The organism is Stenotrophomonas sp. STEN083, assembly GCF_056759195.1.
Genome location: NZ_JBRRCU010000014.1, coordinates 1 through 56,205 on the forward strand (window position 1 = coordinate 1; position 56,205 = coordinate 56,205).

The window sequence follows — 56,205 nt, forward strand, 5'->3', positions numbered from 1 at the left end:
ACCCAAACCCACACCCCAACCCAAACCCAAACCCAAACCCAAACCACGGCTCCTCGGCGACTCATCGGCCCGGACATCACGCAACACTGCGTTCCCAATCTGTGCCGTTCCTCGTCAATTATCCGCCACCAGATCCTTGCGAATATTTAACGCGTAGCGGGTAGAATTTTTCATATGAAACTATGGTCGATTCGCGGTAACTCGCAAAAACTCGATGGCGGCGCAATGTTCGGCAACGCACCCAAGGCGTTGTGGGAGCGCTGGGCGCCGGCCGATGAATCCAATCGAATTGAATTGGCGTGCCGCGCCTTGCTGGCCAGCCCGCTGGGCGGCAAGACCGTGCTGTTCGAAACCGGCATCGGTGCGTTCTTCGAGCCGAAATTGCGCGAGCGCTACGGTGTGCAGGAACCGCGCCATGTGCTGATCGATTCACTGCGCGAAGCCGGCTTCGAGCATGAAGACATTGATGTGGTGGTGCTAAGCCATCTGCACTTCGATCATGCCGGCGGTCTGCTGGCACCGTGGTCGGAGGGTCGTGAGCCGGAGCTGTTGTTCCCCAACGCGACCTTCGTGATTGGTGCCGAGCACTGGGAACGGGCCAAGCATCCGCACCCGCGTGATCGGGCCAGTTTCATTCCTGAGCTGACTGGATTGCTGGAAGCCAGTGGGCGCCTGGAAATCGTCAGCGGTGCCTATTCGAAAGCCTTGGGCGAGTCGGTACGTTTCAGCTTCAGCGACGGCCATACCCCAGGCTTGATGTTGGCCGAGATCGTCGGCCCTGAGCGGGTCAACGGCCAGCCACGTGGTGGCGTGGTGTTCTGCGCCGATCTGATCCCCGGCCGCTCCTGGGTGCACGTGCCGATCACCATGGGTTACGACCGCAATGCCGAATTGTTGATCGACGAAAAGCGGGCATTTCTGGAAGACAAACTGGCGCGCAACGTGCACCTGTTTTTCACCCACGATCCGCAATGCGCGATGGCGCAAGTGGTCCGTGACGAAAAGGGACGCTTTGCCACCGCCCATGAAGTGGGTGAGTTGAAGGCACGTTCGCTGGCTGCCTGAGCCGAACTGTCAATCCATGGTGTAATCGAAGAGAGCGGGGCCGCAAGGTTCCGCTCTTTTTTTGTCTGGGTTGCTTGTGGCGCTTACGGCGAGAGGAAGTGCGGGGGAATAGATCTTCGTCAGCCAGCGATGAAACTTGTTTCGTCGTTGCTGCGCACCGAGTTCCTGCCGCCGATGCCTCCGCTGCTGACCTTCGTCCCTGCAGAAACTGACTTCTGGCACTGAATCTGGCTGGTACCAGCGGCGACAGTTGTCCCATCAATTTCTGCAGAGATATCGCCTTGAAATATCCTTCCTTGTTACGCCGTGCGATGCTGGCCTGCGTCATGTTGCTGGCGCCGGCGATGGCGGCAGTTGCTGCTCCGACCGAAGTCGTGCCGCTGCAGGCGCGTTCTGATCGCGCCACCACGATGGCGATATGGGCGCCTGCGCAGGTGCGCGGGGTGGTGCTGTTTTCCTCGGGGCACGGCGCCTGGCCGGAGCGTTACGAGCGGCTGATGCAGTCCTGGTCGGATGCTGGCTTCGTGGTCCTGGCACCTTTGCACGTGGATTCGGTGAAGTATCCGGAACGGGAAAAGTTCTCGCTGCAACAGGGTTTGGGCGAGCGTTTCGCCGACATGCACGCGGCCAGTGCGTATGCGGCCGCACATTGGCCGGGGGTGCCGGTAGCGGCAGCTGGGCACAGCCTGGGGACCTTGATTTCGACCGCGCTCGGAGGCGCGCTGTCGCAGCTTGGGCCGCTGCGCGACCCATCGGTGGTCGCGGTGCTGGGTTACTCGTCACCGGGCAGGATTCCGGGCCTGATCGGGCCGGAGTCGTATGCAACGCTGGCGGTGCCGCTGCTGCTTGTTACTGGCGATGAGGACCGGGTCCCGGGCTTCGTCGTGGATCCTGCCGATCACCTCTATGCGGTCGAGACAGCGCCCACAGGTGGAAAGACAGCGGTGGTGCTTGCCGGTGGTGATCACAACCTGATCGGCGGAGAGCCGGAGCAGCTATTTGAAAGAGCCCGGCAACTCGGGACCGCGTTTCTGCAGGCCGAGTTGCTTGGAAGCGAGCCGACACCTGGTGTATTGACCGCTCCGCCGGCGGCGGGTGAGCACTGGCTGCGGCGATGAAGCTGGCGTGGCTGCCGGCAGATGCCCGCAGCCACGTGTTGCCCGGATTGGCTTCAACCAACCCGGGTGCCGAAGATGCGGTCGCCGGCATCGCCCAGGCCCGGCAGGATGTAGCCCTTCTCGTTGAGGCGCTCGTCGATGGCGGCGGTATACACCTCAACGTCCGGGTGCACGGCTTCCAGTGCCTTCAGGCCTTCCGGTGCGGCGACCAGGAAGATGCCCTTGATACGGCGGGCACCGGCCCGCTTGAGCATGTCGATGGTAGCGATCAAGGTGCCGCCGGTTGCCAGCATCGGGTCCAGGATCAGCGCGTCGCGCTCTTCAAGCCGGCCGGTCAGGCGTTCGAAGTAGGGCACCGGCTGCAGGGTCTCCTCGTCGCGCTGCAGGCCAACCACGCTCACGCGTGCAGCCGGGATCAGCGACAGCACGCCGGTCAGCATGCCCAGGCCCGCACGCAGGATCGGCACCACGGTGATCTTGGCACCGGCGATGCGCTGCACCTGCACCGGCCCAGCCCAGCCGGGCATGGTGTGGCTTTCGGTCTCGAGATTCGCGGTGGCCTCATAGGCCAGCAGGGTACCCAGCTCGTTGACCACTTCGCGGAAATCCTTGGTGCTCATCGATGCATCGCGGAGCAGGCCGATCTTGTGTTGGACCAGGGGGTGGCGGACTTCGACGATTTTCATGGGCGTGATCAAGCAGGAGGAGAAGAACTGTCATTTTAGCGCCTCTGAGCTTGCGGCTCCTGAGCGGCAGGGGCACGGTGCGACAGCCGCCATATCCGGCCAACGCAGCTTGACCGAGCCGGCAAGAGCGGCGCGCGCCTGTCGAACGAGAGGCCCTGCGCTACGTACAAGTGGCTCCCGCCCTCGGCAAGGGTCGGCGCATGGCGTCATGCAGATGGTGATCTGTGCAGTTTGGCGGAGGCTGGTTTCGTTGGCCGCTGGCAGAGGTCGCCACGGCAAGGATCAGCACCGCTGGGGCAGGGCACTTCCGCTCAGGGCATCGGCGGCGCAAGGGCTTGGCAGTCGTGCAGTATCCGTGGCGCAACGTACTGACATATTCCCGCTTTGTCACTGTAACTGTCGCGTAACTGAACGGACATACCGTGCACACCCATCCTTTACACAGATTGGGGGCGGTAGTGCGCAAAAGCGTCTTGGTGATGGCGGTGACGACCGCGGTGGCCTGCATGGCAGCCGCGCCTGCATATGCACAACAGGCCACGGCCGATGGCACAACCACGCTCGCCAGCGGTGCGGCGGCCGCCATCGATCTGGAGCGCATCGAGGTGCGTGCGCAGCGCGAAGCGCAGATCCGCGCCGTTGAACTCAAGCGCGACGCCAATGGCGTGCAGGACGCGGTTGCCTCCGACTCGATGGGCGACTACCCGGACATGAATGTCGCCGAGTCGCTGCAGCGCCTGCCCGGCGTCAGCGTCACCCGCGACCAGGGCGAGGGTCGCTTCGTGGTGATCCGCGGTCTGGATGCGGCCTTGAACAGCGTCAGCATCGACGGCATCGCCATCGGCACACCGGAGGACTCCTCGCGTGCAGCGCCACTGGATGTGATTCCGTCCGAGTCCACCGAGCGCCTGCGGGTGATCAAGTCGGCCACGCCGGACATGCCGGGTGATGCCATTGGTGGCGCAGTGGTGGTGGAATCGGCATCGGCGTTCGACCGTGATGGCCGTTCCTTGAAGGGCAAGCTGGAAGGCAGCCACCAGGAGCTGTCGGGCGAGACCAGCCCGAAGGCCGCATTCAATTACAGCGAAGTGTTTGCGGAAACCTTCGGTGTGGCGCTGGGTGTCAACTACCAGAAGCGCACGTTTGAATCCGACAACACCGAAGTGGAATACGGCGAGTTCGATGGCGGCGCTGAGGACGATCTGGTTGCGGTCGAGGTGCAGCGTCGCAAGTACACGATTGAGCGTGAACGCACGGGTGCAAACTTGAACTTCGATTGGCGTCCGGATGACGACAATCGGTACTACCTGCGCACCTTGTACAGCCAGTTCGACGATGCTGAAACGCGGCAGCGCACGATCTTTGGCTTTGGTGATGCGGACTCGATCACCGCCCTGGGTGGCGGCCGCTATCAGTTGGACGATCTGCCGGCGAAAGCCATCAGCAAGCGCATGCGCTACCGGACCAAGGAAGAGAACACCTTGGCCCTCAGCTTCGGTGGTGAGAACCGCCTGAGCGGCGCCGTACTGGATTACAAGCTGGGCTACACCAAGACCCGCGAGCGCGTGAATGATGAAATGGAAGCGCGCTTCAATTATGCCGGTGGCGATATGTCGGCCACGCTCAACCAGAACAGCGGCATCCCTGGTATCAGCCTGAGTGACAGTGGCTGGATGGACAACGGCAGCTATGCTTTCGATCGCGTGGTGCTCTCGCCCAAGCAGATCGACGACAGCGAACGCAGCGCGCAGCTCAACATCCGCTTCGATGGCGACAAGGCCAGCTACAAGTTCGGTGTGCTGGGCCGTTGGCGCGAGCGCGATGTCAATGTGGATGAGGTGGAGCTTAAGAAAGGTCCGGCGGTTGATCTGTCCAGTTGGAATGGAAAGACACTGGACCATCGCGGTGGCAGCCTCGGCCAAGGTATGAGTTCGGCAGCGATGCGCGCCTGGTGGGCGGCCAACGGCAGCAAGTACAGCGCCAAGTCCGGCGACGTTGCCGGCAACAAGATGACCTCACTGGAAGAGGACTATGTCGCCAATGAAGACATCCTCTCGGCCTATGCGATGGGCACCTGGGACATCGGCGCGCTGCGTGTAATCGGCGGCGTGCGTGTCGAGAACACCCAGTTCAATGCCACCGGCAACGATGTGGATATCGCCAGCGACGGCGAGACCGTCGTGGTGACACCGCGTATTGCCAACAACAGCTACACCAGCGTGCTGCCTGGCCTGCACCTGCGCTACGACACCAACAATGATTGGGTGCTGCGTGGATCGGTCAACAAGACCGTGGCGCGTCCGTCGTTCGGTGATGTCTCGCCGCGTTTGGCTGTGAACCGGGACGACAGGGAAGCGCGTATCGGCAATCCGAATCTGGATCCGTACGAGTCGACCAATCTGGATTTCTCGCTCGAGCACTATCTGGGCGACAGCGGCATCGTCTCGCTGGGCCTGTTCCACAAGTCCATCGATGGCTACATCGTACAGGTCGAGAGCAAGACCGATCCCGAGTATCCTGGCTTCGACGTGACCCGCTCGATCAATGGCGACAAGGCCAAGGTCTTCGGCGCCGAGTTCAACTGGCAGCAGCAGCTGAGCTTCCTGCCGGGTGCATGGTCCGGCTTGTTGGTCGGTGCCAGCGGCACCTGGCTGGATACCGATTTTGATCCGGGCATTGCCGACCGCGAAGGCGATGACTTCAATCTGCCGCGTGCGTCCAAGAACATCTACAGCGCTCACATCGGTTATGAGTGGGGCGGGCTCAGTACCCGCCTGGCTGGCGTCTATCGCAGTGAGTACCTGGACACCATCGGCGACAGCCGTGCATTTGATATCTATGTCGCGCCGCATACCCAGCTCGACTTCAGCTTCGACTACAAATTGAGCAAGAACGTGAGTCTGTACCTGGAAGCCTCCAACCTGCTGGACGAGCCGCTCGAGCTCTATCAGGGCGTGTCTTCGCGCACCCTGCAGAACGAGGAATACGGCCGCACATACGCGATCGGCGTGAAGGTGGCACTGTGAGGGCCGCGCTGTTCGCCAGTGCCGTAGCCTTGGCGCTGAGTGCCTGCCAGCCGGTGCCGAAGTCCAGCACGCCGCCTACTGCAGCCGATCGTGCCGAGGGCGCGACCGCTGCCCTGTCCACCTTGGTAGCCGAGGCGTTCCTGACGCCAATGACGCCGGCTGACAACATCGACTCGCCGGCCAGCTGGCGCGGCGCCGATGGCCAGTTGTGGCTGATTGCCACCGCCAAGGCCACCGACAAACTGGTGGTTTACGACGGCCAGACCGGCAAGCATCTGCGCGACATCGGCAGCACTGGCGCCGGCCTGGGCCAGTTCGATCGTCCCAATGGCATCGCCGTGCAGGACGATCTGGTCTTCATCGTTGAGCGCGACAACCACCGCGTGCAGGTACTGCAGCTGCCGGACTTCAAGCCGCTGGGCTTATTTGCCGGCAATGATCTGCGCAAGCCCTATGGCCTGTGGGTTAATCCGGTGCAAGGTGGCTATGACCTGTACGTCACCGACTCCTACGACGATGGCGAGGATGCGGTGGGTAACGACATCCTGCCGGCGCTGGAGCGTTTGAACGAACGTGTGCGTCGCTATCACGTCACCGTCAATGGCGATGAGGTGCAGGCCAAGCTGGTGCGCAGCATCGGCGACAGCTCGCCCAAGGGCGCGCTGCGTGTGGTCGAGTCGATCTGGGGCGATCCGGCCAACGACCGTCTGCTGATCGCCGAAGAAGACGAGACCTATGCCAGTGAGTTCAAGGTCTACAACCTTGCCGGTGACTTCAGTGGCGAGACCTTTGGTCGCGGTCTGTTCAAGGCGCAGGCCGAAGGTGTGATGCTGCGTACCTGCGGCGATGGCGGCTGGTGGATCACCACCGAGCAGGGCAAGCAGCGCAGCACCTTCCATCTGTTCGACCGCAAGACGCTGGCGCCGGTGGGCTCGTTCCACGGCAATACGGTGGCCAATACCGACGGCATCTGGAACAGCCAGCAGGTGTCGGCGCGTTTCCCGCAGGGCGCGTTGTATGCGGTGCATGACGATCAGGGTGTGGTGGCCTTCGATTGGCGTGATATCGCCAAGGCGCTGTCGCTGCCGCAGGATTGTGACAAGTGAGGGGGCAGGTGCGTTTACGCCAGCGGTTGCCGTTGCTGGCTCTGATCAGTGCAGCGCTGATGGGCGCAGCTGGAGCGGTGGGGGCCGCTCCAGCTGCCGAGCCCAACACGCTGGTACCGGCGGGGAGCCGGCATTACGCGGCCAGTGGCTTTCCTGACCGCATCGTCGCGTCGCCAGCGCAGGATGCCAGTAGCGGTTTCGCGGTGGCGTGGCGTACCGCGCCGCTGGCACAGCCGGCGCTGCTGGAAATCACCGTAGCTGGCGACTCGCCGGACATGGGCCAGGTGCGACAGCTCAGTGCGAGCAGCCAGCTGCTGCAGACCGAGAACGGTAGTAGCCAGCATCATCGTGCCGTGATCGATGGTCTGCAGGCCGACACGCTGTACGCCTATCGCGTGCAGGGGCAGGGCACCTGGAGCGCATGGCAGCATTTCCGCACCGCCGCTGCCGCTGGCCAGCCGCTGACCGTGCTGTACTTCGGTGATACCCAGAACAAGAACCTCAGCCATGTCAGCCGGGTGATACGGCAGGGCTGGCAGACCGCGCCGGATGCACGGCTGACGCTGTTTGCCGGTGATCTGGTCAGTGGCGGTGATGGCGAGGACGACAACGAATGGGGCGAGTGGTTCGCCGCCGGTGGCTGGCTGCTGCCGGGCACGGCGGTCGCCCCGGCTGCTGGCAACCACGAGTACTTCGAAGAGTTCGAGGACACGCCGCAGGAACGGCGCGTGCTGGGCAAGCATTGGCCGCTGACCTTCGCGCTGCCGGGCAATGGTGCGGCAGCTACCGCCAGCACAACCTATTGGTTCGACTATCAAGGCCTGCGCGTGGTGGTGCTGGATGGCACGTCGGCGCTGGATCTGGGTACCGCCAAGGCACAGGCAGGCTGGTTGGAGGGCGTGCTGAAAAGCAGTCGTCAGCCTTGGAACATCGTGGTGGTGCATCAGCCTTTGTATCCCTTGCGCGCGGAGCGTGACAGCTCAGTGCTTGCCAGCGAGATCCGCCCGGTACTGCAGCGGCACAAGGTTGATCTGGTGCTGCAGGGCCATGATCACACCTATGGCCGCCGCGCCGACGCCGGCGCGACATTGCCGCAGTACATTTCATCGGTGGCCGGGCCCAAGCAGTACCGCTTGTCACCGGAGGCACGCGCGACGATGAAGCCGACTGCCGAGGACACGCAGTTGTTCCAGGTGCTGCGGCTGGACGATAAGGGTCTGCGTTACGAAGCGCGTACGGCAACCGGTCGCCTGTATGACGCCTTCCAGATCAGCCGCAGCGTCGATGGTGGTAAGCAGTTCAGCGAGATCACCGAAGGGCGCATCCAGCAGCGTGATTGCCCGCGTGCGGTCTCCCCCAAAGGTCGCGACGACCGTTGCTGGGAGTGAGCAGATGAAGGCGATGCAGGCAGTTCTATGCGGCATGGTGCTGGCGATCACTTCGCCGCTGGTGGCAGCGGCCGAGCTGTTGCATCCCTTCGCGTTGCCGCAGCCAGGTAATGCACCGGAGGAAGCGCTGCTGGTGGTGGAAATCCCCGCTGGCGGCGCGATCAAGTACGAGCTCGGCGAGCACGGCGAGTTGCGGGTGGATCGCTTTCTGTCGATGCCGGTCGCCTATCCGGCCAACTATGGTTCGATGCCGCAGACCCTGGCTGGCGATGGTGACCCGTTGGATGCGCTGGTGCTGAGCCGCTTTCCGATCCAGCCCGGTGCCGTCGTGCGCTTCCGTCCGCTGGGCGTGTTGCGGATGGTCGACAAAGGCGAGGCCGACGAGAAGATCGTTGGAGTGCCGGTGGAAGCGGTCGATCCGACCTATGCGAAGGTGCACGCCCTGGAGGACGTTCCAGCGGTGGAGATCCAGCGCATCGAGGCGTTTTTCCGCGTCTACAAGCAGCTGCCCGGTGGCGCGGACATCCAGCTCAACGGCTGGGGTGATGCTGCCGAAGCCAGGCAGGTGATACGCCGGGCACTGGCTGGCTTCCAGCAGGGCAAGCCTGTGGGCTGAGTATCGAACCGGCTTCACGGCTCTGTTGGTGGCTTGCTCCTATAATGAATGCGGATTCGTCCCGATGGGTCATCACGAGTGCCGGCAGAACTGGCGCCGTGTTGACAGCACGTAGCAATGACGGCTCAGCCAGGAGTATTGGCTGGGCGATCAAGGCGGGCTGCCGTTATCGGCAGGTGCCCAATCAAGGAGGGTGGTCATGCGCATTATGGGTAAGACGTGGAAGAAGTTGGCTGTAGCGGCCATGATGTTTGCAGTAGCAGCGAGCGCGGCAGCTGCGCCGCCGTTGGAGGAGGAGGTCGTCAACCCCAGCGAAGTGCTGTTTGAAGGCGGCAAGGCCTACGCCGATACCGGTGGCGGGCAGATGGAGCAGCTGCACAGCCGCAAGCAGGGCGGCGAGACGATCTATTACCGGCTGGTGCGCTACGACAACGAAAACGGTTATGTCGAAAACGACGGCGCGCAGGTGTTGGCGCAGACCTTCCGTACCGAATCCAGCATCGGCCAGACACCGTACCGCTACTATGGTTCCGGCCATTTCTCGCGCCCGGACTTCTACAACAGTCCTTATAACCGCGATGCCCGCCAGCGCTATTCCGGGCCGGGTTACTTTGGCAGCTGCAGCCGCTATGACGGCTGCAAAGAAGTGCAGATCGTGCCGCTGTGGCCGTATTACCGCGGTTACTGATACTTCAAATACTTGATGCATACGGAAACGGCGGCCTGCATGGCCGCCGTTTCCGTATGATGCGTTGCACTGCGCTCAGGCGCTCAGGCGCTCAGGCGCTGAGCGCTTCAACCACGCGCAGCTTCGGGTGCCCCTTCGAGCGCTGCTGATACTCCTGCTCGATATCGGCCAGGCGCTTGGCGTTGGGGCACTGCAACATCATGTAGTTGGCGTCGAAGTTGAGCTTGGCGACCAGGAAGTCAATGAACGCGCGCACCTTGGGTGAGACCAGTCGACCGCCGGCAAACACCGCATTGAAGTCGTAATCCGGGCCGGTCCAGCCGGGCAGAATCTGCCGCACCATGCCGGATTCGACAAAGGGCTTGGCCATCACATCACTGCTGAGCATCAAGCCTTCACCGGCCACGAGCGCGGCGTTCAGTGCTGACGGGTCGTTTGCCACAAGTAGCGGGTTGACTGGAAACTCGCGCATCTCGCCGCCATTTTCGGCCAACGTCCAAGTAAAGCGCTGGGTCTGTCCATGATGGGTCTTGCGGATCGCCAAGGTGCGGTGGAATTGCAGCTCATCGGGGTGCTTGGGCTCACCGTGCACGGCGATATAGGCCGGGCTGGCGAATACCTGGGTACGCAGACTGCCGAGCTTGCGGGCGATCAGGTTGGAGTCGGGCAGCGCGCCGACGCGCAGCGCAAGGTCCACTTCGCCGGAGATCAGGTCCAGGGTTTCATTGCCCAGATGCATGTCGACCCGGATCTCCGGGTATTCACTCTGGAACTGGCCCAGTAGCGGTGCAATCCAGCAGGTGCCGATGGAGTAAGGCACGGTGAAACGCAGCCAGCCACGCGGACCGGACTGCAACTGGCTGACTGCGCTCTCGGCCTGGTCCAGTTCGCGGGCGATACGCTGGCAGTGCTCGTAGTAGACCGTGCCGGCCTCGGTCAGGCCGAGGCGGCGCGTGGTCCGATGCAGCAAGCGCGCGCCCAAGCGGGTCTCCAGCTCCTGCACCTTGCGGCTGACCGTGGTCTTGGGTTGGCCGAGCAATCGCGCAGCGGCAGTGAAACTTCCCTGTTCGACCACTTTGACGAAGATCAGGGTGTCGTTGAGATCGTTGGCCATGGGTAGGACTCTTGCGGCAGCGGAATTGTGCCGGCGACGGGATGATTATTCCCTTCAATCCGTACTAATCAAGTCTGGATTACAGGCCTATCTTGTACGCCTGTACCTAATCCGGACATGCCGTCATGCGCATGCGCTCCCCAATGGCCCTGTCAGCGCCACGCCGCGAACCCAGTTACCGCAATGCTTTGCCTTCAAGGCTTGCCTGCAATCGATTGAATCCATTGCAGTTTGAGGCCTTGCTTGGCGACTTGCAGGTAAATGCACCGAGAGCGCCCTGGCGCGAGCGCGCTGCTTTGTTGCGACAAGTCCTGGGTGGCTTTGTCCCACTGGTGGTCCAAAAATTTCCGCGGACGGGACAGTGATCCTGCCGCAACCGGCGCGGTTCTGGCCGACCAAGGTCCAGTTGCGCAGATTGTCGCCTGACGGACTGCTGCCGCGGCGATGTCGAGCTCCGCTTTGTTTTCCCGTAATCCCCTGATCACCTCCCCCTTGGAGCACGAAATGAAAGGTATCTCCCCATCACCCACGCTGCGCCGCGTTGCTTTGGCAGGCATGTCGGCGCTGAGTCTGGCCGTCCTGGTCGCCTGCAGCGGCGGCCACGCGGAAAACGCCGCTCCGCCGGCACCCGAAGTCAGTGTTGCGCCGGTGCTGATCAAGCAGGTTACACAGTGGGACGAGTTCAGTGGCCGTATCGAGGCGGTGCAGAGCGTTGAGCTGCGTCCGCGCGTGTCCGGCTACATCGACAAGGTCAATTACGTCGAAGGCGAAGAGGTGAAGAAGGGTGACGTGCTGTTCACCATCGATGCGCGCAGCTACCAGGCCGAATTCAACCGTGCGCAGGCCGAATTGAACCGTGCACGCACCCAGGCTGGGTTGGCGCGCAGCGAATCCGAGCGTGCGCGTCGCTTGGCCGAGCAACAGGCCATCGCTGCGGAAACCGCCGAGCAACGCCGTGCTAGCGCTGATCAGGCCGGTGCACAGGTGCAGGCCGCGCAGGCGGCACTTGAAGCAGCACGGCTCAACCTGGAGTTCACCAAAGTGCGTGCGCCGATTGATGGCCGCGCCGGACGCGCGATGGTCACCGCCGGCAATCTGGTCACCGCCGGTGATGCAGCCAGTGTGCTGACCACTCTGGTGTCGCTGGATACGGTGCACGTCTACTTCGACGCCGACGAATCCACCTACCTGCGCTATGCGCAGATGGCCCGCAATGGTGAGCGTCCGAGTGAGCGCGATCAGGCCTTGCCGGTGAAGGTTGGCTTGAGCGGTGAGCAGGGCTATCCGCATGAAGGCAAGGTCGATTTCCTCGATAACCAGATTACCCGCAGCACCGGCACCATCCGCGTGCGTGCGCTGCTCGACAACGCCAGCCGTCAGTTCACCCCGGGCCTGTTCGCTCGCGTGCAGCTGTTGGGCAGTGGCCAGTTCCAGGCAGTACTTGTCGACGACAAGGCGGTGCTGACCGACCAGGACCGCAAGTACGTGTTCGTGCTGGACAAGGACAACAAGGCGCAGCGTCGTGATGTGCAGCTTGGTCGCAATGCCGAGGGCCTGCGCATCGTCGAACAGGGTCTGGCTGCTGGCGACAAGGTGATCGTCGACGGCGTGCAGAAAGTGTTCATGCCAGGCATGCCGGTGCAGGCCAAGGCGGTTGCGATGCAGCGCGTTGCTGCACCGGCCACCCAGGCCGTAAGCAGCATCAACTAAGCCGCCAACTACCTTTGCCGGCGTGGCTGCCGGCCGTGCGTGTCTGCTCCCGATGGGGCGGGCAGGGCGGCTGCAGCCTGACGCCAGCTTTTCCAAGGATTTCCCATGGATTTTTCCAGGTTTTTCATCGACAGGCCGATCTTCGCGGCGGTGTTGTCGATCGTGATCTTCGCCGCTGGCCTGGTCAGCATTCCGTTCCTGCCCATCGGTGAGTACCCCGAAGTGGTGCCGCCGTCGGTGGTGGTTCGTACCGTGTACCCGGGTGCCAATCCCAAGGTGATCGCCGAGACGGTGGCTACACCGCTGGAAGAGGCCATCAACGGCGTTGAGGGCATGATGTACCTCAAGTCGGTGGCCGGTTCCGATGGCGTGCTGCAGATGACCGTCACCTTCCGTCCGGGCACCGACCCGGACGAAGCAGCGGTGAAGGTGCAGAACCGCGTCGCGCAGGCGCAGGCGCGTTTGCCTGAGGACGTGCGCCGGCAGGGTGTGACCACCCAGAAGCAGTCGCCGACCTTCCTGATGGTCGTGCATCTCACTTCGCCCAAGGGCAGCTACGACACCTTGTACCTGCGCAACTATGCGCGACTGCACGTCAAGGACGGGCTCGCACGTATTCCAGGTGTGGGTGATGCGCAGATCTTCGGTGGTGGCGACTACGCCATGCGTGCCTGGCTGGACCCGGACAAGGTTGCCTCGCGCGGCTTGACCGCCAGCGATGTGGTGCGTGCCATGCGTGAGCAGAATGTGCAGGTGTCGGCTGGTCAGCTCGGTGCCGAGCCGATGCCGAACAGCCAGTTCCTGACCTTGATCAACGCGCAGGGCCGCCTGCGCAGCGAGCAGGAGTTCGGTGACATCGTGCTCAAGAGCGGTGCTGACGGCGAAGTGGTGCGGCTGTCGGATGTGGCGCGTATCGAACTGGGTGCGGGCGACTACACCTTGCGCTCGCAGCTGGATGGCAAGAATGCGGTTGGTATCGGCATCTTCCAGGCACCTGGTGCCAATGCATTGGAGATTCGTGATGCGGTGATTGGCCGCATGGACGAGCTGCAGAAGACCTTCCCGGCCGACGTGAAGTACGAAGCCGTATACGACACCACCATTTTCGTGCGTGACTCGATCAAGGCCGTGGTGACCACACTGTTGGAAGCCATCGCCCTGGTGGTGTTGGTGGTGATCCTGTTCCTGCAGACCTGGCGTGCGTCGATCATTCCGCTGATCGCGGTGCCGGTGTCGATCGTGGGTACCTTCGCTGCGCTGTACCTGCTGGGCTTCTCGATCAATACGCTGAGTCTGTTTGGCTTGGTGCTGGCAATCGGCATCGTGGTCGATGACGCAATCGTGGTGGTGGAAAACGTCGAGCGCAACATCGAGGAGGGCTTGTCGCCAACCGCGGCTGCGCATCAGGCGATGAAGGAAGTATCTGGCCCCATCGTCGCAATTGCGTTGGTGCTGTGTGCGGTGTTCGTGCCGATGGCGTTCCTGTCTGGTGTTACCGGTCAGTTCTACAAGCAGTTCGCAGTGACGATTGCCATCTCCACGGTGATCTCGGCGATCAACTCGCTGACCCTGTCGCCGGCACTGGCAGCGCGTCTGCTCAAGCCGCATGGCGCGGCCAAGGATGCGCCGAGCCGTTTGATCGACAAGTTGTTCGGCTGGGTATTCCGTCCGTTCAACCGCTTCTTCAAGACCAGCTCGGAGAAATACGAGCGCGGTGTATCGCGCATCCTCGGCCGTCGCGGCGCGGTGTTCGTTGTGTATGCGGTGCTGCTGCTGGGCACCGGCGTGATCTTCAAGCTGGTGCCGCCGGGCTTCATTCCGACCCAGGACAAACTGTACCTGATTGCCGGTGTGAAGCTGCCGGAAGGCTCGTCGATTGCACGTACCGATGAAATGCTGCGCAAGGTGGCCCAGATTGCGCAGGAAACCGATGGCGTTGCCCACACCATCTCGTTCCCCGGTTTGAATGCGCTGCAGTTCACCAATACGCCCAACACCGGCGTGGCCTTCATCCCGCTCAAGCCGTTCAACGAGCGCAAGGGCCGTACCGCCGCGCAGATCAATGCCGAGATCAACCAGAAGATCGCCGGGCTGCAGGAAGGTTTCGCCTTCGCGATGATGCCGCCGCCGATCCTTGGTCTGGGCAACGGCAACGGCTACCAGATGTTCATCGAGGACCGCGGCAATCTCGGTTATGGCGCCTTGCAGAACGCGGTGCAGAGCATGCAGGGCGCAATCGCACAGACGCCGGGCATGGCCTATCCGATCACCAGCTACCAGGCCAACGTGCCGCAGCTGGATGCGGAGGTCGACCGCGTGAAAGCCAAGGCTCAGGGCGTGCAGCTGACCGAGTTGTTCGACACGCTGCAGACCTATCTGGGTTCGGCCTATGTCAACGACTTCAACCAGTTCGGCCGTACCTGGCAGGTGATCGCGCAGGCAGATGGTCAGTTCCGTGACAGCGTGGAAGACATCGGCAAGCTGCGTACCCGCAATGATCGCGGCGAGATGGTGCCGATCGGCTCGATGGTGACCGTCAAGGAAACCTATGGTCCGGACCCGGTGCTGCGCTTCAACGGCTACCCGGCGGCTGACCTGGCCGGTGAGGCCGACCCGCGCATGCTGTCCTCGGCCGAGGCGATGAACAAGCTCACCGAGATTGCAGGGCAGGTGTTGCCGGCCGGCATGGTCACCGAATGGACCGACCTGAGCTACCAGCAGGCGACCCAGGGCAAGGCTGCCTTCATCGTGTTCCCGGTGGCGATCCTGCTGGCCTTCCTGGTGCTGGCCGCGCTGTACGAGAGCTGGTCGCTGCCGCTGGCGGTGATCCTGATCGTACCGATGACCTTGCTGTCGGCATTGTTCGGGGTATGGCTCACCGGCGGTGATAACAACGTCTTCGTGCAGGTAGGCTTGGTGGTGCTGATGGGCCTGGCCTGTAAGAACGCGATTCTGATCGTCGAGTTCGCCCGCGAGTTGGAGATGGGCGGCAAGGGCATCGTCGAGGCGGCATTGGAAGCCTGCCGTCTGCGTCTGCGCCCGATCGTGATGACCTCCATCGCCTTCATCGCCGGCACGGTGCCGTTGGTGCTCTCGCATGGCGCAGGTGCCGAGGTCCGCTCGGTGACCGGTATCACCGTATTCGCTGGCATGTTGGGTGTGACCTTGTTCGGCCTGTTCCTGACCCCGGTGTTCTATGTGGCGCTGCGCAAGTTCGTGTCACGCAACGGCGGTGGCAAGCTGGTACAGCATGGTGAGCCGACCATCCACCATTGATGGCAGGTGTAACTCCGTTGCGGGAGGCCGCAGATGTGCTGCCTCCCGCAGGTTCTTGCCACTCTCGCCGGCAAGGACGGTTTGAAATGTTATCGGGCTTGTATCAATTCATTCCCCCAAGGAAAAGCAAATGAATACCCAGAACACCAGAGTTGCACTGGTTACCGGCGCCACCCGCGGCATCGGCCTTGAGACCGTGCGTCAATTGGCCGCCGCTGGCGTGCACACGCTGCTGGCCGGGCGCAATTACGAAACTGCCGCCGCAAAGGCGCAGGAGCTGCAGGCAGAGGGCCTGCCGGTGGAAGCCATCCAGCTCGACGTCAACGATACCGACAGCATCGCGGTAGCGGTTGAGCGTGTGACCCAGCAGCACGGCAAGCTCGACATCCTGGTCAATAACGCAGGCGTGCTGGTCGATGATCTGCAGGCAGGCGCCAGTGGTCAGTCGCTGGAAACCTGGCGCAGCACCTTCAATACCAATCTGTTTGCGGTGGTTGAAGTGACTGTTGCGTTCCTGCCCTTGCTGCGCGCTGCGCCGGCCGGACGCATCGTCAATGTGTCCAGCATCCTCGGCTCGTTGACCCTGCATGCGCAGCCAGGTTCTTCGATCTACGGTTTCCTGGTGCCCGCCTACAACGCTTCCAAGAGCGCGCTGAACGCCTGGACGGTGCAGCTTGCGCATGAGCTGCGCGAAGGTCCGATCAAGGTCAACGCGGTGCACCCGGGTTACGTCAGGACCGACATGAACGGTGGCGAAGGCGAGATCGATGTCGCCGAAGGCGCACGCTCCAGCGTGGGCATGGCCTTGATTGCTGCCGACGGCCCGACCGGCAGCTTCAGCTACCTCGGCGAGGTGCTGCCGTGGTGATGCGCGTACTGGTAACCGCAATGGCCAGCGCCTTGCTGGCCGGCTGCGTGAGCGTTGGCCCGGATTACAAGGCGGCACCAGTTGAGCCGGTGAGCCTGCAGGGTGCGGCAGATGCCGCGTTCTCCAATGTGCCGCCGGTGGCCAGTTGGTGGGCGCAGTTCGATGATCCGGTCCTGGGGCGGCTGGTGCACGATGCATTGGGAGACAACCTGGATCTGCAGATCGCCATGGCCCGCGTACGCGCTGCACGTGCGGTGTTCACCGAGCAGCGTCTGGATCAATTGCCGCACATCACTGCCGGCGGCAGCCAGGACCGGCGCAAGCAGCCGGACGCATTGCTGGGTGGCGAACGCGTTTCCAGTGAAACCTATCAGCTTGGCTTCGATGCTGGTTGGGAACTGGATCTGTTCGGCAGGCAACGCCGTGCGGCTGAAGCTGCACGCGCTGACCTCGGCGCCGAGCGCGACAATCTGGCCGATGCGCAGGTGATGGTGGCAGCCGAAGTGGCGCGCAACTATTTCGAACTGCGTGGCTCGCAGAAGCGGATTGCGGTTGCGCGCGACACGCTGATCAATCTGCGTGAAACCCAGCGGCTGACCGAAACCCGATTGGAGCTGGGTGCGGGCAGTGAGCTGGACGTGCAGAGCAGTCGTGCCCGTCTGAAGGCGATCGAGGCGGACATTCCATTGCTGGAAGTGGCTGAGGTGCAGTCGCGGCATCGTCTTGCTGTGCTGCTTGGGCAGCGTCCGGGTTCGCTGGATGCAATGCTGCAGCCACGCGAAGTTCCCGCCTTCGCCAAGGCCTTGCCGTTGGGCGACACCAGCGACCTGCTGCGGCAACGTGCCGATGTGCGCATGGCCGAGCGCCGCCTGGCTGCAGCTACCGCGCGTGTTGGTGTTGCAACGGCCGATATGTTCCCGCGCATCAGCCTGAGTGGCTTCGTTGGCTTTCTCGGCGGTGAAGCGTCAGGGCTGGTGAATGGCAACAACAAGGCCTGGTCGCTGACGCCATCAATCAGCTGGGCGGCGTTCGACTTCGGCACCGTGCGAGCGCGACTGCGTGCCAGCAAGGCGCAGGCCGATGGCGCGGCCGCCGAGTACGAGAAGGCGGTGCTGCTGGCCTTGGAAGATACCGAGAACGCACTGACCCGTTATGCCAAGCAACAGGCGCGCTTGGGCATCGTGGCTGAGCAGGCACAGGCTGCCCGCAAGGCGGAATCGCTTGCACAGCTGCGCTATCGTGAAGGCTCCGAAGACTTCCTGGCCTTGCTGGATGCGCAGCGCAATCAGTTGGCTGCCGATGATGCATTGGCGGCAGCAGAAGCGTCGGTCAATGTCAGTGTGGTGGCGGTGTACAAGGCACTGGGTGGCTGGGGTGGGCAACCCGGTCCCGCGTTGGCGGTCACCAGCGTGCGTTGAGAGAGCGGGAGCTTCTGGATCTGCAAACAGAAACAGGCGGCCATTGGCCGCCTGTTTCGTTACGCGGTACAGAAAATCAGGCAGCGTCAGCTTGCGCGCGACGCGGGCCTTCAACCAGCGCGCGACCAACCATGTCCACCAGCACGTCGAGCTCTGCTTCATCCATGCCGAAGTGCGGGGTGAAACGCAGCGAGTTTTCGCCACCGTGGATCACGTTGACGCCATGCATGCGCAGCCACTCTTCGGTAGAGCCGGCGCCATAGCATTTGAACTGCGGGGCCAGCTCGCAGGAGAACAGCAGACCGGTGCCCTGCACCTTGGTGATCAGGCCGCCGAGCTTGGTCTTGAGTGCTTCCAGCTTCTGCACGGCCTGCTCGCCGCGCAGGCGGATGTTCTGGCGCACTTCCGGCGACAGGCGGGCGAGGGTGGCAACGGCCACGTCCAGCGCGCGCGGGTTGGTGGTCATGGTGTTGCCGTACACACCCTTGCGGTAGAGCTTGGCGGCATGTTCGGTGACGGCCAGTACCGACAGCGGGAACTGCGCGCCGTTCAATGCCTTGGAATAGGTTTCCATGTCCGGCGGGTCCAGCGTCTCGTAGCCCGGGTAGTCGACGAAGGACAGGGTGCCGTGCGCGCGCAGTGCGGCCTGGATGGAGTCGATCAGCAACAGGCTGCCGTGCTCGCGGGTCAGTTCGCGGACCAGCTTGTAGAAGCTGGCCGGTACCGCGCGGCCAGGGTCGCCTTCGCCCATCACCGGTTCCAGGAATACCGCCTCGATGAACCAGTTGTTGGCCTTGGCATCGGCGAATACCTTGCGCATCGCCGCTTCGTCATAGGGCGCAACGGTGATGACGCTGTTCTCGCCGCGGTAGCTGGCCAGATGCTGGTCATAGGCCTTGCGGCTGGAGTCCGAGTACAGCGCGGGACGGTCGGTGCGGCCGTGGAAGCTGCCCTTGATCACAACACGCTTGATGGTGGCGCCGGCATGCGGTGCGCCCGGGTCGGTCTGCAGCTTGGCGTTGATGTCGGCGATGCGTGCAGCCAGGCCGACGGCTTCTGAGCCGGAGTTCAAACACATGAAGTGGGTGAACGGACAGCCACCGCGGCTGTGGCCGATTTCCTTGCGCATGGCCTGCACAAAGCGGCGCTGTGCCAGGCTCGGGGTCATGATATTGGCCATGACCTGCGGCTTGGCGGCAGCGGCCATCACATCGGCCGGGGTGTGGCCGAAACCGAGCATGCCGTAGCCGCCGGCGTCATACAGCACCGCGCCCTTGAGCGAGATTACCCACGGGCCGCAGGCGGCCAGGGCGATATAGGGAACGATGGCATCGTCGGCATAGAAATTGACGAAGCCGGCCTGCATGGCGTCGATCTGGTCCTGTTCGTCCAGATCCAGCAGGTCGGCAGCTTCGTCCTTGATACGGGCGTATTCGCTGGCGGCGGCGGCGATGGCGCCGGCCAGATCCGGGTGAGCGACGGCCAGGCGTTCAACGCTGGCGTCGTCCAGGCCTGTGGTCAGGCGGCTGCCGGCGTGCGCGCGAAGCGGGGCGAGGGGGCCGAGTACGGTCATGCTCATCTCCAGAAGTTTCTTGTATATACCCATTATGTGGAGATTCTGGACATATGGCAGCTATGATCTCGACGGATTTTCGGGTAATTTCGTCGAATCGACGAAGCTGGTTAGCAATGTGAATATTTCCCCTGCCGACGAACGCCTGTTGTCCGTGTTGCGCGAGGATGCGCGCGCCTCCACCGCGCAGATCGCGCGCCGCTTGGGGTTGTCGCGGACCACGGTGCAGAGCCGCATCGACCGACTTGAGCAACTGGGGGTGATTGCCGGCTATACGGTGCGCACCCACGAGGACTACGAGCAGGGCCAGGTGCGTGCGCACGTGCTGATCACCGTGCTGCCAAAGAAGATGCCAGCGGTGGTCAAGGCGCTGCGCGATATCACCGAGGTGCGCTCGCTGCATTCGGTGAGTGGCAATCACGATCTGATTGCGATGGTGGTTGTCGGAGGGGTCAGCGAGATGGACGTGGTGACCGATGCCATCGGTGCTGTTGATGGGGTGGAGCGGACCAATAGCGCGATCATTCTTTCAACCAAGTTTGAGCGGTGAGGTAGCGGGGAGCGGAGCCAGCGGCAAAGCCAAAAGCCAGCTCTTCCGCCCCTGAGAGCTACAATAGCCGGCTCCCCGTACGAAGTTCCGGCCTTGAAGAAGTCCGATTTCACCTATGACCTGCCTGAGGAGTTGATCGCCCAGGCCCCCTTGGCCGAGCGTTCGGCCAGCCGTTTGCTGCTGGTTCCGCCGGCACCGGCGCCGTTCGACGACCGTCAGGTACGTGATCTGGCCGAGCTGTTGCAGCCCGGCGACCTGTTGGTGTTCAACGACACCCGCGTCATCCCGGCACGCCTGTTCGGGCAGAAAGCCAGTGGCGGCCGCGTCGAGATCCTGATCGAGCGTCTGCTTGGTGGCCAGCAGGCGCGTGCGCAGATCGGTGCCAGCAAGTCCCCCAAGCCGGGGAGCCGCATTCAGCTTGATGCCGGTGGCGAAGCCGAGGTGCTCGGCCGCGATGGCGAGTTCTATTTGCTGCGCTTTGATATCCCGGAATCGCTGGAATCCTGGCTGGTGCACGAAGGTCGCCTGCCGCTGCCGCCTTACATCCATCGCGAGCCGGGTGTGGACGACCGTGAGCGCTACCAGACGGTGTTCGCCAAGCAGGTCGGTGCCGTGGCTGCGCCCACCGCCGGCCTGCACTTCGATGAAGCATTGCTGGCGCAGCTGCACGAGCGCGGCGTGCAGTTCGGCCACATCACCTTGCATGTCGGCGCCGGCACCTTCCAGCCGGTGCGCGTGGATGATCTTTCGCAGCACGTGATGCACCGCGAATGGCTCAATGTCGGCGCCGAGCTCGTCGAGCAGGTGCGGCGTACCCGTGCTGCCGGTGGCCGTGTGATCGGTGTGGGCACCACCGTGGTGCGGGCGTTGGAGAGCGCGATGCGCGAAGGTGAGCTGCATCCGTATGCCGGCGAAACCCAGATCTTCATTACCCCGGGTTACCGCATCCGCAGCGTCGATGTGATGGTTACCAACTTCCATCTGCCGGAGAGCACCTTGCTGATGATGATCAGCGCGTTCGCTGGCAAGGAGCGTGTTTTCCAGGCCTATGCGCACGCCATTGAACAGAAGTACCGCTTCTTCAGCTACGGCGACGCGATGCTGTTGTTCCCGGCAGTTGAGGGTGCGGCTGTTTGACGCAGTGCACGGACGGATCAAATGAGATAAGTTCTCATTTGATCCGTGTCCGGCCATCGTGGCCGGGACCGACGACCACTTCCGGAGTAATCCATGCGTCATCCGAAGCGTGCCGCCGGCCATCTGGCTGCCCTGTGTTCCCTCATCCTGCTTGGTGCCTGCGCCAAGACCGGTGACAGCCCCGCCTCTGCTGCCGCGCCGAAGGCGGCTACTGCCGCTGGCGAGGTCAACCTCTACACCACGCGTGAGCCTGCCCTGGTGCAGCCGCTGCTGGATGCCTTCACCGCGGATACTGGTATCAAGGTGAACACCGTGCTGCTCAAGGACGGCTTGACCGAGCGGCTCGCTGCCGAAGGCGAGCGTTCGCCGGCCGACGTGCTGATGACGGTGGATACCGGCCGCCTGCTCGACGTAGTTGAAGCCGGCCACACCCAGGCAGTGAAGTCGCCGGTACTGGAAGCTGCCATCCCCGCGCACCTGCGCTCGCCCGAAGGCCAGTGGTTTGCGCTGTCGCTGCGCGACCGCGTGGTCTACGCCGACAAGGACCTGGACCTGACCGGCTTCACTTATGAAGATCTGGCCGACCCGAAGTGGAAGGGACGGGTATGCATCCGTTCCGGCCAGCACCCCTATAACACCAGCTTGTTCGCGGCGATGATCGCGCATGATGGCGCTGAGAAGACCGAAGCCTGGTTGCGCGGCGTCAAGGCCAACCTGGCACGCAAGGCTGCTGGCGGTGACCGCGACGTGGCGCGCGACATCCTTGCTGGTATCTGCGATATCGGCGTGGCCAATGCGTATTACGTCGGTCGCATGAAGAATGCCGAGGAAGGCTCCGAGCAGCGCAGTTGGGGCGATGCCATCCAGGTGGTGCGACCGGTGTTCGCCAGCGCCGCCGATACCGGCACCCACGTCAATATCTCCGGTGCCGCTGTCGCCCGCCACGCACCCAATCACGGCAATGCGGTCAAGCTGCTGGAATATCTGGTCAGCGACAGCTCGCAAAGCCTGTACGCGCGTGCCAACTACGAATACCCGGTGAAGCCGGGCGTGGCGTTGGACCCGGTGGTCGCCAGCTTCGGGCCGATGAAGGTGGACCCGCTGCCGTTGGCCGAGGTGGTTGCCAACCGCAAGCTGGCCAGTGAGCTGGTAGACAAGGTCGGCTTCGATAACTGAACCTTGCGGCTCCCGACAGGCCGGCGCCGTACTTGCGGTGCCGGCCTGCTGCTTTGTAATGGATAGTGCTTGATGACGTGGCGATGGAATCCGTGGCTGCTGGGCGCGGCATTGGTGGCGGTGCTGATGTTGGCGCCGGTACTGGGTTTGGCGTGGGCAGCGAGCGATGGCAGCGCCGGGCTGTGGACGCATCTGTGGGCCAATGTATTGCCGACAGCGCTGCTCAATACCGGCCTGTTGTTGCTGGGCGTTGGTGCATTGGTCGGCGTGCTTGGCACCGGCAGCGCGTGGCTGGTAACGGCGTTCGCGTTCCCGGGGCGCAAGCTGTTGAGCTGGGCATTGCTGCTGCCTTTGGCCGTGCCCACCTATATCGCCGCCTTCGCCTATCTGGATGTGCTGCATCCGCTTGGTCCGGTGCAGGGCTTGATCCGCGACCTGCTGGGCTATGACAGCCCGCGCCAGTTCCGGCTGCCGGATATCCGCCATCTTGGCGGCTGCATCGTGCTGCTAGGCTTCGTGCTTTATCCCTACGTTTACCTGACTACCCGTGCCTTGTTCATGACCCAGGCCGCAGGCTTGCTGGAAGCAGCACGCAGCCTGGGCGCGACACCACTGCAGGTCTTCTGGTGGGTGGCATTGCCATTGGCGCGACCTGCAATTGCAGTGGGCGTAGCGCTGGCCTTGCTGGAAACCCTCAACGACATCGGTGCTTCCGAGTTCCTTGGGGTGCAGACGCTTACCGTGTCGATCTATACCACCTGGGTAAGTCGCGGCGATCTGGCGGGTGCCGCCCAGATCGCGCTGGCGATGCTCGGTGTGGTGGCATTGTTGCTGACACTGGAGCGCTATGGTCGGCGTCGGCAGCGTTACGCCAGCGTGCTGCGGCCGCGTCCCTTGCAGCCGCAGCAGCTGCGTGGCGTCCGAGCCTTGCTCGCGTTGTTGCTGGGACTGCTGCCGGTGTTGCTGGGCTTTGTGGTGCCGGCGGCCTATCTGCTCTGGGAAGCGGTTGAGCGCCTGCAGGTCGCCGGTTTCTCGCCGCAGTTGCTGGTCGCGCTGTGGAACACGGTCCGGGTTGCGTTGCTGGCAACCGTTGCGGCAATGGCGCTCGGCCTGTTGGTTGCCTGGGCATTGCGGCTGGCGCAGGCGCGGCGACGTCATGGCCTGGCCATGGCCAGTAGTCGCACTGCCACGCTGGGCTATGCGATCCCGGGCACGGTGCTGGCGATCGGCTTGTTGCTGCCGTTGGGTGGACTCGATGCCATGGCCAGCCGATTGCTGGTGCTGCTCGGCGGTCAGCCACAGATGCTGCTGATGGGTTCGGTGATCGTGTTGGTGCTGGCGTATACGCTGCGCTTTCTTGCGGTGTCGGTGGGCGGGATTGAATCGGGGCTTGCGCGGATTCCGCTGTCGCTGGATCAGGCCGCTGCAAATCTGGGCGAGGGTGCGGCGGGTATGTTGCGACGCGTGCATTTGCCGCTGTTGCGCCCAGCCATGGCTGCGGCCGCGCTGCTGGTGTTCGTCGATACGATGAAGGAGTTGTCGGCCACCCTGGTGCTGCGGCCTATGAATTTCGAGACGCTTGCTACCTGGTTGTATGCCGAGGCCGCACGCGGGACGTATGAAGAAGGCGCGGTAGCGGCTTTGTTGATTGTCGCCAGTGGCTTGCTGCCGGTGATTCTGCTGGCGCGCGCGGGCGCGGCGTATGGAGTGGAAGATGCACGTTGACGCACAGCTGGTACTGGAAGGTCTGCATATTGGTTATCCCGTCTCGGGCGGTTTCAAGCCGGTAGTGGAGGGCTTGTCGCTGCAGCTCGGGCGTGGCGAAATCGGCTGCCTGCTTGGCGCCTCGGGCTGTGGCAAGACCACGGTACTGCGCAGCATTGCCGGCTTTGAGCCGTTGCAGCAGGGCCGCATCGTGCTGGCCGGGCGGCAGCTGGCTTCGGCGCGGCAGGCACTACCGGCCGAGCAGCGCCGGGTTGGCATGATGTTTCAGGATTACGCGCTGTTTCCGCATCTGGATGTGGCGGCGAACATCGGCTTTGGTCTGCGCGGCTTGCAGCGTGCTCATCGTAAAGCCCGGGTGCAGGCCTTGCTGCAATACGTGGGCTTGCCAGGTCTGGAGCAGCGCTACCCGCATGAACTATCAGGCGGGCAGCAGCAGCGTGTGGCCTTGGCGCGAGCCTTGGCGCCGGTGCCTGACCTGTTGCTGCTGGACGAGCCGTTTTCGAATCTGGATGTGGACACCCGCCAGCGTCTTGCCGGCGAGTTGCGTGACCTGCTCAAGGCGGCCGGCACCACCGCGCTGATGGTGACCCATGACCAGAGCGAGGCCTTCGCCATGGCCGACCGCATCGGCGTCATGCATGAGGGCCGCTTGCTGCAATGGAGTAGCGCCCAGGCGCTGTATCAGACGCCGTCGGATCCGTTCGTGGGCGGTTTCATCGGCCGTGGCGCGGTGATCCAGGCGGCGCAGCTCGGTCTTGGCGGGGGCGGGCGGGTGTTGGTGCGACCACAGAGCCTGCTGCTTGACCCCGGCGCACCATTGCGCGCGCGGGTCGAGAGCTTGGTGTTCCGGGGGCCGGGTAGCAGTGGCTGGGTGCGCTTGGCCAATGGCGAACGGCTGGAGCTGGATTTCGGCCCCGGCCAACTGCCCGAAATCGGCGCCGAGATCGGCCTCGCCTGGCACGATCCTGCGCCGGTCCGCTTCGCCGACTGACTATTCCGGGGGCGAAAATTCGCCCTGCTGGCCCATATCCGCGACAATTGGCGCAACTGACGCCTCAATGCTTCCATGTCCAGATTGCAGTTCAAGCTCCAGAACACCGATGGCCGCGCCCGCCGTGGCCAGCTGTCCTTCCCGCGCGGCACCGTGCAGACCCCGGCCTTCATGCCGGTCGGCACCTATGGCTCGGTCAAGGGTGTGCTGCCAGAGCAGGTGCGCGCGCTCGGCGCCGAAATCATCCTCGGCAACACCTTCCATCTGTACCTGCGCCCGGGCCTGGATGTCATCGCCGACCACGGCGGGCTGCATGGCTTCTGCCAGTGGAATGGTCCAATCCTGACCGATTCGGGTGGTTTCCAGGTGTTTTCGCTGGCGCATCGCCGCAAGATCACCGAAGAAGGCGTCACCTTTGCCTCGCCGACCGACGGCGCCCGGGTCTTTCTGGGCCCGGAAGAGAGCATGAAGATCCAGAAGGTGCTGGATTCGGACATCGTCATGATCTTCGACGAATGCACCCCGTACCCGGCCACAGAGCCGGTGGCGCGCAAGTCGATGGAGCTCAGCCTGCGCTGGGCCCAGCGCAGCCGCAACGCACATGACACCATGGGCAACGACGCTGCGCTATTCGGCATCGTCCAGGGCGGGGTACATACCGAACTGCGCAGCCGCTCGGCCGAAGGCCTGCAGCAGATCGGCTTCGATGGCTATGCCATCGGTGGCCTGGCGGTGGGCGAGCCCGAGCACGAGCGCAACGCCATGCTCGACCACATGCATCCGATCCTGCCTGCCGACCGCCCGCGCTACCTGATGGGCGTTGGCCGGCCGGAGGATCTGGTGGAAGGCGTGGCCCGCGGCGTGGACATGTTCGACTGCGTCATGCCGACCCGTAATGCCCGTAATGGCCACTATTTCACTTCGTTCGGCACCGTTCGCATCCGCAATGCCAAGTACGAGCGGGACATGAACCCGATCGAGCCCGGTTGCGGCTGCCACGCCTGTACCGGCGGCTACACCCGTTCCTACCTGCGTCACCTGGACCGCTGCAACGAGATGCTGGCGCCGATGCTGGGCACGCTGCACAACCTGTTCTATTACGAAAAGCTGATGGCCGACATGCGTGCGGCCATCGAGGCGGGAACCTTCCTGGCCTTCCGCGAGTCCTTCTATGCAGCCCGGGGCCTGAGTGTCCCGGCGTTGTCGGGGGAGTAGCGGTCTTCACACGGTCCGGGACGTGCTCCCGGACGCGTGGCATACTTCACGGCTGACCCCGTTTCGCGGTAACTGCTGCAGGCCATCCGGCCTGCATGGGTGCCGCCCAACATCAAGGATTACAAAATGACTCTCATGGCTATCCTGCTCCCCGTCGCCCAGGCCGCTCCGGCCGCACCGGGCATGGGCACCTTCCTGCTGCCCATCGCGCTGATCGCAGTGATGTACTTCCTGATGATCCGCCCGCAGATGAAGCGCCAGAAGGAACACAAGGCAATGCTGGAGAAGATCGCCAAGGGTGACGAAGTGCTGACCTCCGGCGGCATCGCTGGCGTGGTCACCGACATCGGCGACAACTTCATCACCGTGGAAGTGGCCGACAACGTCCGCATCCGCGTGCAGAAGGGCTCGGTCGGCAACGTCCTGCCCAAGGGCACGCTGAAGAACGCCGCCTGAGGCTGATCCCTTTCCGTCACGTCGTGGCGCCGTACCGGCGTCACGCAGGATCCTGCAATGCTTGAATTTCCGCGCTGGAAGTACTTCCTGATTCTGATCGTTCTGGCGGTCAGCGCGCTTTACGCGCTGCCCAATATCTACCAGAAGGATCCGTCCGTTCAGATCACCGCCAACCGTGGTGGGCAGATTGATGATGCGCTGCAAGAGCGCGTCAGCAAGGCACTGAGCGAGGCCGGTGTCACCGCCAAGTCGGTGGAGAAGGAGGGCGACAACAATCTGATCGTCCGTCTGACTTCGCTGGACGCCCAGTCGCGCGCCAATGAGGTGCTGCGCGAGACGGCTGGCGAGAACTACACCGTCGCCCTGAACCTGGCCTCGACCGTTCCGGATTGGCTGGCCAATCTCGGTGGCAAGCCAATGGTGCTGGGTCTGGATCTGGTCGGCGGCGTGCACTTCGCATTGCAGGTAGACCAGAAGGCCGCGGTGGACAAGCGCTTCGAAGCATTCACCGAAGACGTGCGTACCACCCTGCGTGACAACCGTGTCTCCTATCGCTCCGTCGAGCGTCGCGGCGAAAGCGATATCGCCATCGCCCTGACCAACGCCGCCGATGCTGACAAGGCACGCGCGGCACTGGCCAAGGCGCAGCCGACCTTCAGCTACTCGGTAAGTGGTGATCGCATCACCGCAACTGTGCCGCAGGCGGAAATGCTGCAGATCGCCTCCGGCGCCATCGAGCAGAACTTGACCACCCTGCGTAACCGCGTCAACGAACTGGGCGTGGCCGAGCCGATCATCCAGCGTCAGGGCGAAGACCGCATCGTGGTCGAGCTGCCGGGCGTGCAGGACACCGCCGAAGCCAAGCGCATGATCGGTGCCACCGCGACGCTGGAATACCGCGCCGTGGTTGATGGCAACGCCGAAGATGCCGCCAGCACCGGCCGCATCCCGCCGGAAGCCAAGCTCTACCGTGACCGCGCCGGTCGCCCGGTGTTGCTGAACAAGCGCACCATCGTCACCGGTGACCAGATGGTCAAGGCGGCAACCTCCACTGACCAGAACGGCCTGCCGTCGGTCAGCGTGACGCTGAACAGCGTCGGTGGTCAGCGCATGTTTGATTTCACCAGCGCCAACGTCGGCAAGCCGATGGCCGTGGTCTACACCGAGCGGATTCCGCAGGTGACCATGGTCAACGGTGTGGAGCAGCGCAGCTTCCGGGTCAAGGAAGAAGTGATCTCCATCGCCAACATCAATGGCGTGTTCGGCAAGGAGTTCCAGACCACCGGCCTGGAGAAGACCGAAGCCGACGGCCTGGCCAAGCTGCTGCGTGCAGGCTCGCTGGCTGCGCCGATGGACTTCGTCGAGGAGTACGTGATCGGCCCGAGCCTGGGTAAGGAGAACGTGGACCGCGGCGTCAAGGCAGTGGTGTTCTCGTTCATTTTCACCCTGGTGTTCTTCGCCATCTACTACCGCATGTTCGGCGTGATCACCTCGGTGGCACTGCTGTTCAACCTGCTGATCGTGGTGGCGGTGATGTCGATGTTCGGCGCGACCATGACCTTGCCGGGCTTCGCCGGCCTGGCCTTGTCGGTCGGTTTGTCGGTCGACGCCAACGTGCTGATCAACGAACGTATCCGTGAAGAGTTGCGACTGGGCATGCCGGCGAAGAAGGCCATCGCGGAGGGTTACGAGCGCGCCTCGGGCACCATCCTCGACGCCAACCTCACTGGCCTGATCGTCGGTGTGGCGCTGTACGCGTTCGGTACCGGCCCGCTGAAGGGCTTCGCGCTGACCATGATCATCGGTATTTTCGCCTCCATGTTCACGGCTATCACCGTGTCGCGTGCTCTGGCGACGCTGATCTACGCCAAGCGCAAGAAGCTGAACTCCGTGGCCATCTGACGCGAACCTCTTCGCAGAAACCCGCACCTGACCGGTGCGGGTTTTCCAAGGAACTCCTTGCATGAAACTGTTTCCACTTCACATCGTTCCGAACGACACCAACATCGACTTCATGAGTCACCGCAAGCCGGTGCTCGCGATCATGGTGGTGTTGCTGTTGGCCTCGTTCGCCATCATCGGCTTCAAGGGCTTCAACTACGCGCTGGAGTTCACCGGCGGTACGGTTGTGCGTACCCACTTCGAAAAGAGCATCGACGCCGACACGGTGCGCGAGCGTCTGGAGAAGGCTGGCTTCGACAATGCCCAGGTGCAGAGCGTTGGCGGCGGCAATGACCTGATGATCCGCCTGCCGCCAGATGGCGAGCACAACAATGCTGCCGATGCCGCACAGCAGGTTGCCGAGAAGGTTCGCGTTGCGGTGACTGCGGCGGACAACGTCGCTACCGTGCAGCCGGGTGAATTCGTTGGCCCGCAGGTCGGCAAGGACCTGGCGATGAACGGCATCTACGCCACGTTGTTCATGGTCATCGGCTTCCTGATCTACATCGCCGCCCGCTTCGAATGGAAATTCGCCATTGTCGCCAGCGTCACCGCGTTCTTCGACCTGATCCTGACCATCGCTTACATGTCGCTGGTTGGCCGTGAGTTCGACCTGACCGTGTTGGCTGGTATGTTGTCGGTGATGGGTTTTGCCATCAACGACATCATCGTGGTGTTCGACCGCGTGCGCGAAAACTTCCGCAGCCTGCGCGTGGAGCCGCTGGAAGTGCTGAACCGCTCGATCAACCAGACGCTGTCGCGTACGGTGATCACCGCAGTGTTGTTCTTCCTGTCCGCACTTGCGCTGTACATGTTCGGTGGCGAGTCGATGGAAGGCCTGGCCGAAACCCACATGGTCGGTGCCGTGATCGTGGTCATCTCCTCGATCATCGTGGCCGTGCCGCTGCTGAGCATCGGTCCGTTCAAGGTCAGCAAGCAGGATCTGCTTCCCAAGGCCAAGGACGAGGAAGAGCTGGCCCGTCGTCCCTGACGGAATCGCACAGCCTCGCTGAAAAGCCGCGCCCTGCGCGGCTTTTCTTTTGCCTGCAATCCGAGTGAGGGCAGGGCAGTCCATGCGGTGGCGTCGGTTGTTTTCGATGCGGCAGCGCACTACGATCCTCCCGGTTCAGCGCGCAAACTGCTTGTGCTGCTGTCTTCTGTTTAGCCAACCGAGGTTTTCATGGTCATCAAACCGCGTGTGCGCGGCTTCATCTGCGTCACCACCCATCCGACTGGTTGCGATGCGGCGGTCAAGGAACAGATCGATTACATCAAGGCCCAGCCCAAGCTGGCCAACGGCCCGAAGAAGGTGCTGGTGCTCGGTGCCTCCACCGGTTACGGTCTGGCCGCCCGCATCAAGGCGGCGTTTGGCAGCGATGCCGCCACCCTGGGCGTGTTCTTTGAACGTCCGGGCAGCGAGACCAAGCCGGGTACGGCGGGCTGGTACAACACCGCCGCGTTCGAGAAGTACGCACACCAGGCTGGTCTGTATGCGCGCAGCGTCAATGGCGATGCGTTCTCCGACGAGGTGAAGCAGAAGGTCATCGAGATCATCAAGGCCGATCTGGGCCAGATCGATCAGGTGGTCTATAGCCTCGCCGCGCCGCGTCGCAAGCACCCCAAGACCGGCGAGATCATCAGCTCCACGCTCAAGCCTATCGGCGCGCCGATTACTTTGCGTGGTCTGGATACCGACAAGGAAGTGCTGACCGAAACCACGCTGCAGCCGGCAACCGCCGAGGAAATCGCCGGCACCGTGCAGGTCATGGGTGGCGAAGACTGGCAGATGTGGATCGACGCGCTGCTGGAAGCTGGTGTGCTGGCGCCGGGCGCGACCACCACCGCGTTCACCTATGTCGGTGAAGAGATCACCCAGGCGATCTACTGGAACGGTTCGATCGGTGCTGCCAAGAAGGATCTGGATGCCAAGGTGCTGGCGATCCGTGACAAGCTGCAGGGTCTCGGCGGTGATGCACGCGTGTCGGTGCTGAAGGCGGTTGTGACCCAGGCCAGCTCGGCGATCCCGACCATGCCGCTGTATCTGTCGCTGCTGTTCAAGGTGATGAAGGAGCAGGGCACGCACGAGGGCTGCATCGAGCAGCTCGATACCCTGTACGACATTCTGTACAACGGCCCGCAGGGCGGCAGCAATGCAGCTGACCATATCCGCCAGCAGTTGCAGGACGCGCAGGGCCGTGAGATCGCGCTGGTGGACGGTGAAGGCCGTCTGCGTGCGGACTACAAGGAAATGGCGCCGGAAGTGCAGAGCAAGGTGCTGGAGCTGTGGCCGCAGGTGACCAATGAGAACCTGTACGAGATCAGCGATTTGGCTGGTTACAAGGCCGACTTCCTGCGTCTGTTCGGGTTTGGTATCGACGGCGTTGATTACGAGGCCGATGTGAATCCGGATGTGGCTATTCCGGGGATTGTTGAGGTCTGAGTTTGCGGGCTTCGTAGTTGTGAGAAGGCCGCGCTTTGGGCGGCCTTCTTTTTTTGCATTTCCAGCTAGGAGCTTCCCCTCACCCCAACCCCTCTCCCGCTTGCGGGAGAGGGGCTCGGATCGCCTCGGCTGCTAGTGCACTGCGAGCCCAAGCATTGCTAGCCCCTCTCCCGCGCGCGGGAGAGGGGTTGGGGTGAGGGCAGCTTCTAGCGCGAAACGTCAGAACGCAGCCCAATCACCCATCAACCAAACTCAAAATCCATCTGAGCCGTCGGCGGTCCCACAAAATCGCCTTCCACGTAATCCACGCCGGCACTGAACAACAAGCTCATCGTCGACGCGTCCGCCACGAACTCGGCGATGGTCAAGATGCCAGCAGACTGCGCCTTGGTGGTGATTTCCTGGGTCTTTTCCAGCTGTTCCTTGGCCAGCGCCGGATCAGCGGTGAAGGCACTGTCCAGCTTGAGGAAGCCCGGCTGGAAATGCGCCAACAGCTGGAACGAATCCAGCCCAGAACCAAACTGCTCCAGGCCAACCTTGCAGCCCAGTGCAGTGACATCTGCCAGGAACTGTTGCGCGTTGCGCAGGTGAGTGAAGACCTTGGCTTCGGGGATCTGCAGCCACAGCTGCGCGCCTTCCACGCCTTCGGCCAGCAAGCCGGTGCGGATCACCGATAGCAGTTCGGGATCGGAGAACGACTCCGGGGTGATGCGCACCATCAGATGGGTGCGGTGACCGCCACGGCGGCGCTCGCCCAGCGCGCGGATGGCGTTGGCCACCACCCAGCGGTTGATCGGCGCCAACAACTCATGTTCCTGCGCGATCGGCAGGAAGCTGGGCGGCCCCACCATCTCGCCATTGTTTTCCATCTGCAGCGAGGTGTCGTACAGCTGGATCGGCTCGCCCATCAGGTTCAGCACGGGGCGGAAGCGCAGATGGAAGCCATCACCAGCCACGGCCTGGCGGATGCGCTGTACCCAGCTCTGGATACGCTCTTCCTCCACACGGTCGGCCGCGCCCGGGTCGAATACCTTGACGGTATTGCCGCCCAGTTCGGTGGCAGCGCGTGCGCAGTCATTGGCCCGGTTCAGGACCTGGCCGACGCTGGCAATTTTCTCGCCTACCTGTACGCCGCCGATGCTGACGGTGACAGTTGCCGAGCGTTCGCCGATGCTGAATACCGACGAGGCAAAGGCGCTGCGCACCCGTTCGGCCATCTGCGAAGTGTGTGCGTAGTCGCCGTCGGTGAGCAGGGCGAAGTTGTGTTCGCCAAAGCGCGCCAGCTGCGCGTCTTCGCCAATGGCCTGGGCCAGCTTCTGGCCGAGGGCCGCAATCAATGCATCTGCCGAATCCAGTCCGATATCGGGTAGCAGGCGTGCATAGTGATCCGGCTCGACCAGCAGGAAGCCGTACTGGCCATCGCTGCGGCCAACCTGGGCGACGGCTTTCTCCAGCTGCACCATGAAGGTCGGGCGGTTGAGCAGGCCGGTGACCTGGTCGCGCTGACGCAGGGCCTCCACTTCGCGTGCCAGCTCCGGGTCGAACTCTTCGCGGCGGCGGAATACGATCTGGAAGCAGCTCTCATCTTCATATGTGGCTGCAGTGAACTCCATCGTCGCCGGGAAGGTATCGCCGTCCTGGTTGCGTGCGTGCACTTCGTACTGCGGTGGCGGCGCTTCGCCCTTGCTCAGGGACTTGAGCAACTGTTTGAAGTTCTCCACGTGCTGCGGCGCCACCATGTCCAGCAGCGAGATGCCTTCCACGTCCTCGAAGGACTCGAATCCGAACATGTCCAGATAGGCTTCGTTGGCGCGGATGTGCATGCCTTCATGGATGTAGGCGATGGGATCGCGCGAGGACGAGATCAGTGCATCGCAGCGACGCTCGGTCTCGCGCATCTGCGCTTCGATCCGGCGCAGGCCGCGACGGGCCTGCAGGTCGGTCCATTCGGTCTGCACCACCGACAACAGGTGATCCGGTTGCTGACGCAGCGCGATGGCGCGGATGCCATTGGCAGCCGAGTCGAGCAGCATCTGTGCGTCAATGCTGTCGGTCAGCAGGATCATCGGGATGTCCTTGCCGCTGGCCGCGACCTGCTGGGTCAGCAGCAACTGCGGGATGACGTAAGAGTTGGCCGCCAGCACCAGATCGATGGGCTGGCTCAGCGCCTGGCTCAGCTCGTCAGGGCTTTGCGGCCGCGACGGACGCACTGCGATGCCGCTGTTGCGCAAGGTGCTGACGATGGCCTCGGCGTTCTCGGCGCTGTCGTCAACGATCAGCAAGCGCAAGGTGATGTCTTTGGCGTTCTGCATTCAGGACTCCCGGGGGACGGGGTTTAATACACGATGCACAGCGCTGGCGTCTATGCGCAGATCGCTTGCCTGTGACGTACACACGTGAGTGTAGTCTCAAGGTCGGCTTCAGGCCGTCGTCGTCACCGGCCGCAGCGCATATCAGCAGGTGCTGCGCCCGGCCGTGTGACGGTCTTCATGCTTCGCTGGACCCGTTTGATGAATCCGCTTACACGGCCATGCCGGCAGCGCGGCCGGAGGCCCAGGCCCATTGGAAGTTGTAGCCACCCAGCCAGCCGGTCACGTCCAGCACCTCGCCGACAAAGTGCAGGCCGGGCACTAGTTGCGACTCCATCGTCGCTGAAGACACCTTGCGCGTATCCACGCCGCCCAGCGTGACCTCGGCGGTGCGGTAGCCCTCGGTGCCGCTGGCCACCAGCGGGAAGTCGGACAACAGGCTGGCGGCGGCTTTGATTTCGGGCTCGTCCATCTGCCGCATCGGCTTGTCCTTCAGCCATTGCTCGCACAGGCGCAGGGCCAACCGCCGCGGCATGACCTCGGACAGCACGGTGCGCAGCTCGGAGGCACCGCGCTCGCGCTTCATCTGCCGCAGCCATTCAGCTGCATCGTGATCGGGCAGCAAGTCCAGCCGCAGGTCATTGCTTGGCTGCCAGTACGAGGAGATCTGCAGGATCGCTGGGCCACTGACGCCGCGGTGGGTGATCAGCATGGAGTTGCGGAAGCTCTGGCCGTTGCAGCGTGCCTCCACCGGCAGGGCAACGCCGCTGAGCTCGGCAAAGCGCTCCTGGTGGGTGCCGCTGAGGGTCAGCGGCACCAGGCCGGCGCGTGTCGGCAGCAGCTCATGGCCGAAGTTGCGCGCCACCTCGTAGCCGAAGCCGCTGGCGCCCATGCTGGGGATCGACAGCCCGCCGGTGGCGATAACCACCGAAGTACTATGGAAGTGCCCCTGCGCGGTGCGTACGTGGAAGCCATCGGCACCGCGCTCGATCTGCTGCACGCCGCAGTCGGTGCGGATCTGCACGCCTGCATCGGAACACTCGTCCAGCAGCATCTTTACGATCTGCTTGGACGAGATATCGCAGAACAGCTGGCCCAGCTCTTTCTCGTGATAGGCGATGCCGTGGCGCTCGACCATCTCGATGAAATCGGCCGGCGTATAGCGCGCCAGCGCCGATTTGCAGAAATGTGGGTTGTTCGAAATGAAGTTCGCTGCGCTGGTGCCGGTATTGGTGAAGTTGCAGCGGCCACCGCCGGACATCAGGATCTTCTTGCCAACCTTGTTGGCATGATCGATCACCTGCACGATACGGCCGCGCTGGCCGGCGGTGAGCGCACACATGAGCCCGGCCGCGCCTGCGCCGATCACCAGTACGTCGCAGCGGATTAGCTTGTCTGCCACCACTGCTTACTCCGCTGGGCGCTTGCGCCAGACCGGGATCACGTCCAGCTGGATCTGGTCATTGAGGATCTGCACCTCGCCATCCTGGATCAGCACGCTGAAGCGCATTGCCCGCTGTACCAGCTCACCCCAGCGTTCGACAAACGCGGACGGCAGGTCGACCACCGACAGGTTGTTGAAGCGGGTCAGGTGCTTGCCCTGTTTCTGCCACCAGATATCGGAGGCATTGCCGCCGTAGTTGACGATCTGCACGCGGCGGCTGCGGTTGCAGGCCTTGCGCACGCGCGATTCGTCCGGGTGGCCCAGGTCGATCCACTGTTCGATATCGCCGGTGTAGTCCAGCTGCCACAGGTCCGGCTCGTCCTCGCTGCTCAGACCCTTGCCGAATTCCAGCCGGTCCTCGGCATTGAGGGCGAAGGCGAGCAGGCGCACCATCAAGCGCTCGTCGGTTTCGGAGGGGTGCTGGGCCAGGGTCAGGTTATGGGTCGCATAGTAGCCGCGGTCCATGTCGCTGATCTGCAGCTCGGCCTTGCGGATGGTGGCGGTGAGGGCCATGGGAATACCGGGTACAAAGACCGCCCATCATAATGCCTTGCCCCGCAACGGACCCGCCCCGACGTGCTTGATCATGATCTGCCCAGTCGCCTGCAGCTAGCGCCAGGCCCGTGGACCAGCCTGCTGGAGGGTTTGTGCGCGCGCTTTCCGGCGATAAGCCAGGCGCAATGGCTGGACCGGTTTGCGCGCGGGCGGGTGCTGGGCAGCGATGGCCAGCCGCTGTTGCCGACGCAGCCGTGGAGGGCAGGGCAGGAGATCCAATACTTCCGCGAGGTCGCTGATGAGCCGGAAGTTCCGTTCACCGAGCAGATCCTGTATCACGACGAGCATCTGCTGGTGGCGGACAAGCCGCATTTCCTGCCGGTTACCCCGGCCGGCCGCTTTGTGCGCCAGACCCTGCTTGCACGTCTGATCGCCAGCACCGGCAATCGCGAACTGGTGCCGCTGCACCGGATTGATCGCGGCACCGCCGGGCTGGTGTTGTTCTCCTGCAACCCGGAGACGCGTGCTTCGTATCAACGGTTATTCGCCGAGCGCCGCATCGACAAGGGCTATGAGGCCTTGGCCTCGGCCTTGCCAGCGCTGGAGTTTCCGCTGCTGCGAAGCAGCCGCATTGGCCGTGGCGAGCCATTTTTCCGCATGGCTGAGCTGGCGGGCGAGGCCAATGCGCTCAGCCGGGTGGATGTCATCGAGCGGTGTGGTGATGTCTGGCGCTATGCGCTGGAGCCGGTGAGTGGGCGCAAGCACCAGTTGCGGGTGCATATGGCCGCGCTGGGCGCGCCGATCATCGGTGACGACTTCTACCCGCAGCTGCTTGAGCGCGAGCCGGATGACTATCGTCAGCCATTGCAGCTGTTGGCGCGGCGCCTGGCCCTCGTGGATCCGCTCAATGGCATGCAGCGGGAATTTTGCAGTGCACGTGAGCTTCTGTGAGGTTCAGCGCCGCTGCGCCAGCCAGCGGTCCAATTGTGCCGCAAAGGCCTGGCGGTCACGTGCATGCAAGGTGGCCGGGCCACCGGTCTGAACGCCGGCACCACGCAGTTCTTCCATGAAATTGCGCACCGACAGCCGCTCGGCAATGGTGTTTGCGGTATAGAGTTCGCCGCGCGGGTTCAGTGCGACGGCCTTTTTCTCCAGCACGCGTGCAGCCAGAGGAATGTCCTGGGTAACAACCAGATCACCTGCGTTCACCCGCTCAGCGATAGCGTCGTCGGCAACATCGGGCCCGCCCGGCACCTGCATGGCACGGATAAAGCGCGAGGGCGGGGTGCGCAACCATTGGTTGGCGACCAGCACGGTTTCAACCTTGGCCCGTTCGGCGGCACGGAACAGGATTTCCTTGATCACCACGGGGCAGGCGTCGGCATCCACCCAGATCTGGGTGGCCGAACGGGTGGCGGAAACGGCGTCTTCGGGGCTCATGCCGCGCAGTCTATTGGATTTTCGGACTTTGCTGGTTCTGGGCTATCGCCAGAAAATTGACTGATTTCAGCAACTTAATGGCCGGACTGAATCATATTGGGTTTCTGAATGCGGTAAATATCGCTTTTTGGAACAAAGCGGCGTATCGTCCATCCCACTGTGCTTGCAAGGGTCACCGTGAATCGTGGCCTGATGCAGTTGATCTTCTTGATCGGCTCATCGATCCGCTTTACCAACGCCTGCAACTCAGTCTCGGCCCCGATACCCGGTGGCCGCGATTATTTCAACTTATGTTTCAGGAGTTAGTACATGTCTGATCGTCAGACCGGCACTGTCAAGTGGTTCAACGACGCTAAGGGCTTCGGCTTCATCACCCCGGAAAGCGGCCCGGACCTGTTCGTGCATTTCCGCGCCATCCAGGGCAACGGCTTCAAGTCGCTGCAGGAAGGCCAGAAGGTGACTTTCGTCGCCGTGCAGGGCCAGAAGGGTATGCAGGCTGACCAGGTGCAGGCGGTCTAATCGACCCCTTGCTACCGTAAGGTTGCTTGGAACGCCGGAAGCGAAAGCTTCCGGCGTTTTTGTTTGTGTTTTCGCATCGAGCTTCGCCTTGCACTGACGCTGCGTTCTGCGTGCGTTGGCTAGGATGCGAACTCGATATCGATTGAATGAAGCTGGAGCCAGCGATGATCACCGTGCACCATCTGGAACAATCGCGTTCGCAGCGCGTGCTGTGGATGCTGGAAGAGCTGGGCCTGGACTACGACGTGGTCAGCTACAAGCGCGACCCCAAGACCTGGCTGGCACCGCCGGAGCTGGGCAAGGTGCATCCGCTGGGCAAGTCGCCGGTGCTGCAGGATGACACGCTGATCCTGGCCGAATCCGGGGCCATCCTCGAATACCTGGCAGATCGCTATGACCTGCAGCGCAGCCTGTCGCCGCAGCCCCTGCCAGTGGATGCGCCAGAGCGTCTGCACTATCACTATTGGATGCACTACGCCGAAGGCTCGGCGATGCCGCCGCTGGTGATGAGCCTGGTGTTTGCCAAGGTGCGCAAGGCGCCATTGCCTTTCTTCGCCAAGCCGATTGCCCACAGCATCGTCGACAAGGTGATGAAGAGCTTCATCAGCCCGCAATTGCGCCTGCACCTGAACTGGATGGAACAGGCCCTGACCAAATCCACCTGGTTCGCCGGAGAGCACTTCAGCGCCGCCGATATCCAGATGAGTTTTCCTGTCCAGGCGGCGGCAGTCCGCGCCGGTCCCATGACCGACTACCCGAAGCTGCAGGCCTTCCTGGCACGTATCGTCGAGCGACCGGCCTATCAGCGGGCTGAGCAGCGTGGCGGCGCGCTGGATCTGATCGGCGGCGCTCGTTGAGTACAGCGGGCCGCGCTTGCAGCATGGCCCGGCAGTCCCCACTTTCAGATGATGAACGACACGCTCCCGCAATTTGACAACCGCTTCCAGCGCGAGCTGCCCGGTGACCCCGAAACCGGCGCGCGCCGCCGCGAGGTAGTGGGCGCCGCATGGTCAGCTGTAATGCCGACGCCGGTCACCGAGCCGCGCTTGTTGGCGTACTCGGCCGAGGTCGCAGATCTGCTTGGCTTCGATCCGGCAATGATCGCCAGCCCTGAATTCGCCGAAGTATTCGGTGGCAACGCCTTGTTTGGGGGCATGCAGCCATGGGCCGCCAATTACGGCGGCCATCAATTCGGCCATTGGGCCGGGCAGCTTGGCGATGGCCGTGCCATCTCCTTGGGCGAGTTGCTGGCTGACGGCAAGCGTTGGGAGCTGCAGCTAAAAGGAGCTGGCCCAACCCCGTACTCGCGCGGCGCCGATGGCCGCGCGGTGCTGCGCTCGTCACTGCGTGAGTTCCTGTGCTCCGAGGCCATGCACCATCTCGGCGTGCCCACCACCCGTGCATTGAGCCTGGTCGGCACCGGCGATGCGGTGATGCGCGACATGTTTTACGACGGCCATCCGCAGGCCGAGCCCGGTGCGGTGGTGTGCCGGGTCGCGCCGTCGTTCATCCGCTTTGGCACATTCGAGTTGCCGTCGGCACGTGGTGATCCTGCGCTGCTGCGGCAGTTGGTCGACTTCTGCATCGCCCGCGATTTCCCCGAGTTGCAGGGCAGTGGCGAGACGCTGTACGCCGACTGGTTCGCGCAGGTCTGCACGCGCACCGCGGTGATGGTGGCGCAGTGGATGCGGGTCGGCTTCGTGCATGGCGTGATGAATACCGACAATATGTCCATTCTTGGTTTGACCTTGGACTACGGCCCTTACGGCTGGGTCGAGAACTACGATCCGGACTGGACGCCGAACACCACCGACGCGCAGGGGCGCCGCTACCGCTTTGGTACGCAGATGCAGGTGGCATATTGGAACCTGGTGCGGCTGGCGCAGGCGCTGTCGCCGTTGTTTGCCGAGGTGGCGCCGCTGCAGGCCGGATTGGATGGCTTCCGCCAGCGATATGAAGCAGAGGAGCGTGCGCATCTGGTCGCCAAGCTTGGCTTGGGCGAATTCCGCGACGGCGATGCTGAGTTGATGACGCAGTTCCAGCAGCTGCTGCAGGAAGGCGAGATGGACATGACGCTAGCCTTCCGTGCTCTGGCGAGCATTGATGTCGGCGCGCCGGAGATTGCCCCGCTGGAGCAGGTCTTCTACTCGCCGACCGCCCGCGAGCAGGTGCTGCCGGCGTTGACCGACTGGCTGCAGCGCTACGCGGCACGCGTGCGGGCCGCAGGGCAGCCGGCGCAGCAGCGCCGTGATGCCATGCAGGCCGCCAATCCCAAGTACGTGTTGCGCAACTGGTTGGCGCAGCAGGCCATCGACCGTGCCGAACAAGGCGATCTGGCCGGAATCACGGACTTGCTGGACGTGATGCGGCATCCTTACGACGAACAACCTGGGCGTGAGGCGTTTGCCGGCAAGCGCCCGGAATGGGCGCGTGACCGCGCCGGCTGCTCGATGCTGTCGTGCAGCTCCTGAGCACTTTCTTCTTGAATGACTGATATGACCACCTCTGCCTACCCCGAATGGTCGCGCCCGATCCGCGACATCGCCGACTTCCCCAAGCCCGGCATCCTGTTCAAGGACATCATCCCGCTGCTGGGTGATGGCGCCTGCTTCCGTGCCGCCGTGCAGGCCATGGCCGAGCCCTGGCGCGATGCCGGCCTGCATGCGGTACTCGGCGTGGAGGCACGCGGCTTCATTCTCGGCACTGCGTTGGCGCTGGAGCTGGGCGTGGGCTTCGTACCGGTGCGCAAGCCGGGCAAGCTGCCGGGCGCAACGCTGAAGCAGGAATACGCGCTGGAGTACGGCACCGATCGCATCGAAGTCAGCGTCGGCGCAACCCCGCCGGGCGCGCGCGTGCTGCTGGTCGATGACGTGCTGGCCACCGGCGGCACCTTGCTTGCCGCCTTGCAGTTGGCTGCGCAGCTTGAGGCCCAGGTTGTTGGCGGCGCGGTGTTGGTGGAGCTGGACGGCCTGGGTGGCCGTGAGCGCTGGCCTGATGGTTTGCCGCTGACCGCAACACTGGTTTACTGAGTACCTGATTCCCCCCCAAGCCGCGGAGTGCTGAATGCCGACGTTGAGTGAGCTGCTGTCTTCCTTCGATGGTGAACAAGGGCTGCTGCTCCCTGACAATTGGCGACAGGGGCGCACCGCCTACGGCGGCGTGCTCAGTGCGCTGGGTGTGGCCGCTGCGATGCAGAGCCAAGCAGGGCAGCTGCCGCCACTGCGCTCGATGCAGGTGACCTTCATTGGCCCTGCGGCCGGCCTGTTGCGCTTCGTGCCTGCGCTGCTGCGTGAGGGCAAGTCGGTGGTGAATGTCGGGGTGGATGTGTACTCCGACGACGCCTTGGCGGCACGCTTGTCGCTGGTGTTCGGCCGCGCCCGCGAAAGCGCGATTGCGCATGATTTCGCGGATGAGCTGCCGGCCAGGGGGCCCGCCGCGTACCGTGATTTCGATATGGCGGCGATGCCTTTCGCACCGGCCTTTACCCAGAACTTCCAGATGCGTCCTGCCGGTGGCGCGATGCCGGTGTCAGCTGCGGAAGTCCCGGAGTTGCTGACCTGGATACGCCATCGGGACGCCGCGCAGGTTGACCCGGCGGTGGCCTTGATCGCGATGGGCGATGCGATGCCGCCGGCAGCATTCACCAGCTTCAGCACTCCTGCACCGATCAGCTCCATCACCTGGAACGTAGAGCTGCTTGAACCTGTGCCGCAGGGCGAATGGTTCCTGTTGCGCTCTTTCAGCCAGCATGCGCGTGATGGCTATTCGTCACAGGACATGCAGGTCTGGGATGAGCAGGGCCGGGTGGTGATGCGCGGCCGCCAGAGCGTGGCGGTGTTTGCCTGATGTGCGCCGCGCGGTGGCTGGGTGGATTGTCGTTGCTGCTGGCGATGCTCGGCTGGAGCGCGTGGTTCGTCATCTGCAATGTGTATGAATTTTCGCCGGCCTTGGACCCGGTGGCGTTTGCCTGTGGCTGGTTGTTGAGCGCGTTGTTGGCTTGGCGCGTTTTTCGCAGCGGTTTTCGCCGTGTTGCCTGGCCGTTGTATGCGCTGGCGACCTGCATCGGCGTGTACCTGCTGCTGATCCATCGTGGCATGGGCGAGACTGCCGCGCTGGCGCTGTTTGTTGCGGCCAGCGTGGCGATTGTTGCAGCGGCATTCCGTGTGGCGCTGCGCGCTCGCGCGGCTTGAAGCAGGTTCAGCGCGTCAGCCGGATGTCCCCTTCGGCGAGCGCCTGCTGCAGGAAGGCCAACACTGCCGGGCCGCTTTCCCGGTCGGCGCGGGCATAGCCTTCGGCAGTGCCGCCAACCGGGATGTAAGGGCCGGTGTCGCTGCGGAAGGTGGTGGGCTGCAGGAAGGGTGTGATCAGGTGGCCGGCGTCCGAGTAATACAACAAGGCGTCTGGTTGCGGCGCACTGCGACGCTTCAGGCGTTGCATCGCCAACGCCGCCATCTCTCCGGAAACACCGAGCTGGTCGTCACCGCCAGCGACCAGCAGTAGCGGGCCGTTGATGCGCTCGATGGGGAGCATTGCCCGCTCCAGCGCCGCAGCATGAGGACCGGGCTGGTTCCAGTTGTGTTGTTCCACATAGGGCAGGAACGGCAGATCGCGGCCACCGACGCTCAAGGCGGGCTCATCGACGGCGCGGAAGTCAGCCGGCGGCACATCACGGCGGATGCCGCGGAACGGCGCGGGACTGCCTACCCACGACACTGCCGCCTGCAGGCGCGGATCATGTGCGGCGGCTGCCATCGCTACGATGCCACCCCAGGAACCGCCCATCACGCCGACCTTGCCGGCAAAGGGCTGGGTACGCAGCCAGTCGACCGTGTTGCTGACCGGGTCGATCGGTACGCGGATCAGATCCTTGGGCAGCCCCGGCATCCGGTAATAGGCAACGGCGACTGCAACAAAGCCGTTGGATGCCAACCAGGCTGCATACAGATTCGCGGTGTCGATGCCGCCTTCAGCGCCGCCGAGGGTGATCACGACAGGGTGTCGGCGGCCATCCTCCAGCGCACCAGCGGGGTGATAAAGGTTGCCGACCACGCCATGCAGCTGCAAAGGCGTGGCAACAACGTTGGCTGCATTGATCCGCCGCAGCAAGGTCTGTTGCCCGATCCGTTTGCCATCGACGAAAGCCTCCAATTGCATCGTTGCTGGCGCATGGCGCAGGCCGTCGGCTTCATTGCGCATGGGCAGTGGCGTGGGTCGACCCTTTCCCGACTCCGGCCGCATCGACCAGAACAGTCCCATCGCATCGACACCTGCGTAGCTGCCGGCCTCGGCGCCAGCCATGGCGGTATCGGCAATGCCGTTGTGATCGGCACGGTAGTTGGCGTGCGCCAGCCAGCGGTTGCCGCTGCTGTCCTGCATGGAAAGCTGCAGCTTCACGGCTTGGCTTGGCAGTAGCCCGGCAACGCTGATCTGCACCGGTTGATCGGCTGGACCGTCCACGGGATGTACGCGTAGTTCGGCGGCAAGGGCGAGGGAGCTGCAGCTGAGCAGCAGCGGAAGCACTAGATGCTTGAGCATGGGTGTTGTGAGCGATGAGCGGCCTGCGATGTTGCCGCTGCAGGAAGTACAACGGAACAGGTGGGCGTCAGCAATGGTGCGGGTAGTGCCAGGCTTGGCGTGAGCCGTGCGCGTATCAGCCGGGTTTGCCCATCTTTGCTTCAAACGCTTCGCGATGAATCCGGCTCAATGGCAGCTGGGTGCCATCGAGTAGTTCCAGCGTCGCGTCACCGTTGCGGCGTGGCAGCAGGCTGCGCACCCGTGTGCAATTGACGATTACCGCGCGCTGCACCTGCACGAAGCCGGCCGGCGCCAGTTGTTCGGCAAGCCGCCCGATGCTCTCGCGCAACAGGTGCACCTGCTTGCCGACATGCAGGCAGGCATAGTGGCCAGCGCTGTCGATGTAGTCGATGTCGGTCGGTGACACGTAGTCACTGCGGCTGCCATTGCGGATGCACAACAGTGCCAAAGGGTTGACGACGTCGCGCGCGAGGTGTCGCCGCAGGCGATCCAGCGCCATTGCGAGTCGGTTGCCATCCAGTGGCTTCGGCAGATAGTCGATGGCACCAAGCTCGTAGGAAGCCAGCGCGTGCTCGGCGTGGGCGGTGGTGAAGATGATGGCTGGCGCGGGCGTCGGTAGGCTGCGCGCCAGTTGCAGGCCATCTTCATCGGGCAGCTGGATGTCCAGCAACAATAGTTCGACCGGTTCCGTAGCCAGTAGCAAACGGGCTTGGGCGATGCTGGAGGCTTCACCGACTATCTGGATATCCGCATGCGCGCCCAGCAGGTGGCGCAGCTTCTCGCGGGCCAGCGCCACGTCGTCGACCAACAGGGTACGGATCATGCTGCCTGCTCGCTGGCGACAAGCGGTAGTTGGATGCGCACCTGATAGTGCGCACCATCGCGCTGAGTATGAATTTTGGCGCGCTCGCCGTAGATGGCCTGCAGGCGTTCGCGGGTGGCTTGCAGACCAATGCCCATGCCGGCTGCGGCGTCGCCAAACGGATTGCGGATCTGCAGGTGAAGCTGATCGTCCTGCGAATCGAAGTGCAGGCTGATCGTGGTGTCGTCCGTACCCGCGACGCTGGCGAAGCGCATGGCGTTTTCCATCAATGGCTGCAGCAGCAGACTGGGTACGCGCGCGCCCCATGCCTCGGTGTTGACCTGCAGTTGCACCTGCACGGGCTGTTGCTGCAGCAGTCGCTGCAGTTCGATGAAGGCCATCGCCTGCGCTACTTCGTCACGCAGCGCGACGAAAGGTTCGCTCTGCAGCAGATTGCGCAACAACTCACCCAGCTGCGCCAAGGCCGCGTCAGCACGCTCGGCATCGCGGTAACCCAGTGCGCCGATCGCATTGAGTGCGTTGAACAGGAAATGGTGATTCAAGCGTGCCCGCAATGCTTGCTCGCGCGCTTGCGCCAGCAGCTGGCCACGGCGGCGATAGCGGTGGATATAGGCCAGTGTCTGGCCGATGCCGATTACGCCAATGTAGGTGGGCAGCGCAAACAAGCTGGTGGCGATAACCGCGTGCAGCCAGTTGTCCGGCAGCGCGCGGGGCAGCGTCAGTTGTGAGAGGTGGTAGCCGAACAGCCAGCCAACCAGTGACAGCGCCGGAATGATGCAGATCCCGGCGGCTAGTAGCTTGGCCACCGCCTTGGCATCACTGCCCATGCCCAGCGGCCAGCGCGCGCACAGTTGCCAAAGAACAGGTGTTGCCAGAAGCCAGGAACTATAGATGCCGAGCAGGAACAGCAGCGAGCGAGCCAGTGAGACCAGTGTCGTGCTGCCTGCCGCAGGCCCAGTCAGCTGCACCGCAGGCAAGGTGACCAGGGTCAGCAACAGCCAGCCGGCACATACCGCACGCCACGGGAATACCGTGGCATGCGTATCACCCGCAATGCTGGAAGAACTGGTGTCGGGCAGGGAGGTCATCTGTGCGTTCAAGCGCCGGGCTGGGCCGGCGCCGGTTTACATCTTGCGGACGCGGAAACGCTTGCCCTTGATCTTGCCGGCTTCCAATCGTGCCAAAGCCTTGCCAACCTGCTCACGGGCAATGGCCACGTAGGAGCGGGTGGGGAAGATGTCGATCTTGCCGATCGCCTTGGCCGACAGCCCGGCATCGCCGGTCAGTGCACCGAGGATGTCGCCAGCACGCAGCTTGTCGGTCTTGCCGCCATCGATGCGCAGGGTGGTCATCGCCGCCTGCGGCAGCTCTGCCGGACGCGCGGTTGCCAGCGGGGTCTTCTGCCAGTTCAGCGGCTTGCCCTGCTGCGCTTCCAGTGCATCGGCACGGTTGCGCTCACGACCGGCAACCAGGCTCAATGACAGACCATTGCGACCGGCGCGGCCAGTACGGCCAACGCGGTGCTGGTAGGTGTCGATGTCGGTCGGCAGCTCGTAGTTGACCACGGCAGCCAGGTCTTCCACGTCCAGACCGCGCGCGGCAACGTCACTGGCGACCAGCACGTTGCAGCTGCGGTTGGAGAACTGCATCAGCACTTCGTCGCGGTCGCGCTGCTCCATGTCGCCATGCAGCGCCAACGCCGAGAAGCCGAACTGACGCAGCGAGTTGGCCACTTCGTCGACGTCCTTGCGGGTGTTGCAGAACACCACCGCCGATTCCGGCGTGTACTTCAGCAGCAAGCCACCCAGTGCCTTCTGGCGATTGGCCGGCTCGGTTTCGAAGAACAGCTGCTGGATGGCCGGTGCTTCGGCCTGGCCATCAATGGTCACTTCGACCGGCTCGTTGAGCAGGGCGCGGGCCAGTTCGCGGATCGCTTCCGGGAAGGTGGCCGAGAACAGCAGGCTCTGGCGGTCCTTGTGGGTGCGCCCGGCGATCTCGCGGATCGGCTCTTCAAAGCCCATGTCGAGCATGCGGTCGGCTTCGTCCAGTACAAAGGTGCGGACCTGACCCAGGTTCAGCGCGCGCTTGCGTGCCAGTTCCTGTACGCGGCCGGGGGTGCCGACCACGACCTGCGGGTCATGTGCTTCCAGCGAGGCCAGCTGCGGGCCCAGCGGCATGCCGCCGGTGAGGATCAGCAGCTTCAGATTGGGGATGCCGGTGGCCAGCTTGCGCAGCTGCTTGCCGACCTGATCGGCAAGTTCACGGGTAGGGCACAGCACCAGTGCCTGGGTGCGGCCGATCGACAGATCGAGCCGGTTGAGCAGGCCCAGACCGAAGGCGGCGGTCTTGCCGCTGCCGGTCGGTGCCTGCGCGATTACGTCGCGGCCTTCCAGGATCGGCGGCAGGGCCAGCGCCTGTACTGGCGTCATCGAGGTATAGCCCAGCGCGTCGATGCCAGGAGCGAGTGCCGGCGACAGCGGCAGGGAAGAGAAGTCAGTCATGCCATATTTTCGCAGAAGCCGGGCGGCGGCGCTTGCCTTCCTGAATAGGTAGCGCCGCCCGCTTCATCTAGCGCCCGTGGGACGAACTCAATCCTTACGATTGTTGGTGACGAGCTTGCTCTTGGGGGTGACGGTCTTGGCCCCGGCTGGGCGCTGGTAAACGAAGGGATAGGGCACCGCAGGCGCGTCCGGCAGGCCCGCGCGCCATTGTTCGAGCATGGTTGCCACCGCCCTGCCGTTCTTGAACTGGGGTTCGGAGGGAAGCTCGCCTTGCTCCTTCTCGCGGCGCCGCACGTTGCCTGCGGCCAGCGTGTAGGCGTGGGCAAAGTCATTGGTGGTATTCAAGGCCTCGACCAGGAAGGCGCGGCCAAACCAGGTGGCGCTGTCGGTATTACCGCAACCAAAGGAAGGGCGATCCTTGCGCGCTGCGGTGATCACCATACGTTGCGGAGACATCAGCGCTGGGACGAAGGCGCCTGAGAAACAGGCCGAAACCACGACCACCGCATTGCCGATCTGTGCTTCGTCCAACATCCGCGCGAGCTGTGCCGGCGCGAGATAGTCTTCCTGGTCGCGGCCGGTGTGCAGATAGAAGCTGTTGTCATGCAGACCGTGGCTGGTCAGGTAGAGGAACAGCACATCTTCATTCGGGTCCAGCTTCTGCCCGAGCCCGTCCAGTGCGTGACTGATGCTGTCGGCGGTAGCAAGCACCTGCTGTACGCCGCCATTGCCTAGCGCCGGACGATTGACCAGGCTGATCATGCGGCCTTCGGCCCCCCAGCGCTTGGCTGATAGCTCCCGCAAGTAGGCGACTTCATTGGAGAACACATCTTCATCGACATCGCCAGCCACGCCGAGCACGTAGATATCGGTCACGCCCGGGCGTTGGGCGGGCAGGCCTGCCAGCGCAGCATCGAGCAGGGTGAGCTGGCTACCTTCCAGTTTGGGCGTGGTGGCCTGCCGTTCTGCTGTTTCCGCCGCACCAGCGAATGCAGGCCATGCCGCACAGGCCGCCAGCAATATGCTTGCGATGGCTTTGATCAGCAGGGGAGGGGAATGCTGCGAGCTGCGTTGGGCTGCCATTGCCGTTATCCATGACGGTGGTTATGGCGGCAAGGTCATAACCACCGAGCTGCATCCAGTGGCTGCCTGCAGGCCGCCTTGATGGCTATGGTGCCGGAGTTGAAGCCTGGATGCGTAGTAGTCGGGTTGCGGATGTCTGCAGCGCGCGCTGCGACCGGGTAAATGCCGTCAGGGCAATTCCCTGTCGATCGGATTGATGCTCAGTCCTCCTGCAATGACCAGCCATAGGCCAGTGCGGACTTCTTCCTGAGGTTCTCAAGCTGCTCGGCAGCATTGATGGCGCTGTTGGCACGGTAGACCAGATCTTCCAGCCTGCACAGGATGCTGGCCTGCTCATCATCGTCGGGCACCACTTCGACGATCCTGTCGACAAGCTGATGCATCTCCAGCAGCTTCTGTTTGCGCTCGTATTCGCCAAGCGAGGTGGCGTCCTGCACGACCTGCTGCGCCAGAACGTCGAAGTGATCCCGCAACTTCTCGTAGTCCATACAGCACCTGCTGCGATGGCGGACAGCCAAGAGTCTGTAATGGTGCTGTCGGGGGTGTCCCTACATCAATGAGGGATACACCTTACTGAGGCTAGGATTTATCTGACAAGGCCGTATGCCGAAGAGGGCTGGAAGGTTGCTCTGGGGCGCTTGAATCGCCAACCAGGTGTGCGCCGATATCGACGTGAGGGTCGCGTGGATGGGCTGATCTTGGGCGGCTTCTCTGGTCGACCAAGATCGGTGCTGTCTTACGGTGTGATCGCGTAGATGTAGAAGTCGTTGTCCCGCGCCCACCCGAGACCCTCATAGAGTCTTTGTGCTGGAATATTGTCCTTCGCGGTCTGCAGCTCAATGCGCTCGGCGCCAAGCCCCTTCGCAACCGAAACGGCAGCAACCATCAGCTCTCTGGCCACGCCCAGGCGGCGAGCGTCTGCAGACACAAACAGGTCGTAGAGAACGTAGCTTTTCGTAGCACCAACGGAGTCGAACAGTGGATAGAGTTGGGTGAAGCCGAGAAGATTGCGTGCGGAATCAGCCGCAACCAGGATCAAGGAAGATCCCTCCAGCAGACGGGCGCCAATGAACTCCTGCGCCAAGCCGGGATTGGAAACTTGACCATAGAACTGCCGGTATTGATCAAAGAGCGAGGCGACGGGTTCCATGTCAGCAGCAGTGGCAGGACGAACGGAAATTTCCATTTTCTATCTCCTTGCGATTGGTTTTGATGACTTGGACGGCGACTAATCTGATTGTTCGAAGAGCAGGCAATGCAACTGATAATCTGCACGTAGCAAGATCACGTCATGGTGCGACCCGATCCAGATCCAAGCAAGTTGCAGGTGCTGTGTGCACCATCTCCGATGACGGGCGGCACGGGAGCAGCTATCTGGTAGCTTGCTGGCATGAGACCACCATACGAAGACATTCAGGATCGCGCTCCGGTGTGGGATCACATGCAGAATTTCTGGATGGATACCGACCCGTCAATTGTTCTCGCAGACATCGCTCGCGCATGCACAGAGTCCAAGTACTCGCTTGAAGAGCTGGAGGTCATCTTCTGGAATGAAGTGCGTCCTGCCGTTTCATTCAACATGGCATTGCTTCCTGCGCCCGAGTGGGCCGGATTCGAGATCGACTGGCTCAAAGCGCGCGTGCTTCGCAAATCCCGGTTCGGCAAGCCCCTGCCTCGCAAATGGCTGCATCCGTATTCGGCAAACTGGTGGCGCGAGCTCAGTGCCGGCATTGTCCGGCACAGAAGTGACGAGCCGACGTCGCCCCGATTTTGAGTAGCGCGGCGATTTGGAGTTCAATCCCCAACGAGACGGAGATTGGACATGAAGAAACGCTTTTCCGAAGAACAGATCATTGGCTTCCTGCGTGAGGCAGAGGCCGGCATGGCGGTGAGAGAGCTGTGCCGCCGACACGGGTTTAGTGAGACGTCCTACTACCTGTGGCGCAGCAAGTTCGGGGGCATGAGTGTGCCGGAGGCCAAGCGACTCAAGGAGCTGGAGGCGGAGAATGCCCGGCTGAAGAAGCTGCTGTCCGAACGCTGGTGCGGCATTTGATGGAGCGCGGTCTCACAGAGAGGCGGGCACTGGCCGTGGTACGGATGAGCGCCAGCGCACTGCGCTATGTCCCGCGCCCCGATCGCAATGTCGAACTTCGCGAGCGGATCCTGGCGCTGGCACAGCGACACAAACGCTACGGCGTGGGGATGATCTACCTGAAGTTGCGGCAGGGGCAGTGGACGGTGAATTACAAGCGGGTGGAACGCTTGTATCAGGAGGCCAAGTTGCAGGTGCGTCGGCGCAAGCGTAAGAAAGTGCTGCTGGGCGAGCGTCAACCGTTGCTGCGGCCGGAGGCAGCCAATCAGGTCTGGTCAATGGACTTCGTGTTCGATCGCACAGCCGAGGGTCGTGTAATCAAGGCGCTGACGATCGTCGACGATGCCACGCACGAGGCGGTAGCGATTGAGGTGGAGCGGGCGATCTCCGACTACGGCGTGGCACGGGTGCTGGCCCGGCTGGCACTGACCCGAGGTCTGCCGCAGGTGATCCGGACCGACAACGGCAAGGAGTTCTGCGGCAAGGCGATGGTGGCATGGGCCTACGAGCAAGGCGTGCAGTTGCGCTTGATCCAGCCAGGAAAGCCAAATCAGAACGCCTACATCGAGAGTTTCAATGGCCGCCTACGCGACGAATGCCTCAACGAGCACTGGTTTCCCACACTGCTGCACGCACGTACCGAGATCGAAACCTTGCGGCGGGAATACAACGAGGAACGACCGAAGAAGATCTTAGGCGGCCTGACACCGACCGCCTATGCCCAACAGTTGGCGGCCAAAGCCGCTACGATTAAATCTGGACTCTAAAGGGCCCCGCTACTGAAAGCGGGGGACGTCGCCCACGTCCTTAGCTCCCTGCCACCCATGAAAAAGCCCTGTCCCCTACGGAGTTGGCAGGATAACAGGGCTTTTTGGGTGTTGCCTGTGTGGCCAGGGGGCGGGCTATGTCCCCTTAACCTCAACGGCTGCAGGTTCCGGTGTAAGCAATTTTTCCGACTGAGTCGCTGAACCCGGTTCTGGCCAGGCTCTTCACAGCCTTCGTGAACTGACGGGTTTCAACGATGGGATTGCTGCAGCCATTGGCAGTGGAGTGCTGCTCTATCCACTTCATTCTTATTGCTTCGGCAGCCTCGCTGTCGGGAGGGTAGTTGGCGGCAGTTAGCGCCGTCATTGCCCAGGTGGCTGTTCCCGTCATCTGAAAGTCGGTGATTGAGTTGCGGTCCATGTTGTGGACGGTCGCGCAACCAGCCAATGCAAAAATCAATGAAGCAACAACAATTGAGCGCATAGGTCCTCCAATAACCGGCTCTTCGAAGGTTCAGGGTAGTTAGACCGCGATCGGCCTCACACCCTTGCGCGGAGGATAGCAGGGCTTCGGAGGGGGTGCCTGTGGTGACGCAACGGGTCTGCAGGGCTGCTTCTTCAGTTTCCACCTGCTCAATGTGTTGCTGCGTTGCAGAAGGAATCGGATACGGGACTGCACTAATCTCATCCTCGCTCGAAATACTCGAGCTCACCTTGGGGATCTACATGCAGAAGTGGCTAAGGAAGGTCGTGGCAGTCTCGGCTGTAGCTTTGGCAGTTGCTGGTGGAGTCGCTACGGCAGCTCCTCCGTGTAGTGCAGGGTGTATGACGCTCAAAAGAGAGTGCTTATCGGAAGGTAAGGGAGCAGCAGCATGCGAGCTGGTCTATCAAGATTGCCTCCAGTTCTGTAACTCGAACGGTTGAAGTAAAAAACCCCGCCAATCGGCGGGGTTTTTGTTTGGGTCGTGTTGGCTACTTGGCCTTCTTTACCGGCATCTTCGTCTCGGGCCGCTTCGGCAACTCTCGGTAGACGTTGGAGCCGTGGGCTTCCTTCCGGGCCTTGGCGACCTGGAGTTCTAGCAGCTCGTCGTGGAGGGGTTGGATCTTTGACCAGCGGAGAAAGCCCCATCCGGACAGTGCCATGCCTGCAAAACAGGCAAACAAGAGCACTCCTCCATTGGTATCGCGGTCCTTAATCTGGATTTTGATCATCTTCTCGAGCACGGGCAGATGCTCTTTCTGGACAGGGCTCTCGCTGGCCTTCAGGTCGGCGATCTGCTTTGCGAACGAAACAATGCGGTCATTGGCGGACTGGTGAAGGACTGTAAGGCCGATCATCGTGGCAATGATGAGCGCGAGCCCGAATAGGGCTGCGAATTTGTAGAGGTTGTCGGTTGGTACGGGGACATTCGGCTGCATCCGTGCTGCTCCTGGTTACTCATTCTTGGTGGCGGGCTTGGGCTATAGCTATTTATTGTCTTCCGTGAAAGCCCGGCAGCCCTCAATGAAGGACTGTGAATTGCCGTGGCACTCATCAGGACTGGTGACACCATGCGCCTGGGCCCAATCGTAACCTGCCTTGTGCCCACTACAGTCTTGTGTGCATCTGTAACCGCCGAAGCTGCCATTCGTAGCCAAGGCCGATGGTCTTGGCTGGGGAGCTGGTCGGATCGCGGAAATGACGACACAGCCAGGTGAGGCGCGCAACATGTACTCGGGAATCCCGTCCGCGCCGATACACCGATAGAGGGGGCGAGTGTTTGGTGCCTGAGTTCGATCCACATATCGGTAGTTGATCACCCTGCAACCATTTTCTCCGGGAAGCGGCTTGGTTGTGTAGTGCCTAACCCCATCTCGCATGCAGGCGTAGACGGAACCCGCTACAACCTCGTTGGCTGCTCGTGACGCCATAGGCAAAAGGCAGAAAAAGCAAAGCACCAAAGCTGTTGATCGCATGAAACACCCCCCCAGGCCCCAGACGGGCGGAGAGTAGCACCAGCTAGGGCGGGGTGCCTGAGGGCGTCTCGCATTCACGGAATGCAAGCTTCAAAGAAACCCTTGATGTAGCTCGAAACGCTTGCGGCACTAGGGTTACAAAAGTTTCAAGTCCCGAAAATCGGATTTTAGAGTTGACCGTCACAAATTGGGCAGTAACCTTGGTGGTGAGTTCCGGGCAGTTTTCCCCGCCCCGAGCTCTGGAGGTTCTACCTCCACAAAGAGAAACCCCACCTAGCGCTAACTAGATGGGGCGGATGTTTTCCCATTTTGTACTGCAACCACTGCGTCGAACCTGGTTCGTACGCCGTCCGGAACTTCCCCCTCCGGACGGCCGCCAGTCTAAGGATTTGAGACAAAAAGTGTCAAATCCAGGCTATTCAGCCAGGCCCGATGCCCTTCAGATCAATGAGGTATCGAGCAATGCCAAACTGTAAGAAGAGCTGTTGTGCCGTTACATCGAGCCGTTTTGCGGCACTGGAGGGTCTATGAGCCAGATCATCCAATTGGGGTTTCAGGGCCGCGAGGTGGAGTTCACCAGCGATGGTTGGTTCTCAGTAACCACGGCAGCCGCCTGCTTCGGAAAGAACCCAACCGAATGGCTGCGCCTGCCAGAAACAACCAAGTACATCGAGGGGCTGGAGCGTAAATACGGGAAAATCCCGTATTTGAAAACCTCGCGTGGTCGGGGTGGCGGCACCTGGCTCCACCCCAAGCTGGCGGTGCGGTTCGCCAGGTGGCTCGATGTGGACTTCGAGATTTGGTGTGACGAGCAGATCGATACCATCGTGGGAGGCGCGAGTTCTCGTGTATCTGCACGAAGTGCGGCCGCCAGTAGCCATAAGGTCATGTGCAAGATGTTGGAGACAACCCGCCGCGCCGAAGGCAAGGAGACGAAGCACTTTCACTATGCCAACGAATGTAGGCTTGTGAACTGGGTTGTCGGTGCAGGCTTTGAAGCCCTCAATCGCGACCAGATGACCGCAGAGCAACTCGATGCAGTTTCTAGCGCCGAAATTCAGAACGCTGTAATGATCGGGTCACGCGTCCCGTACAGTGAGCGCAGAGAGGCTTTCGAACAGCAGAGATTACCGCCTTCGACTGATCAGTCGCTGCCGCGGAAGTTGTCGAGGAAAAGAGTTTCGAAAGCTGCTTAAAAGGAAACCCCGCTTAGGCGGGGTTTTTCTTCGTTGGTGATGTGGCTCATCCGATAGCGATGTATCCCAAAGAGAAGAAGCCCGCAGATGCGGGCTTCTGGGTGTACCGCTAGGTCGCCTTCGGGACATCCCGTCGATCGCCAATGGCGCAGAAGGACGAAGCCTGCTCGAAACCAGGGTCTGAAACGCCAAGGGCCTTCAGTCGGGCATGGAATGGAGTCCAGGATTCACCTGCGGCCAGATCTCTATGATGTTCGGGAACCACTCGAAAATCGCCGGACCCGCGAGCGCGTCGATTCGAGTTGAAGGCGTGTGAGCCGGCTACCGACAATGCGGTCGATATCTTCAGTCTGTCTGCTGGGCCAACTTTGCTTTCCAGCATGGCTATGTACATCAAGTTGTCCGCCTGAGTCTTTGTGCAGGGCTGCGCCCAGTACAAATAGTCGTGAACGATGGCGGCCAGTGCGAACTCGCCTGTGTTCGACATGAGGCTCCGAAGCCATTGCGGGACACTGGCCCTGTCGTGAACAAAACCAGCCGGGATAATGATCTGCTGATCACTGTTTCCGATCTTGTATTTCAATGGAGCAAGTAGCATTAGATGCTCGCCATCCGCGAACTCCAATTGGCCCACAGGCTTCATTCTCGCGTCAAACTGGCCCCGCGCCTCAATCAGTGCCGCGAGATTTTGAGCCTCTTGGAGGGCGACTTTCGTCTCGAGGTCCGAGACCTTCTGGCGCAAAGCCGCGTTCTCGTGGCTGAGCTCTATCGTATTCTTGGTGAGCAAGCCCGCGGCTACGGCGACGACCAGCGAAACAGCAACTATGACAACCGTTTTGGTGCCCATTTCTGATCCCCCTGTCCATGGATGGCCAAAGCCAGTATTTGCCGCGGCAGGTGCTGTAGTTCTCCGTTGACCCCACGCCGCGCCAGCTCAGCATATCCCCAATCCAACAGGGGTGTGCAGACAGATGGCCGATATCTCAGAGACCACAGCAGGGGGGCGCAATGTCGGGGCATTCCTGGACATGCTCGCTTGGTCGGAGGGCACCGATAACGGCAGGAAGCCGACGCGGGATCGCGGTTACGACCTGATCGTCGGCGGCCAGCTGTTCCGGGGCTACGCCGACCACCCGCGCGTGCTGGTAGACCTACCCAAGCTGCGGATCCAGTCCACTGCCGCCGGTCGCTACCAGCTGCTGCGCCGCTACTACGACGCCTACCGCAAGACGCTCAACCTGCGCGACTTCTCGCAGCTGAGCCAAGACCTAATCGCGCTGCAGCAGATCCGGGAACGCCAGGCGCTGCCGCTGATCCAGGCCGGGAAGATCGTTGAGGTCATCTCCAAGGTGCGGAATATCTGGGCCAGCTTGCCGGGCGCAGGCTATGGCCAGCACGAGCAGAAGCTGGATCGGCTGCTGGACGTGTACCGACAGGCAGGCGGGGAGGTGGGCAAGTGATGGATATGACGGGTGCCGAAGTGGCGACTGGCGGCGCCGTCGCTTTACTTGGGAAGTTCCTCTGGGACCGTTTCGTTTCGACAGAAGGCCGCAGCTACAACGCCTTGGTAACGCAGCAAGCAGATCGAATGAATGCACAAGAAGCTCGATTGGTAACGCTCGAGCAGGGGCTCGATGAAGAGCGCAAGGAGCGCCGGGCTGCAGAGTCCAAGGTCTATGAGCTGACCATGCGGATCATGCACCTCGAGTTCAAACTCAAGGAAGCCGGCATCGGGGTGCCGAAATGAACCGGACGCTGATCGTCGTCGTTGCCTTCGCAACTTGGTCCGTCGGCATGTTCGCCATTGGCTGGGCTTGGCGTGGTGACCGTGCAGCTGGTGCCGAAGCCAAGCTGCAGGCCAGCACCAGTGCCGCCGCTGTCGAGCAGATCGCCCAGGTGCGCGCCATCGAACACCAGCAGGCCGACACCTTGGCCACCATCGGAGAGAAGCATGAAGAAGATCGGGCTGCGGCTGAGGTCGTCACTGCTGCTGTTGTTGCTGACCTGCGTGCTGGCAACCTCCAGCTGCGCCGGCAGTGGGCAGCGTGTGAAACCAACCGCGTGTCCGAGTCCGGAGCCGGCGCCGCCGAACGTAATGCGCTCGCCGACCTACGAGCAAAGGATCAGGGCGATCTTGTTCGAATCGGAAGAGACGCCCACGACCAAGTCGAGGCATGCCAGGCCGTGATCTCGGCCAATCAAAAACACTAAGACTGGCCCCCCGACAAGCGGGCCAGTCCTCACGCATTACGGCGCCGGGCAGGCCTCTGCCTTGCAGTTCGCGTAATTCTGATAGCACTGAGCCTCGGACATCGCGCCCTTCGTCAGGCATCGGTTGAGGCTGACTTCGCACATAGAACATGGTGTGACCTGCGCAGAAGCGAGGCCAGATGCAGCAACCAGCAGGAACAGCACGGTCTTCAAGGTCTTCTTGATCATCACGTCAGTCCTTTGTTTGCCCTGGATAGGGCCGCGTAACCATATCAACCGAAGCGCACGCAGGTTTGTGCGCCGCGGCACACAGCACTGAGGTGAGCAATGGCTGGCAAGAAGATCAAGCTGAAAGACCAGCTGGGGCGCGTCATCAACGTGCCCGTGGCGACGGCGACGGCTGCGCCAGTAACCCCGCCGGCAACGCAGCCCGAGACCGCCCGGCCTGTGGCGACCGTCTGGAAGCTGATCCGCGAGATCCCGCAGAACATCCAGAAGCTGGCTAAGCTGCTCGGCACCGGCTTCACCACGCGCGGCTCTGATGGCGAGTGACA

Annotated in this window: 52 protein-coding genes and 1 pseudogene; 35 read left to right on the forward strand and 18 right to left on the reverse strand. The window is 62.6% G+C overall.

Annotated elements, in window-relative coordinates; all coding sequences use genetic code 11:
- Positions 1-174: 174 nt before the first annotated feature.
- Positions 175-1,065, forward strand: coding sequence for an MBL fold metallo-hydrolase (locus tag ACVOK8_RS06520; RefSeq protein ID WP_481516222.1), 891 nt, complete (start codon positions 175-177; stop codon positions 1,063-1,065).
- A gap of 281 nt (positions 1,066-1,346) precedes the next feature.
- The gene (locus ACVOK8_RS06525) at positions 1,347-2,183 is read left to right on the forward strand and encodes an alpha/beta hydrolase family protein (protein WP_481566119.1); all 837 of its coding nucleotides are present in this window, start codon (positions 1,347-1,349) and stop codon (positions 2,181-2,183) included.
- Positions 2,184-2,236: 53 nt separating this feature from the next.
- On the opposite strand, the gene upp is transcribed toward ACVOK8_RS06525, so the two are convergent.
- Positions 2,237-2,869, reverse strand: coding sequence for a uracil phosphoribosyltransferase (gene upp, locus ACVOK8_RS06530; RefSeq protein ID WP_481510578.1), 633 nt, complete (start codon positions 2,867-2,869; stop codon positions 2,237-2,239).
- Between the two features lie 479 nt (positions 2,870-3,348).
- Between upp and ACVOK8_RS06535 the strand changes: the two genes are divergently transcribed.
- From ACVOK8_RS06535 to ACVOK8_RS06555, 5 genes are all read left to right on the forward strand, one after another.
- On the forward strand, positions 3,349-5,895 hold the full coding sequence (locus ACVOK8_RS06535) for a TonB-dependent receptor (RefSeq protein ID WP_481566172.1): 2,547 nt from the start codon (positions 3,349-3,351) through the stop codon (positions 5,893-5,895).
- Complete coding sequence (locus ACVOK8_RS06540; protein WP_481566120.1) at positions 5,892-7,001, forward strand: phytase; 1,110 nt, start codon at positions 5,892-5,894, stop codon at positions 6,999-7,001. The genes ACVOK8_RS06535 and ACVOK8_RS06540 overlap by 4 nt, the downstream gene beginning before the upstream one ends.
- 59 nt (positions 7,002-7,060) lie before the next feature.
- Entirely contained in the window at positions 7,061-8,389 is a 1,329-nt protein-coding gene (locus ACVOK8_RS06545; RefSeq protein WP_481566121.1) for a purple acid phosphatase family protein, read from the forward strand.
- 13 nt (positions 8,390-8,402) lie between these two features.
- A complete protein-coding gene (locus ACVOK8_RS06550) occupies positions 8,403-9,005 on the forward strand; it encodes an inorganic diphosphatase (protein ID WP_481566173.1) in 603 nt (200 codons plus the stop codon).
- Positions 9,006-9,204: 199 nt separating this feature from the next.
- Positions 9,205-9,693, forward strand: coding sequence for a hypothetical protein (locus ACVOK8_RS06555; protein ID WP_481566122.1), 489 nt, complete (start codon positions 9,205-9,207; stop codon positions 9,691-9,693).
- Between the two features lie 91 nt (positions 9,694-9,784).
- Here the strand turns inward: ACVOK8_RS06555 and ACVOK8_RS06560 are convergent, their stop codons facing one another.
- Positions 9,785-10,807, reverse strand: a complete 1,023-nt coding sequence (locus ACVOK8_RS06560) for a LysR family transcriptional regulator (protein ID WP_481535374.1) — start codon at positions 10,805-10,807, stop codon at positions 9,785-9,787.
- Positions 10,808-11,320: 513 nt separating this feature from the next.
- Between ACVOK8_RS06560 and ACVOK8_RS06565 the strand changes: the two genes are divergently transcribed.
- From ACVOK8_RS06565 to ACVOK8_RS06580, 4 genes are all read left to right on the forward strand, one after another.
- Positions 11,321-12,517, forward strand: a complete 1,197-nt coding sequence (locus tag ACVOK8_RS06565) for an efflux RND transporter periplasmic adaptor subunit (RefSeq protein ID WP_481566174.1) — start codon at positions 11,321-11,323, stop codon at positions 12,515-12,517.
- 105 nt (positions 12,518-12,622) lie between these two features.
- Complete coding sequence (locus ACVOK8_RS06570) at positions 12,623-15,793, forward strand: efflux RND transporter permease subunit (RefSeq protein ID WP_481566123.1); 3,171 nt, start codon at positions 12,623-12,625, stop codon at positions 15,791-15,793.
- Positions 15,794-15,923: 130 nt separating this feature from the next.
- Positions 15,924-16,661, forward strand: a complete 738-nt coding sequence (locus tag ACVOK8_RS06575) for an SDR family oxidoreductase (protein WP_481566124.1) — start codon at positions 15,924-15,926, stop codon at positions 16,659-16,661.
- Positions 16,661-18,079, forward strand: coding sequence for an efflux transporter outer membrane subunit (locus ACVOK8_RS06580; RefSeq protein WP_481566125.1), 1,419 nt, complete (start codon positions 16,661-16,663; stop codon positions 18,077-18,079). Before ACVOK8_RS06575 ends, ACVOK8_RS06580 begins: the two co-directional genes overlap by 1 nt.
- Positions 18,080-18,155: 76 nt before the next feature.
- Here ACVOK8_RS06580 and ACVOK8_RS06585 read toward each other — a convergent pair whose 3' ends face one another.
- Positions 18,156-19,652, reverse strand: coding sequence for an aminotransferase class III-fold pyridoxal phosphate-dependent enzyme (locus ACVOK8_RS06585; RefSeq protein WP_481566126.1), 1,497 nt, complete (start codon positions 19,650-19,652; stop codon positions 18,156-18,158).
- Positions 19,653-19,770: 118 nt separating this feature from the next.
- Between ACVOK8_RS06585 and ACVOK8_RS06590 the strand changes: the two genes are divergently transcribed.
- The 10 genes from ACVOK8_RS06590 to fabV all read left to right on the forward strand — a co-directional run bounded on the left by ACVOK8_RS06590 (position 19,771) and on the right by fabV (position 31,283).
- Positions 19,771-20,202 (forward strand): Lrp/AsnC family transcriptional regulator, encoded by a 432-nt coding sequence (locus tag ACVOK8_RS06590; protein WP_282271858.1) that lies wholly within the window; start codon positions 19,771-19,773, stop codon positions 20,200-20,202.
- Positions 20,203-20,295: 93 nt separating this feature from the next.
- Entirely contained in the window at positions 20,296-21,339 is a 1,044-nt protein-coding gene (queA, locus tag ACVOK8_RS06595; protein WP_481566127.1) for a tRNA preQ1(34) S-adenosylmethionine ribosyltransferase-isomerase QueA, read from the forward strand.
- Positions 21,340-21,432: 93 nt separating this feature from the next.
- On the forward strand, positions 21,433-22,515 hold the full coding sequence (locus ACVOK8_RS06600; protein WP_481566128.1) for a Fe(3+) ABC transporter substrate-binding protein: 1,083 nt from the start codon (positions 21,433-21,435) through the stop codon (positions 22,513-22,515).
- Positions 22,516-22,587: 72 nt separating this feature from the next.
- Positions 22,588-24,240: an ABC transporter permease gene (locus tag ACVOK8_RS06605; RefSeq protein ID WP_481566129.1), complete on the forward strand. Its 1,653-nt coding sequence runs from the start codon at positions 22,588-22,590 to the stop codon at positions 24,238-24,240.
- Positions 24,230-25,231, forward strand: a complete 1,002-nt coding sequence (locus tag ACVOK8_RS06610; RefSeq protein WP_481566130.1) for an ABC transporter ATP-binding protein — start codon at positions 24,230-24,232, stop codon at positions 25,229-25,231. Before ACVOK8_RS06605 ends, ACVOK8_RS06610 begins: the two co-directional genes overlap by 11 nt.
- Before the next feature lie 75 nt (positions 25,232-25,306).
- On the forward strand, positions 25,307-26,446 hold the full coding sequence (gene tgt, locus ACVOK8_RS06615) for a tRNA guanosine(34) transglycosylase Tgt (protein WP_481566131.1): 1,140 nt from the start codon (positions 25,307-25,309) through the stop codon (positions 26,444-26,446).
- A gap of 126 nt (positions 26,447-26,572) precedes the next feature.
- Entirely contained in the window at positions 26,573-26,902 is a 330-nt protein-coding gene (gene yajC, locus ACVOK8_RS06620) for a preprotein translocase subunit YajC (RefSeq protein ID WP_282271731.1), read from the forward strand.
- Positions 26,903-26,959: 57 nt separating this feature from the next.
- A complete protein-coding gene (secD, locus tag ACVOK8_RS06625) occupies positions 26,960-28,804 on the forward strand; it encodes a protein translocase subunit SecD (protein WP_481566132.1) in 1,845 nt (614 codons plus the stop codon).
- A 61-nt stretch (positions 28,805-28,865) separates the two neighbouring features.
- Positions 28,866-29,834, forward strand: coding sequence for a protein translocase subunit SecF (gene secF / locus ACVOK8_RS06630; RefSeq protein ID WP_481566133.1), 969 nt, complete (start codon positions 28,866-28,868; stop codon positions 29,832-29,834).
- A gap of 189 nt (positions 29,835-30,023) precedes the next feature.
- Positions 30,024-31,283 (forward strand): enoyl-ACP reductase FabV, encoded by a 1,260-nt coding sequence (fabV, locus tag ACVOK8_RS06635; protein ID WP_481566134.1) that lies wholly within the window; start codon positions 30,024-30,026, stop codon positions 31,281-31,283.
- Between the two features lie 242 nt (positions 31,284-31,525).
- Here fabV and ACVOK8_RS06640 read toward each other — a convergent pair whose 3' ends face one another.
- The 3 genes from ACVOK8_RS06640 to ACVOK8_RS06650 form a co-directional block, all read right to left on the reverse strand.
- Positions 31,526-33,595 (reverse strand): EAL domain-containing response regulator, encoded by a 2,070-nt coding sequence (locus ACVOK8_RS06640; protein WP_481566135.1) that lies wholly within the window; start codon positions 33,593-33,595, stop codon positions 31,526-31,528.
- A gap of 208 nt (positions 33,596-33,803) precedes the next feature.
- Complete coding sequence (locus ACVOK8_RS06645) at positions 33,804-34,994, reverse strand: BaiN/RdsA family NAD(P)/FAD-dependent oxidoreductase (protein WP_481566136.1); 1,191 nt, start codon at positions 34,992-34,994, stop codon at positions 33,804-33,806.
- A gap of 6 nt (positions 34,995-35,000) precedes the next feature.
- Positions 35,001-35,549 carry a YaeQ family protein gene (locus ACVOK8_RS06650; protein ID WP_481552950.1) on the reverse strand — a complete coding sequence of 183 codons (549 nt, stop codon included), beginning with the start codon at positions 35,547-35,549 and terminating at the stop codon, positions 35,001-35,003.
- Positions 35,550-35,612: 63 nt separating this feature from the next.
- Between ACVOK8_RS06650 and ACVOK8_RS06655 the strand changes: the two genes are divergently transcribed.
- Positions 35,613-36,482, forward strand: a complete 870-nt coding sequence (locus tag ACVOK8_RS06655) for a pseudouridine synthase (protein WP_481566137.1) — start codon at positions 35,613-35,615, stop codon at positions 36,480-36,482.
- A 3-nt stretch (positions 36,483-36,485) separates the two neighbouring features.
- Here ACVOK8_RS06655 and ACVOK8_RS06660 read toward each other — a convergent pair whose 3' ends face one another.
- Positions 36,486-36,971, reverse strand: a complete 486-nt coding sequence (locus ACVOK8_RS06660; protein WP_481566138.1) for a YaiI/YqxD family protein — start codon at positions 36,969-36,971, stop codon at positions 36,486-36,488.
- Positions 36,972-37,280: 309 nt separating this feature from the next.
- On the opposite strand from ACVOK8_RS06660, the gene ACVOK8_RS06665 reads away from it, so the two are divergent.
- The 6 genes from ACVOK8_RS06665 (at position 37,281) to ACVOK8_RS06690 (ending at position 41,680) form a co-directional block, all read left to right on the forward strand.
- Complete coding sequence (locus tag ACVOK8_RS06665; RefSeq protein ID WP_054659637.1) at positions 37,281-37,490, forward strand: cold-shock protein; 210 nt, start codon at positions 37,281-37,283, stop codon at positions 37,488-37,490.
- Positions 37,491-37,654: 164 nt separating this feature from the next.
- The gene (locus ACVOK8_RS06670) at positions 37,655-38,347 is read left to right on the forward strand and encodes a glutathione S-transferase family protein (protein WP_481566175.1); all 693 of its coding nucleotides are present in this window, start codon (positions 37,655-37,657) and stop codon (positions 38,345-38,347) included.
- Between the two features lie 51 nt (positions 38,348-38,398).
- On the forward strand, positions 38,399-39,961 hold the full coding sequence (locus tag ACVOK8_RS06675; RefSeq protein WP_481566139.1) for a protein adenylyltransferase SelO: 1,563 nt from the start codon (positions 38,399-38,401) through the stop codon (positions 39,959-39,961).
- Positions 39,962-39,976: 15 nt separating this feature from the next.
- Positions 39,977-40,519, forward strand: coding sequence for an adenine phosphoribosyltransferase (locus tag ACVOK8_RS06680; RefSeq protein WP_481516195.1), 543 nt, complete (start codon positions 39,977-39,979; stop codon positions 40,517-40,519).
- A gap of 34 nt (positions 40,520-40,553) precedes the next feature.
- Positions 40,554-41,336, forward strand: a complete 783-nt coding sequence (locus ACVOK8_RS06685) for a thioesterase family protein (protein WP_481566140.1) — start codon at positions 40,554-40,556, stop codon at positions 41,334-41,336.
- A complete protein-coding gene (locus ACVOK8_RS06690) occupies positions 41,336-41,680 on the forward strand; it encodes a hypothetical protein (protein ID WP_481566141.1) in 345 nt (114 codons plus the stop codon). Before ACVOK8_RS06685 ends, ACVOK8_RS06690 begins: the two co-directional genes overlap by 1 nt.
- Before the next feature lie 7 nt (positions 41,681-41,687).
- On the opposite strand, the gene ACVOK8_RS06695 is transcribed toward ACVOK8_RS06690, so the two are convergent.
- The 7 genes from ACVOK8_RS06695 to ACVOK8_RS06725 form a co-directional block, all read right to left on the reverse strand.
- Positions 41,688-43,025 carry an acyl-CoA thioesterase/bile acid-CoA:amino acid N-acyltransferase family protein gene (locus ACVOK8_RS06695; protein ID WP_481566142.1) on the reverse strand — a complete coding sequence of 446 codons (1,338 nt, stop codon included), beginning with the start codon at positions 43,023-43,025 and terminating at the stop codon, positions 41,688-41,690.
- Between the two features lie 115 nt (positions 43,026-43,140).
- Positions 43,141-43,848, reverse strand: coding sequence for a LytR/AlgR family response regulator transcription factor (locus ACVOK8_RS06700; RefSeq protein WP_481566143.1), 708 nt, complete (start codon positions 43,846-43,848; stop codon positions 43,141-43,143).
- The gene (locus tag ACVOK8_RS06705) at positions 43,845-44,936 is read right to left on the reverse strand and encodes a sensor histidine kinase (protein ID WP_481566144.1); all 1,092 of its coding nucleotides are present in this window, start codon (positions 44,934-44,936) and stop codon (positions 43,845-43,847) included. The genes ACVOK8_RS06700 and ACVOK8_RS06705 overlap by 4 nt, the downstream gene beginning before the upstream one ends.
- Before the next feature lie 36 nt (positions 44,937-44,972).
- The gene (gene dbpA / locus ACVOK8_RS06710) at positions 44,973-46,349 is read right to left on the reverse strand and encodes an ATP-dependent RNA helicase DbpA (RefSeq protein WP_481566145.1); all 1,377 of its coding nucleotides are present in this window, start codon (positions 46,347-46,349) and stop codon (positions 44,973-44,975) included.
- An 87-nt stretch (positions 46,350-46,436) separates the two neighbouring features.
- Entirely contained in the window at positions 46,437-47,432 is a 996-nt protein-coding gene (locus ACVOK8_RS06715) for a C13 family peptidase (RefSeq protein WP_481566146.1), read from the reverse strand.
- Between the two features lie 200 nt (positions 47,433-47,632).
- On the reverse strand, positions 47,633-47,920 hold the full coding sequence (locus tag ACVOK8_RS06720; RefSeq protein ID WP_481535400.1) for a hypothetical protein: 288 nt from the start codon (positions 47,918-47,920) through the stop codon (positions 47,633-47,635).
- A 248-nt stretch (positions 47,921-48,168) separates the two neighbouring features.
- Complete coding sequence (locus ACVOK8_RS06725; RefSeq protein ID WP_481566147.1) at positions 48,169-48,618, reverse strand: N-acetyltransferase family protein; 450 nt, start codon at positions 48,616-48,618, stop codon at positions 48,169-48,171.
- 204 nt (positions 48,619-48,822) lie between these two features.
- On the opposite strand from ACVOK8_RS06725, the gene ACVOK8_RS06730 reads away from it, so the two are divergent.
- Positions 48,823-49,206: a DUF7079 family protein gene (locus ACVOK8_RS06730; protein WP_481566148.1), complete on the forward strand. Its 384-nt coding sequence runs from the start codon at positions 48,823-48,825 to the stop codon at positions 49,204-49,206.
- 48 nt (positions 49,207-49,254) lie between these two features.
- Positions 49,255-50,291: pseudogene (locus ACVOK8_RS06735) on the forward strand (IS3 family transposase).
- A 151-nt stretch (positions 50,292-50,442) separates the two neighbouring features.
- Here the strand turns inward: ACVOK8_RS06735 and ACVOK8_RS06740 are convergent.
- Together ACVOK8_RS06740 and ACVOK8_RS06745 are read right to left on the reverse strand one after the other, a co-directional pair.
- Positions 50,443-50,772 carry a hypothetical protein gene (locus ACVOK8_RS06740; protein ID WP_481566149.1) on the reverse strand — a complete coding sequence of 110 codons (330 nt, stop codon included), beginning with the start codon at positions 50,770-50,772 and terminating at the stop codon, positions 50,443-50,445.
- Positions 50,773-51,260: 488 nt separating this feature from the next.
- The gene (locus tag ACVOK8_RS06745) at positions 51,261-51,707 is read right to left on the reverse strand and encodes a hypothetical protein (protein WP_481566150.1); all 447 of its coding nucleotides are present in this window, start codon (positions 51,705-51,707) and stop codon (positions 51,261-51,263) included.
- Between the two features lie 1,064 nt (positions 51,708-52,771).
- Between ACVOK8_RS06745 and ACVOK8_RS06750 the strand changes: the two genes are divergently transcribed.
- Positions 52,772-53,440, forward strand: coding sequence for a KilA-N domain-containing protein (locus ACVOK8_RS06750; protein WP_481566151.1), 669 nt, complete (start codon positions 52,772-52,774; stop codon positions 53,438-53,440).
- A 109-nt stretch (positions 53,441-53,549) separates the two neighbouring features.
- Here ACVOK8_RS06750 and ACVOK8_RS06755 read toward each other — a convergent pair whose 3' ends face one another.
- Positions 53,550-54,287, reverse strand: coding sequence for a DUF1353 domain-containing protein (locus tag ACVOK8_RS06755; protein ID WP_481566152.1), 738 nt, complete (start codon positions 54,285-54,287; stop codon positions 53,550-53,552).
- A gap of 124 nt (positions 54,288-54,411) precedes the next feature.
- Here ACVOK8_RS06755 and ACVOK8_RS06760 point away from each other — a divergent pair, with 124 nt between their 5' ends.
- From ACVOK8_RS06760 to ACVOK8_RS06770, 3 genes are read left to right on the forward strand one after another with little or no spacing between them, the layout of a single operon-like run.
- Positions 54,412-54,900 (forward strand): glycoside hydrolase family 24 protein, encoded by a 489-nt coding sequence (locus tag ACVOK8_RS06760; RefSeq protein ID WP_481566153.1) that lies wholly within the window; start codon positions 54,412-54,414, stop codon positions 54,898-54,900.
- On the forward strand, positions 54,900-55,187 hold the full coding sequence (locus ACVOK8_RS06765) for a hypothetical protein (RefSeq protein ID WP_481566154.1): 288 nt from the start codon (positions 54,900-54,902) through the stop codon (positions 55,185-55,187). The genes ACVOK8_RS06760 and ACVOK8_RS06765 overlap by 1 nt, the downstream gene beginning before the upstream one ends.
- Positions 55,184-55,651 carry a lysis system i-spanin subunit Rz gene (locus tag ACVOK8_RS06770; protein ID WP_481566155.1) on the forward strand — a complete coding sequence of 156 codons (468 nt, stop codon included), beginning with the start codon at positions 55,184-55,186 and terminating at the stop codon, positions 55,649-55,651. The genes ACVOK8_RS06765 and ACVOK8_RS06770 overlap by 4 nt, the downstream gene beginning before the upstream one ends.
- A 36-nt stretch (positions 55,652-55,687) precedes the next feature.
- Here the strand turns inward: ACVOK8_RS06770 and ACVOK8_RS06775 are convergent, their stop codons facing one another.
- Positions 55,688-55,879 carry a hypothetical protein gene (locus ACVOK8_RS06775; protein WP_481566156.1) on the reverse strand — a complete coding sequence of 64 codons (192 nt, stop codon included), beginning with the start codon at positions 55,877-55,879 and terminating at the stop codon, positions 55,688-55,690.
- 99 nt (positions 55,880-55,978) lie between these two features.
- Here ACVOK8_RS06775 and ACVOK8_RS06780 point away from each other — a divergent pair, with 99 nt between their 5' ends.
- Complete coding sequence (locus ACVOK8_RS06780) at positions 55,979-56,203, forward strand: hypothetical protein (RefSeq protein ID WP_481566157.1); 225 nt, start codon at positions 55,979-55,981, stop codon at positions 56,201-56,203.
- Positions 56,204-56,205: the final 2 nt, after the last annotated feature.

Bases quoted from the DNA above. Each gene is read 5' to 3' on its own strand.
- ACVOK8_RS06520 (WP_481516222.1), top strand. From the start codon at position 175: ATGAAACTATGGTCGATTCGCGGTAACTCGCAAAAACTCGATGGCGGC.
- upp (WP_481510578.1), bottom strand. From the start codon at position 2,869: ATGAAAATCGTCGAAGTCCGCCACCCCCTGGTCCAACACAAGATCGGC.
- ACVOK8_RS06535 (WP_481566172.1), top strand. From the start codon at position 3,349: ATGGCGGTGACGACCGCGGTGGCCTGCATGGCAGCCGCGCCTGCATAT.
- ACVOK8_RS06545 (WP_481566121.1), top strand. From the start codon at position 7,061: ATGGGCGCAGCTGGAGCGGTGGGGGCCGCTCCAGCTGCCGAGCCCAAC.
- ACVOK8_RS06550 (WP_481566173.1), top strand. From the start codon at position 8,403: ATGCAGGCAGTTCTATGCGGCATGGTGCTGGCGATCACTTCGCCGCTG.
- ACVOK8_RS06555 (WP_481566122.1), top strand. From the start codon at position 9,205: ATGCGCATTATGGGTAAGACGTGGAAGAAGTTGGCTGTAGCGGCCATG.
- ACVOK8_RS06560 (WP_481535374.1), bottom strand. From the start codon at position 10,807: ATGGCCAACGATCTCAACGACACCCTGATCTTCGTCAAAGTGGTCGAA.
- ACVOK8_RS06570 (WP_481566123.1), top strand. From the start codon at position 12,623: ATGGATTTTTCCAGGTTTTTCATCGACAGGCCGATCTTCGCGGCGGTG.
- ACVOK8_RS06575 (WP_481566124.1), top strand. From the start codon at position 15,924: ATGAATACCCAGAACACCAGAGTTGCACTGGTTACCGGCGCCACCCGC.
- ACVOK8_RS06580 (WP_481566125.1), top strand. From the start codon at position 16,661: ATGCGCGTACTGGTAACCGCAATGGCCAGCGCCTTGCTGGCCGGCTGC.
- ACVOK8_RS06585 (WP_481566126.1), bottom strand. From the start codon at position 19,652: ATGACCGTACTCGGCCCCCTCGCCCCGCTTCGCGCGCACGCCGGCAGC.
- ACVOK8_RS06600 (WP_481566128.1), top strand. From the start codon at position 21,433: ATGCGTCATCCGAAGCGTGCCGCCGGCCATCTGGCTGCCCTGTGTTCC.
- ACVOK8_RS06605 (WP_481566129.1), top strand. From the start codon at position 22,588: ATGACGTGGCGATGGAATCCGTGGCTGCTGGGCGCGGCATTGGTGGCG.
- ACVOK8_RS06610 (WP_481566130.1), top strand. From the start codon at position 24,230: ATGCACGTTGACGCACAGCTGGTACTGGAAGGTCTGCATATTGGTTAT.
- tgt (WP_481566131.1), top strand. From the start codon at position 25,307: ATGTCCAGATTGCAGTTCAAGCTCCAGAACACCGATGGCCGCGCCCGC.
- yajC (WP_282271731.1), top strand. From the start codon at position 26,573: ATGACTCTCATGGCTATCCTGCTCCCCGTCGCCCAGGCCGCTCCGGCC.
- secD (WP_481566132.1), top strand. From the start codon at position 26,960: ATGCTTGAATTTCCGCGCTGGAAGTACTTCCTGATTCTGATCGTTCTG.
- secF (WP_481566133.1), top strand. From the start codon at position 28,866: ATGAAACTGTTTCCACTTCACATCGTTCCGAACGACACCAACATCGAC.
- fabV (WP_481566134.1), top strand. From the start codon at position 30,024: ATGGTCATCAAACCGCGTGTGCGCGGCTTCATCTGCGTCACCACCCAT.
- ACVOK8_RS06640 (WP_481566135.1), bottom strand. From the start codon at position 33,595: ATGCAGAACGCCAAAGACATCACCTTGCGCTTGCTGATCGTTGACGAC.
- ACVOK8_RS06650 (WP_481552950.1), bottom strand. From the start codon at position 35,549: ATGGCCCTCACCGCCACCATCCGCAAGGCCGAGCTGCAGATCAGCGAC.
- ACVOK8_RS06660 (WP_481566138.1), bottom strand. From the start codon at position 36,971: ATGAGCCCCGAAGACGCCGTTTCCGCCACCCGTTCGGCCACCCAGATC.
- ACVOK8_RS06665 (WP_054659637.1), top strand. From the start codon at position 37,281: ATGTCTGATCGTCAGACCGGCACTGTCAAGTGGTTCAACGACGCTAAG.
- ACVOK8_RS06670 (WP_481566175.1), top strand. From the start codon at position 37,655: ATGATCACCGTGCACCATCTGGAACAATCGCGTTCGCAGCGCGTGCTG.
- ACVOK8_RS06675 (WP_481566139.1), top strand. From the start codon at position 38,399: ATGAACGACACGCTCCCGCAATTTGACAACCGCTTCCAGCGCGAGCTG.
- ACVOK8_RS06680 (WP_481516195.1), top strand. From the start codon at position 39,977: ATGACTGATATGACCACCTCTGCCTACCCCGAATGGTCGCGCCCGATC.
- ACVOK8_RS06685 (WP_481566140.1), top strand. From the start codon at position 40,554: ATGCCGACGTTGAGTGAGCTGCTGTCTTCCTTCGATGGTGAACAAGGG.
- ACVOK8_RS06690 (WP_481566141.1), top strand. From the start codon at position 41,336: ATGTGCGCCGCGCGGTGGCTGGGTGGATTGTCGTTGCTGCTGGCGATG.
- ACVOK8_RS06695 (WP_481566142.1), bottom strand. From the start codon at position 43,025: ATGCTCAAGCATCTAGTGCTTCCGCTGCTGCTCAGCTGCAGCTCCCTC.
- ACVOK8_RS06700 (WP_481566143.1), bottom strand. From the start codon at position 43,848: ATGATCCGTACCCTGTTGGTCGACGACGTGGCGCTGGCCCGCGAGAAG.
- ACVOK8_RS06705 (WP_481566144.1), bottom strand. From the start codon at position 44,936: ATGACCTCCCTGCCCGACACCAGTTCTTCCAGCATTGCGGGTGATACG.
- dbpA (WP_481566145.1), bottom strand. From the start codon at position 46,349: ATGACTGACTTCTCTTCCCTGCCGCTGTCGCCGGCACTCGCTCCTGGC.
- ACVOK8_RS06715 (WP_481566146.1), bottom strand. From the start codon at position 47,432: ATGGCAGCCCAACGCAGCTCGCAGCATTCCCCTCCCCTGCTGATCAAA.
- ACVOK8_RS06720 (WP_481535400.1), bottom strand. From the start codon at position 47,920: ATGGACTACGAGAAGTTGCGGGATCACTTCGACGTTCTGGCGCAGCAG.
- ACVOK8_RS06725 (WP_481566147.1), bottom strand. From the start codon at position 48,618: ATGGAAATTTCCGTTCGTCCTGCCACTGCTGCTGACATGGAACCCGTC.
- ACVOK8_RS06730 (WP_481566148.1), top strand. From the start codon at position 48,823: ATGAGACCACCATACGAAGACATTCAGGATCGCGCTCCGGTGTGGGAT.
- ACVOK8_RS06740 (WP_481566149.1), bottom strand. From the start codon at position 50,772: ATGCGCTCAATTGTTGTTGCTTCATTGATTTTTGCATTGGCTGGTTGC.
- ACVOK8_RS06745 (WP_481566150.1), bottom strand. From the start codon at position 51,707: ATGCAGCCGAATGTCCCCGTACCAACCGACAACCTCTACAAATTCGCA.
- ACVOK8_RS06750 (WP_481566151.1), top strand. From the start codon at position 52,772: ATGAGCCAGATCATCCAATTGGGGTTTCAGGGCCGCGAGGTGGAGTTC.
- ACVOK8_RS06755 (WP_481566152.1), bottom strand. From the start codon at position 54,287: ATGGGCACCAAAACGGTTGTCATAGTTGCTGTTTCGCTGGTCGTCGCC.
- ACVOK8_RS06760 (WP_481566153.1), top strand. From the start codon at position 54,412: ATGGCCGATATCTCAGAGACCACAGCAGGGGGGCGCAATGTCGGGGCA.
- ACVOK8_RS06765 (WP_481566154.1), top strand. From the start codon at position 54,900: ATGGATATGACGGGTGCCGAAGTGGCGACTGGCGGCGCCGTCGCTTTA.
- ACVOK8_RS06770 (WP_481566155.1), top strand. From the start codon at position 55,184: ATGAACCGGACGCTGATCGTCGTCGTTGCCTTCGCAACTTGGTCCGTC.
- ACVOK8_RS06775 (WP_481566156.1), bottom strand. From the start codon at position 55,879: ATGATCAAGAAGACCTTGAAGACCGTGCTGTTCCTGCTGGTTGCTGCA.
- ACVOK8_RS06780 (WP_481566157.1), top strand. From the start codon at position 55,979: ATGGCTGGCAAGAAGATCAAGCTGAAAGACCAGCTGGGGCGCGTCATC.